Raw genomic sequence first — 57,671 nt, forward strand, 5'->3', positions numbered from 1 at the left:
CAAGGATTTGCCGCCGACTTCCTTCAGATTCCACCTCACAATGGACACCCTTGTCTTAAGCTAATGGTTAGCACTATCAACCCCCATATCGGACTTTCACCGACAAGTACGTGCCCATGCTGGGCACACAACAAAAAAGGAAGTAGAATTTCTACTTCCTTTTAAGGGATTTACGAATACGAAAGAGTTAACTCTTTCAATAATTTATATTAATTTATAAATTAACCTAAGAATACTATTTTTAGTAAGAATAATATTGCTAATACAATCATTACTATTGAAACATTATTTTTCTCTTCCTTTTTTGCAAAGAATAAGTTATATAATAAATTTATAACTACATATGATAATATACCTATTGTTAATCCATCACCTATACTATAAGTTAACGCCATTGTTATTATAGTTAAGAAAGCTGGTACTCCTTCTGTTATATTATCAAAATCAATATTTTTCACTGATCCAAGCATTAAATAACCTACGTATATTAAAGCTGGTGCTGTTGCACATGCTGGTATAGCTATAAATATTGGTGAGAAGAACATTGCAATAAAGAATAACACCCCTGTTGTTATAGCTGTATATCCAGTTCTACCACCTGCTGCAACTCCTGTTGAACTCTCAACATACGTTGTAACTGTTGAAACTCCCATTGCAGCTCCTGCTGTAGTTGCTACTGCATCTACTAATAAAGCTCTTCCTACGTTTGGAACATTTCCTTTTTCATCTAACATATTAGCTCTAGATGCAACTCCAACTAAAGTTCCAACTGTATCAAAGAAATCTACAAATAAGAACGTACATACTACAGTTATAAATGTCCATATTGTATCTTTGTTAGTCATGAATGAGAAATCTAATTTCCCTGCTATTGGAGCAATACTTTCAAATTTAAATACTCCCTCTGGAAGGTAAATACCTAATTCTGCTGCTACTTGAGGATTTATCATAGCATATCCCCATGCTAATAATGTACTTGTAAGAATTCCAAATAATATAGAACCCTTTATATTCTTTTTATCTAAAACTGCTATAACTACAACTCCAATTAAAGCTACTATTACAGCTGGTGTAAATTCTCCCATTGCTACTAAAGTAGCATCATCATTGATTACTAATCCACTTCCAACTAATCCTATGAAAGCAATAAATATTCCTATCCCAGCAGTTACTGCATGTTTCATATTCATTGGTATTGCATTAACTACAGCTTCTCTTACTTTGAATAATGATAAAACTATAAATATAATTCCTTCAACAAATACTGCTGTTAAAGCCATTTCCCAAGAAATACCCATACCTAATACTACTGAAAAGGCAAAGAATGCATTTAAACCCATACCTGATGCTAAAGCAAATGGTAGGTTTGCAAAAAGTCCCATAAGCACACAACCAATAGTTGCTGTTAAACATGTTGCTGTAACTAATGCACCTGCTGGCATTCCTGTAGCTGATAATATATTAGGATTAACAGCTATTATATATGCCATCGTTAAAAATGTAGTAATACCCGCTAAAATTTCTTTCTTAAAATTTACATTTTTGTTACTTAGAATAGGTAATAACCTTTCTTTCATTGATACTTTTTCCATTACAAATCCCCCTATAAAATAAATAAAAACCGCTATAAGTTATATTACTAAATAATATAGTAAGATAACTCACAGCGGCTTCGCTATTTCGCTATATCGATAACATACTTTACACTTAAAATATATTAACAATATTCGTACTCATAGTCAGGATATTTACGGCACCCTGGTAGAAACTTATGACCCTTATTGTCATACTTATATGAGTTATCCTCTTCACGAATATTATTATATATTTTACTTGTATAATTGTCAATATATCCGTACAAAAATATTTAACTTTTTCTCGAACGTTCGAGTATGTTTGTTTTTAGCTGTTTTCTATACTTTCTAAGATTTCATCTTTTGCCATACCTGATGATAATGCTAACATTAATTTTATTCTAGCTTTTTGTCCTGGAAGAGTATCTCCAAAAATTACACCTAAGTCTTTTATCATCTTTCCTCCACCTTCATATCCATAGGATTCAAAAACTCTCCCCTCAAAGCATCTAGATACTACCATAACTAAAATATCACCACTAATAGCTCTTTTAATTCCATCCACCATCCTAGGAGGAACATTACCTCTTCCCATTGCTTCTATTACTATGCCCTTATATCCTTTATCTATTGCAAAATCAATGTATGAAGAATCCATACCAGCAACACATTTAATTAATGCTACATCTCCATTTATCTCATCAACATTATAAACTTTAGCTCTACTTGTATTTCTATAGAAAATAACTCTATTATTATCAACTATTCCTATTGGTCCAAAGTTAGGAGTTACAAAAGCACTTAAAGACATTGAGTTTGCTTTTGTTACTTCAGATGCTGAATTTAACTCCCCATTAAAGCAAACTAATACCCCCCTTCCTTTTGCATCACTTGATATAGCAGTACAAATTGAGGCAGCCAAATTAAAAGGCCCATCATAGCCTAATTCTGAGCTACTTCTCATTGCACCAGTGATAACAATAACTTTATCTGTATCAATTGTTAAATCTAATAAATAAGCTGTTTCTTCTAATGTATCTGTTCCATGTGTTATAACCACACCATCTATATCATCTCTTTCAACTAGCTTTTTAACAAATTTGCTTAACTCGAGCATTGTTTCTACTGACATATGCGGTGATGGCATACTTGAAAAGCTATAAGATTCTATTTCAGCAAAATCCTCAATTCCAGTAACCATTGCCATAATTTCTTCACCCGTTAAACTTGGTACTGCTGCTTTTATTCTTTCGTCTACCTTCATAGAAATAGTTCCACCATTAAATACTACTGCAATTTTTTTCATTTCATCCTCCTATGTACATCTTTATATTTTATACTTTGCTTTTAAATGCAATTTTATTTTAGTTTATATATTTTAATTAAGTAAAAATAAAAACTCTTGGTACCCCAAAAGTTTTTAAGTTAATTATTGGCAGGGCGGCGTATCCTGCATCCCTTTTTACTAATTCAGTATTTTACTGCTTTAGCGTATGAGGAGCCATTTCTCACTTCAATAATCAAATATTTAAAATCAATATACATATTATACATTCCACATCTAAATGTTTCAACTTTTATTTATCTCTTTATAATTTTGCCATTCAATTAGTTTTCCACTATACAATTTATTATTTATTTTTGCTTCCGTTATCGGATACATCGTTAAGACGTATATATAATCGTTATCCTCATCAATTTCTATTCCCATTAGTATATTGGTATCTACCTTCTTTATAAGTTCTATAAGTGTTTCTTTTTCTGTTAACTTGTATATCCCAATATAATCCGGATCTTCAACTATACTCTTCATAATCTGGATAAGATCGCCACTTATTTTTTTGCTTAAGTGTTTACCATGTCTCTTTTTTATATGCTTAATTACCCCTGGAGAAGCATAAATAGTCCCCGTATATCTTACACCTAAATATTCAGCCATCTGCTGTCTAAAATATCCAACTCTTTTATAGGTACAAAATCTATTCTCCATAATACCCCTCGATTCATGTATAGTGTATATGACTATTGATTCAAAATATCCTACTATAATATATTTTATTCAGCACTACCCATTTAATTTACTAATATATAAAATTTTTATAAAAAAATAGGAGCAATTTTGCTCCTATTTAAAATTTCTTAAAGTATAATACAAATCAACCCGCCATTTCCTTCATTTATAATCTTTTGAAGGGTTTTTTGTATTTTTACTTGTACATCTTCTGGCATTTTATATAATTTATTTTGTAATCCTTCTTTTACTAATACTTCTAAAGACTTACCGAACATATTACTTTGCCATAGTGATGATGGATCCTTATCAAATTGTTCCATTAATGATTTAACTAATTCTTCACTCTCTTTTTCTGATCCCATAATTGGACTTATTTCTGTTTTTATATTTGCCTTTATAAAATGTAATGAAGGAGCTGATGCTTTAAGCTTAACACCAAACTTAGTTCCTTGCTTAACCATTTCTGGCTCCTCAAATTTCATTTCTGAAAGTTGTGGTGCAACTAAACCATATCCTGTTTCTCTTACATCATTTAAAGCATCCTTAACTTTATCATATTCCTTCTTTGCAATATTAAGATCTTTAATAAGTAATAATAAATCACTTTCTGACTCAACATCTAAATCACATATTTCACTTAATATTTTATAGAAAATACCATCCTTAGGCTTCATAAGTAACCTGGCAGTTCCTTCGCCTAAATTAACTTCAGTTAAATCAGTAGCTCCTAAGGCCTCTTCATCCTTAATTGCATTTACTATAGTTTTAATATCTCTAACCTTATTTATGTTTTGACACATTTCTTTTACTATATTAAAGAAACTCTTTTTCAACCAATGATCTGGCTCTAATTTTTCAACCCACTTAGGCATATCAATATTAATTTCCTTAACTGGGAATTCTTTAAGTACATGTTTTAAAATTTCTTCTATATCATCTTCATTCATATTTGCAATGTCCATTGGTTGGACTGTTACACTATATTTATCTTCTAACTCTCTTTTTAATTGTCTAGTTTCTGGAGAGTTTATGTTTTTTGTATTAAGTACAACAATAAAAGGCTTATTTATAACTTTTAACTCTTCTATTACCCTTTCTTCTGCTTCTAAGTATTCATCTCTATCGATTCCTGTAATACTACCATCAGTAGTAATTACTAATCCTATAGTTGAATGATCTGTTATTACTTTTCTAGTTCCAATTTCCGCTGCATCTTCAAAAGGTATTTCATAGTCATACCATGGTGTATTTACCATTTTAGCATCTTCACCATCCATATATCCTACAGCACCCTTTACAATATATCCAACACAGTCAACCAATCTTACTTTTAATTTTATGTCTTCGTCTATCGTAATTTCTACAGCCTCATTAGGAACAAACTTCGGCTCAGTAGTGTGAATACTTTTTCCTGAACCACTTTGCGGCAATTCATCCTTTGCCCTCTCCTTCTTATAACTATTATCAATCTTTGGTATTACCATAAGGTCCATAAATTTTTTGATAAATGTAGATTTTCCAGTTCTAACTGGTCCAACAACTCCTACATATATGTCCCCCTGTGTTCTATCAGCTATATCCTTGTATATATTAAAGCTGTCCACGTTATACCCTCCTAATTATTATTAACAGTATATACTATTCTAATATTAAAAAAAGTATACAACTTTTCTAGATAATTTCTAATTTATTTAGTCAGTTATATATTTCTTTCACACTAAGATTCTATTTATATAATTGATTAATTATTCCTAATAATTATATGTTAAGCTATTTATTTTTTTAAATAAAAAAAGAATTGGCTTACGCCAATTCCTTAATAATATATTTCGTCTTTTTTTTCTCTTCCCATAAGATGAGAAACAGCTTCCTTTGGATCCTTACCATTGAATAAAACTTTATAAGCTACATCAGTTATAGGCATCTCTATTCCTAACTTTTCCTTTAATTCATAAAAGGCTCTGCAAGCTTTTATCCCTTCAACAATCATCCCTACTTCTTCTATTGCTTCATCTACTGTTTTTCCACTTCCAATTAAAAATCCAGCTCTTCTATTTCTTGAATGTAAACTAGTACAAGTAACTATTAAGTCACCCATTCCTGTAAGACCTAAAAATGTTTCAGCCTTACCTCCAAGTTTCATTCCTATTCTAACTATTTCTGCCATACCTCTTGTCATAAGGGCAGCTTTAGTGTTATCACCATAACCAATACCATCACAAACACCTGCTGCTAATGCAATGACATTTTTTACAGCTCCTCCAATTTCTACTCCTACTAAATCATCATTAGTATAAACTCTAAAATTAGAATTTATAAATAATTCTTGAACTTCCTTAGCTATTTCCATGTCTAATGAAGATACTACTACTGTAGTAGGAATATTAAATGCTACTTCTTCAGCATGACTAGGCCCTGAAAGAATAACAACTGGATTATTTGGTAGTTCTTCTTGAATTACTTCTGAAAGTCTTAAGTTAGTTTCTTGCTCTATACCTTTAGCTATACTTATCACAGGAATTCCATCTTTAATTTTTCCTTTTAAAGATCTAGAAACTGTTCTTATTACATGTGATGGTATTGCTAATACAACGAATTCAGCATTTATTAGTGCTTTATCCATATCGGTATAAGCCGTGACTTTATTAGGTATTTGTAAGTCTTTAATATACTTATCATTTTTTTTGTTAATGTTAATATCATTAACTACTTCTTTATCTCTATCGTATATATTTACGTCATTTCCTTTATCTGCAAGTAATATTGCTAAGGAAGTACCAAAACTACCTCCTCCTAAAAAGGTCACTTTACTCATAACTATTCTTTCCTTTCTCTATACTCTATTTGTAATCCTGTACCACTGAAATCAAAGCTATCTCTTAATTGATTTTCTATATATCTTTGATATGAGAAGTGAGTTGCACTTGTATCATTTATAAAGAATACAAATTTAGGTGGCTTTGTAGCAACCTGTGTTGCATAGTAAATTTTCATTCTCTTTATTCCTACTATTGGTGGCTCTTTCATTAAAACAGCTTTATTTATTACTTCATTTAATACACCTGTTCCAACTCTCTTTGAGTAGTTTTCATAGCATTCTTTAGCTACTTCTAATACTTTATGAGCTCTTTGACCAGTTTTTGCTGAAATAAATAAGTACTTAGCATATTTTAAGAATTTTAAGCTTTGTTGTAAGTCCTCTTTATATCTTTGCATTGTCTTATCATCTTTTTCAATAAGATCCCATTTATTAACTATTACCATAATAGCTTTGTTCATTTCATGAGCATATCCTATAATCTTTTCATCTTGCTCTGTTACTCCTTCTGTTGCATCTATCATTAAAATACACACATCAGCTCTTTCTATAGCAGCATAAGTTCTAATTACAGAATATCTTTCTATTTCTTCTTTAACCTTGCTTTTTCTTCTAAGTCCAGCAGTATCTATAAGGATAAATTTATCATCACCTTTTTCAAGAACACTATCTATAGCATCTCTTGTAGTACCAGCTACTTCTGAAACTATTAATCTTTCTTCTCCAAGAAGTCTATTTATTAATGATGATTTACCTACGTTAGGTTTTCCTATCATAGCGATTCTAATGAATTCATCATCCTCTTCTTCATCACCAAACTTTTCAAAATGCTCAACTACTCTATCTAGCATATCTCCAAGACCTAAACCTTGTGATGCAGATATAGTAACAGGATCACCTATACCTAAATTATAGAACTCCCACGCATTATCTTCTTCTCTTAATGAATCAACTTTATTTACTACTAAAACAACTGGTTTCTTACTTTTTCTAAGCATATTTGATACTTCATGGTCAGCAGGTGTTAACCCTTCTTTACCATCTACTATAAATACAATAACATCAGCTGTTTCTATAGCAATATTCGCTTGTCTTCTCATTTGTTGTACAATGATATCTTCTCTTTCTGGTTCTATACCACCTGTGTCAATCATTGTGAAATTATATCTAAGCCATTCAGCTTGAGCGTAAACTCTATCTCTAGTAACACCTGGTGTATCTTGCACTATTGAAATTCTTTGTCCTGCTAATCTATTAAATAATGTTGACTTACCTACATTTGGTCTTCCAACTATAGCAACTATTGGTTTACCCATTATTTTTCCTCCTTACTGTTTCTATTTATTATGTCAATAAGATCATCTCCTGTGTAATCACAAACAATAACCTTAATACCTAATGCATCTTCTAAATCTTTTACTTTTGTATCATCTAACATGATTCTTTCATTTTGAGGCCCTAATTCATAGCCCTTTCTAAACATATTATCAGGCATAATTAAGTACTCTGTCTTTATTTTACCCTTTAATTGTTCAATTATATCTTTTCCAGTTAAAAGTCCTGCAACTGTAATAGTTTCACCAAAGAAGTTATTTATAATTCTATAAACATCTATTTCAATATTAGAATTTTTCTTTTTTATATTATTAGCTGCATTTAGAATTTCATCATAAGCTAGTGTTCCAGTAACTAATGAAAAGCTTCCTTTAACATTTGTACTTAACATTTCTAAATCCCTGTTAATAGCTTCTCTAAAATATCTAACCATTCCAACACCATCTTCTAATTGTTCATATCCAGTATAAAACTCTTCATGTGGTATTTCTTCTCCAGAAACTAAATAAAATTCATCTGATAACCTTACAAAAGGCTCACCAGTTTCTTCTAGGAATCTTTCTTGAAGCTTTCTAATCATTATAATTTCATTTCTTGATGTTTCTTTGTTAAATGTATCTACTTTAACTAAGCCTTCTCTGTATTTTGTTATTCCAATTGGAACAACTGCAACGTTTTTTAAATAAGGTCTTAGGTTATATAGGTCAAGAACTGTCCTTTTAAGTTCTTCACCGTTATTTACATTTGGAATACAAACTACTTGAGCATGCATTTCTATCCCGGCATCCTTAAGCTTTTGTAATCTTTCCATAATGCTTCCTGCAAATCTATTCTTAAGCATTTTAACTCTTAATTCTGGATTTGTTGTATGTACTGAAATGTTTATAGGACTAATTCTATATCTTATTATTCTGTCAATATCTTCATCTTTCATATTTGTTAATGTAACAAAATTCCCTTGAAGAAAAGATAATCTTGAATCATCATCTTTAAAATATAAGGTTTCTCTCATCCCCTTTGGCAATTGATCTATAAAGCAAAACATGCACTTATTTGTACAACTTTTAGCTTTATCCATTATTCCCCCGCCAAATTCTAATCCTAAGTCTTCACCATATTCTTTTTCTATTTCATAAGTCCATATTTCGCCGTCTTGATTTTCTATTTCTAAAACTACATCTTCATCAGCTGCTAAAAACTTATAATCTATTATATCATCAATAGGAGTATCATTTATAGATAATAAAATATCGCCTTCTGCAATTCCAACCTCTTCTGCAATACTTCCTATTTCTACCTTTGTTATTAGGTTTTTCATATTTTCACCTCAATTTAAACATAGTATCTTTATGTTATATTACCTTATTAATATTGTATAGTCAACAATACAAATTCATTTATACTATATAATATATATTTCATTACTATTTTTATTTATTATAAAAGACGAAAAGAGCAATCTTATGAAGATTGCTCAAAATCTATTATTCATTTAGATCAACATAGCTTCCTTTTTTAGAGAAAATTATCCATTCACATATATTAGTTACATGATCCCCTATTCTTTCCATGTATTTAGATGCAAATAAAATTTGAGTTCCTTGATTTATCATTGATTCATCTTTACCCATTTTCTTTAACACTATCTCAAACATTCCTTGATAAAGTTCATCTACCTTATCATCCATGCTGCAAATTTCATATGCTGCTTCTACATCTCCATTAACATATGCCTCTATTGAAGCTTTAATCATATTTATTATTAAATCTACCATTTCCCAAATAGGAGTTATTTCCTCTGAAAAACCTACTCCTTTTACTCTAGGAACAATCTTACAAATATCTACTGCATGGTCTGCCATTCTCTCTAAATCTGTAACAATTTTTGATGTTGTATAGATACTTCTTAAATCCCTAGCAACTGGTGATTCCGTAGCCATAAACTTTATACATTTTTCTTCAATTTCTTTTTGAAGATTATCAACTTTATCATCATTTTTTATTATTTTTGTAGCTAACTCAGTATCTTGGCTCTTTAATGCAGTTATACTATCATAAATTTGCTTTTCAACTAAACTTGCCATTTCAATAAGGTCTGAATTTAATATCTTAACCCTATTATTAAGTAGTCCTCTCATCATACCTGTCACCTCGTATTTTTTAAATTTTAACCAAATCTTCCTGTTATATAGTCTTCTGTTCTCTTGTCTCTAGGTTTGTAGAAAATATCTTCTGTATTTCCATACTCTACTACTTCCCCGCTTAAGAAGAATGCTGTTTTATCTGCAATTCTTCCTGCTTGTTGCATATTATGAGTTACAATAATTACAGTATAATTTTTCTTTAATTCATCCATTAATTCTTCCATTTTATTTGTTGATATAGGATCTAGAGCTGAAGTTGGTTCATCCATTAATATTACTTCTGGTGATACAGCTATAGTTCTTGCAATACATAATCTTTGTTGTTGCCCACCTGATAGCCCAAGAGCACTTTTCTTTAATCTATCTTTAACTTCATCCCACAAAGCTGCTCCCTTTAAGCTTTTTTCAACAATGGCATCTAATGTCTTTTTATCTTTAACTCCATGAAGCCTTGGTCCATAAGCTATATTGTCATATATAGACATAGGAAATGGATTTGGCTTTTGGAATACCATTCCAACTTTAGTTCTTAGTGCAATTACATCTGCATCCTTATATATATCTTCACCATCTACTAATACGTCTCCATCTACTTTAACTCCCTCTATTAGATCATTCATTCTATTAAGGGTTCTTAAAAATGTTGACTTACCACATCCTGATGGCCCTATAAATGCTGTTACTTTCTTTTCTTCTATATCTAAATTTATATTTTTTAATGCCTGATTTTCTCCATAAAATAAATTTAAGTTTCTTACTCTTATTTTAGGTAATGCTTCCTTTGACATAAATACACCTCATACAATTCATATAATCATTTATTAATAATTAGCTTTATTAAATTTCTTTGTAATTAATTTTGCTATAATGTTTAGAACTAATATTATTACTATAAGTACTATTCCAACAGCTGCCGCTTGTTCAATATCACCAGCTTCCTTTGTTACAAGATAAGATTGAACAGTTAGTGTTCTAGCACTTGACATTATTCCCTTAGGCATTTTAGCAACAGTACCTGCTGTTAATAATATTGCTGCTGATTCTCCAACTACACGCCCAATTGAAAGGATAATACCTGATAGTATTCCAGGTATAGCACTTGGAACTATAACCTTGTATAATGTTTGGAACCTTGTAGCTCCTAAACCTAAAGACGCTTCCTTATATGACGGAGGAACAGATTTTAAAGCTTCCTCTGTTGTACGAATTATAACTGGTAATATAATTATTGATACAGTTAATGATCCTGATAAAAGAGAATATCCAAACTTTAAAGTTATTCCAAAGAACAATGCTCCAAATAATCCATATACTATTGATGGTATTCCAGCTAAGCTTTCAGTTGCAAATCTTATAATTTTAACTATCTTCCCTTGCTTTGCATACTCTTGAAGATAAATCGCTGCTAATATTCCTATAGGTGTTGCAATAAGAATTGCTAATCCTACTGTATATAATGTTGCTACTATCATAGGTAGTATTCCCCCATCTCCTGATGCTGAATACTCACTAGTTAAAAAATGTGGCGTTATTAATTTATATCCCTTAGAGAATATAAAGAATAAAATATATACTAGAACTGCTACAGTAATTCCTGCTGATAGCCATAATAATGTTTTTAATACATTTTCTTTAAATTTTCTCATAATTATTTCCCTTCCTTATTAGAAAGTTTACTTAAAACTAAGTTTAAGATTAATATAAATAGGAATAGTATTATACCTGTTGCAAATAACATTTCTTGATGTGTTCCAAAGGCATATCCCATTTCTAATGCAATATTTGTTGTAAGTGGTCTTACACTTTGAGTTAAGGAAGTTGGAATAACTGGTGAATTTCCTGCTACCAGTATAATTGCCATAGTTTCTCCTATTGCTCTTCCTACTCCTAAAACTACAGCAGCTAAAATTCCTGATTTAGCAGCTGGTATTACTACTTTAAATATTGTCTCTATTTTTGATGCTCCTAAAGCAAGCGAACCTTCCTTATACGCTTTAGGAACTGCTCTTATTGCAGTTTCTGAAACTGTAACTATAGTAGGTAACATCATAATAGATAAAACTATTATAATAGCAAGTAAACTTTCACCCTTAGGTAAATTTAAAGTATTCTTTATCCATGGAACTATAACCGCCAGTCCAAAAACTCCATATAATACCGAAGGTATTCCCGCTAATAGCTCTACAGCTGTAGATATTACTTTACCAATTTTTCTCGGTGCTACTTCAGCTATAAAAACAGCTGTTAAAATCCCTACTGGAACACCAATAATAAGTGATCCTAAAGTTCCAAATATCGAAGCTAATATCATTGGTAATATACCAAATTGATCTGCACTTGGTACCCATTTAGTACCAAATAAGAAATCACTGAATGAATAGCCCTTGCTTATAAAAGGTGTTAAACCTTTATAAAATACAAATCCTATTATCAGTAGTAAACTTACTACTGCAATAAGAGCACTTCCTAAAAATATAATGTGTGATGTTTTCTCTATAACATATTTACTTTTGTTGCTTTTTTCATTCGCACTTAGCATAGCCAGTACCTCCCAAAGAATCCTCGTAATATTATCTTAATATTACTTTATATAATGAAAATGCCCCTAGATTATAGGGGCATTTTGAAATTCCAACCTATTTAACAGGTATTAATTTGTTGTCTTCTACTATTTTTTGCCCATCATCACTTAATATAAAGTCAATTAGCTTTTTAGCATTTTCATTTGAATCACCTTTTGTTGCTAATATGAAAGGTCTTGATAATTTATACTTACCTTCTTTAACTAATGCAGCTTCTGGAGCAACTCCATCAACATTTAAGCTTGAAATTTTATCATCTAAGTACTCAAATGATACGAATCCAATAGCATTTTCATTTCTTTCTACAGTTGACTTTATGTTTCCATTACCATCTGATATAGTAGCATCTACTATAAGGTCTTCTGATTTATATCCTACGATTTCTTGGAATGCATCTCTTGTTCCTGAACCTTCTTCTCTTGATACTACAACTATTGGAGCATCGATTCCACCTTCAAGTTCTTTCCAGTTTGTAATTTTCCCAGTATATATATCTTTTACTTGTTCTAATGTAATGTTTTTAACTGGATTGCTTGTATGTGTAATTAATGCTATTCCATCAAATGCAACTTCTGTTCCCGTTACTTCATTTGCTTCTTCAGATTTTAATTCTCTTGATGCCATCCCGATATCTGATACTCCATTTATAGTATCTTTAATCCCCGCTGATGAACCTACTTGATTTATTTCAATTGATACGTTTGAGTTTATTCCTTCATATTCTGCAGCTACTTTTTCCATTAAAGGACCTACTGATGTAGAACCTGATACTGATATAGTAACTTCTCCACCTTCTGCTGATTCATTGTTTCCTGAGCACCCTACGAATACTCCCCCCATCATTGAAACTAATAACGCTGTAACTACTAATTTTAAACTCTTTCTTTTCATTTATATACTCCTCCAAACTTATAAAAGTTTTATTTGTTCGTTTTTTATTTTTTATTTATCTTATACATTTATATTAATCCCTTAAAGTTAAGTAAATATTAGTTCTATGTTAAGAAAAGTTATGCTAATGTTAACTCAATTTAACATTGCCATATATTTTTATCCTTTTATTCCTTTATTTTACTTAAAATTTACTGTTTTTCACTAATTTCTTACAAAACAAAAGAGATTTAGTTAAAAACTAAACCTCTTCCCTGTTAACACTCTAGATCTTTTAACATTTTAAATCTCTTAATTTTAACAGTAAACTTACTTCCTAAACCTACCGATGATTCAACAAATATATCTCCATTAAACATTTTTACAATATGTTTTACTATAGCAAGACCTAATCCAGTTCCTCTAGTAGCTCTTGATTTATCTACTCTATAAAATCTTTCAAAAATTCTTGGTAAGTCTTCCTTTGGAATACCAATACCGTTATCAATTACTTCTATATATGTCCATTCTTTTACATTAAATATTTTCACCTTAACTAAAGTATTATCTTCCGAATATTTTACAGCATTTTCTATTAAATTAAGCATCAACTGTAAGAATTTATCCTTATCTCCAACAAGATTAACTTCATTTTTATTTATCAAATCTATTTTTATAAATCTTTTGTCTGCTTGAGCTCTAACTACATTTATAGCATCTTCAATAACTTCAATAGGATTAAACTCATCTTCATTCATGCTATGATTATTTTCAATATTAGATAAAACTAATATATCATTAATTAACCTACTTAACCTTTCAGCTTCCTTATCAATTATATCTAAGAACTTTCTCCTTGTATCAATATCCTCTACATATTTAAGTGTTTCTGCAAAGCCTTTTATAGAAGTTAATGGCGTTTTTAATTCATGAGACACATTAGCCACAAATTGACTTCTCATATTTTCTAGTCTTTTTATATCTGTAATATCTTGAAGAACTACTACTGTTCCTATTTGATATCCATTAGTATCAATAATTGGAGCCTTTTTAATTCTAATTTCCTTTTCCACAGGATGAAGTACCTTTATTTCTCTTGTTTCTATCGTTGGTACTGATTTTATAAAATTAATAATATCATAATCAATTATGTGTCCACCTATATTTTCACCTATAATATTTTTATTAATCCCAAATATCTTTTTTACATAAGGATTTACAAGCATAACATTTTGATGATTATCTATCGCTATAACTCCACTTTCCATACTTTCTAATATAGCCTCTAACTTATCTTGCTTATCAAGAGCATCTTTAATTTTATGCTGAAGCTGGTCAGCCATATTATTGAAATTATGAGCTAGTGAACCTATTTCATCATTAGTATATATAATTGCTCTTTTACTTAAATCGCCATTTGCAATTTTAGCTGTAGCTGTTTCTAACTCCTTAACAGGATATATTATTGCTCTAACTAGCTTTAATGATAATGCTATAGATAATAAAACTACAAGTATCATCGCTAAAATGTAGTATTTCATATAATCAAAAGTAAATATTTTAATTGTTGATAAAGGAACTGAGGATCTTATAACATTGTTATCATTTATTTTTATAGCATAATAAACATTTTTAATCCCTTCTGTAGTACTTACTCTTTCAGCCCCTCCCTCTCCATTATTAAATGCCTTTATTATTTCATCTCTATCACCATGATACTCTAAATTCTTATTTAAATTATCATATAATACATTTCCTTCTTTATCTATTACAGTAAATCTAACTTGAAGATTATTTATCTTGAAATTACTTATATTAGCTTCTGAAAAATCATTACTTGCAATTAAAATATTATTATAATTTTTAAGTATTTCCTTTGTCTTTTCAACTTCCTTAATATTTATAAGTGCTATAAAGGAGCAATTTACTATTATAATTGCAAATAAAACAGTTATTATTGATGATGTTAATATTCTTTTTTTCATTTCTTAATCATTTGGGTTAAATCTATACCCTACTCCTCTTATAGTTTCAATAAATTTAGGATTTTTATCATCTTGCTCTATTTTTTTTCTTAAATATCTAATATGAACATCAACGGTTCTTGTTTCTCCTATATATTCATATCCCCATATCTTATCAAGCAACGTATCTCTTGTAAGTATTTTTCCTTTGTTCTTGACTAAGATATCTAGAAGTTCAAATTCTTTTAATGTCAAATCTATTCTATTTTTATCTATAATTACTTCTCTTCTATCAAAGTTTATACTTAAGCCATCACATGTAAATATTTCGTTTTCATCCTCTACTTGAACTACCCTTCTTAATACAGCCTTTACTCTAGCTAATAACTCTCTCACTGAGAAAGGCTTTGTTATATAATCATCAGCACCTAGCTCAAGCCCCAGTATTTTGTCTAATTCTTCACCCTTTGCAGTAAGCATTATAATAGATGTATTTTTAAGTTCCTTTTCTCCTCTAACTGCCTTACAAACATCAAAACCATCCATTCCTGGTAACATTAAATCTAAAAGTATTAAGTTTGGCTTTTCTTCCTTCGCTTTTTTAAATGCATCTAAACCATTATTTGCTGTTATTACCTTATAGCCTTCATTTATTAAATTATAGCTAATAAGCTCTACTATATGTCCTTCATCGTCTACTACTAAAACCTTTTCCTGTGCCATTATTCTACCTCCAGTTAATTTAAGATACTTCTATTTTATGTATGCAAAAGAAAATAATCTTCCATATGTTCCAACACTTGATCTATATGAATGCATCTTTATTTCTTTTTCACAATGAGTGCAAATATCTAATGAAAATATATTTTCTTCTTTAACTCCTATTCTTCTTAAGTCTTTAAGAATACACTCTTCCATACTTAGATTTCTTCCATTAAACAAAACATCTTCCTCAATATTAGTATGCTTTAAAAATTTTTCTTTTAACTCTTCAGAAACTTCATAGCAACACTTTCTTATATGAGGTCCTATAAATACCTTTGTATCTGAAATATCTATATCATACTTTTCCATCATTAGCTCTAAAGTTTTATAAGTTATAGAACCAAAAGTGCCTTTCCATCCACTATGTATAGCTCCAACTACTCCTTTTTCTTCGTTTACTATTATTACAGGAACACAATCCGCTGTAAATACACCTACTGCAACTTCCTTTACATTAGTGACTATAGCATCCCCCTCTTTTTTAAGTATCTCCATATCATTTTTTTCATAAATGTGTATTACATCACTATGAATTTGATTTATATATTTTATATCTTCAATATTAAATTCATCTACTATACTTTTTAAATTTTCTACACCTTCATCTATATGCCTGTTAAAGCTTCTTCCTTTTTCTGCTGTTGAAAATACAACCTTTACCTTATCTAAATCTAATTCTAAAAAATCTTCTCTTACCTTAAAGTAATCTGAACCTATTTTATTCATATACTCACCTTGTTACCTTTCTTAAATATATTTTAACATTTTTATTATTTTTTTTCTATTTTTGCGAATAGTATTAACTTTTTTAACCTATTCTTAACTTTTATCATTAAAAAAGGTTATTAGCTTAAAGCTAATAACCTTTTTTAGTTTTTGGAAACTAAGTTTTTAATTTCTTCTAAGAAAGTATTTATATCTTTAAATTGTCTATATACTGAAGCAAATCTAACATAAGAGATTTCATCTATTTCCTTTAACTTCTTCATAACCATTTCTCCAATATGCTCAGTTTCTACTTCTGTTAACATCTTATTTGAAATATTTTTTTCTATATCTGATGCTATTTTTTCTATTTGCATTCTTGAAACTGGTCTTTTTTGACAAGCAATTATTAATCCATTTACTATTTTTTCTTTATTAAAATTTTCCCTAGTTAAATCTCTTTTAATAACTAGTATAGGAATATCTTCAACCTTTTCATATGTAGTATATCTTTTATTACAATTCGAACATTCACGTCTTCTTCTAATAGTAGTATTGTCATCTGTTGATCTTGAATCTACTACTTTGCTCTCTTGAAATGAGCAAAAAGGACATTTCATCAATATCACACCTTTCTTTTGATTACTTTGCTTATTATGTATTATTATACATATATATATATTGTTTTTCTAGATACTATTTTCAAAATTTTCATTTTCTAATCCATCTGTATCTACAAGAAGTACATCTATGCCAGCTTTTTTGACACGTTCCCAAGGTATTTCTATATCTTCTTCTTTAGAGAACCATCCTTTCCCTATAGATGGCAATATAATTGCTACTACTTTGCTTTCTTTTATATCTATAACAAAATCTTTAACAAATCCTAACTTAACACCCTCCTTAATATCTATAACTTCCATAGATTTTAATCCATTTAAAGAATGTAATGTTAAATCGTTATATATAGTTTCCTCTTCTATTCCATTCAATTCACTGATAAATTTCATAAAAATTCCCCCTTTTATTATTTATTATATTGCATGTCCACCACTTAATTAATATAAAAGAGCTCTAAAAGAGCTCTATACATATTTCCTCATGTGTTTTAAGGCTGTTTTTTCTAATCTTGATACTTGAGCTTGTGATATACCTATTTCATCAGCTACTTCCATTTGAGTTCTTCCATTAAAGAACCTTAATGTTAAAATCAATTTCTCTCTATCATTTAACTTTTTCATAGCTTCTTTTATAGATATGTTTTCTAACCAGCTTTCATCACTATTTTTAGAGTCACTTATTTGGTCCATTACATAAATGGCATCTCCACCATCATGATATATAGGTTCAAAAAGAGAAACTGGATCTTGAATGGCATCAAGGGCAAATACCACTTCTTCTCTTGGAAGATTTAATTCCTTTGCTATTTGAGATACTGTGGGCTCTTTGTTGTTATCTTTAACAAGTCTATCTCTAACTAATAAAGCTTTATAAGCAATATCTCTTAAAGATCTACTAACTCTTATAGCATTGTTATCTCTTAAATATCTTCTTATTTCACCTATTATCATTGGAACAGCATAAGTTGAAAACTTAACATTTTGCCCCAAGTCAAAATTGTCAATAGCTTTCATTAAGCCAATACATCCAACTTGGAATAAATCATCTACATTTTCACCTCTATTGTTAAACCTTTGAATCACACTTAGAACTAATCTCAAATTACCTTTAATAAAAGTTTCCCTTGCTGTGGTATCTCCATCTCTCATACTAAGAAGAAGTACTCTTTTTTCCTTTTCTTTTAATACAGGTAATTTTGAAGTATTTACTCCACATATTTCTACTTTATTAATGATCAAAATCATCAACCCCTTCGGAAGTAATAACATACTGCATTTAAAAGTATTTCCGTTAGAGTTTAGTTTTATACTAAAGACAAACTAAATCATTTTATTGATTTCTTTTTTTAACCTACTTATTATCTTTTTTTCTAATCTTGATATATATGATTGTGATATCCCTAACATGTCTGCTACTTCTTTTTGTGTTTTTTCCCTAGTTCCATTTAATCCAAATCTTAATTTAACTATTTCTTTTTCTCTTTCATTTAAATGACGTAAAGCTAAAAATAAAAGTTGTTTATCCACCTCATCTTCAATCATATTATAAACTGTATCATTTTCTGTTCCTAATATATCAGATAATAATAACTCATTACCATCCCAATCAATATTTAAAGGTTCATAAAATGATATTTCAGCCTTTACTTTACTATTTCTTCTTAAATACATTAATATTTCATTTTCTATACATCTAGATGCATAAGTAGCTAGTTTTATTTTCTTTTCAGGATTAAATGTATTTACAGCTTTTATAAGACCAATAGTTCCTACTGATATTAAATCTTCTACACATACACCTGTATTTTCAAACTTTCTTGCAATATACACTACTAATCTTAAGTTTCTCTCAATTAGAATATCTCTAATGGATTCATCCCCCTTAATTAGTTTTTCAACTAATTCCTCTTCCTCCTCCTTTTTTAAAGGTGGTGGCAGAGCATCGTTTCCTCCAACATAATGTACTTTTGGCTTAAATAAGTTCAGTTTTTCAAAAAGTCTGTTTAATAATATCTCTAATTTTAACATAGGCCCCCCCTATATAATTCCTCTAGATAATAATGCATTGAATTCGTTTTCTTTACTTAATTTATTATTACATCCACATATAATTGCTTCTACTGATTTCCATTCACCCTTTTCAGGTCTTATTCTTATCCCATCTCCCTTAAATCCTTCTAAGCGACCATCTTCACTAATAGTTTTATAGGCTATATAAAATATATTATCCTTTTTAATTTCTATTTCTTCTAGATAGCTACTTTCTACAATTATGCAAGGCAAATTGGTTATTGGTTCTCTTAACTCATTTCCTGTGTCTAGGAATCCCTTTATAAAATAACTTTTATTATTTTGGCAAATTTCTATATCGTAAATTAAACCTTTAATAATAGATCTTTCTCTTAAGTAATCCATGATTCTAACAATAACAATGTATAAAATCATTAATGAAATAAGTACATACTTCATAGAATTATTATCTATACTAAACTTATTTGTTAAACTATATTGATTTTGCATTATAACAAATGAAAAACATATTCCACATAAAGTAAACGATGAAATTAGGAAGGTAACTAATGCTTTAATTATGTTTCCTAGTTTTCTTTGTTCAATAGACATTGCTATCATCATCATTGCAACAATAATTTGTATAGGTATTGAAGATGCTATCTTTATTTCTAAAAACAAAACTAATGTATATAAGGCCCCTAAAGCCGCTGCTAAATATATAGTTCTTTTATAGTTAAACTTTAATAATCTCATACTTATTAATAGTAAAAATAAATTTACAATAAAGTTCTCTATTAAAAGTATGTCTATATATACCACCATCCTTATCCCTCCTTTATTTAAATTATAAACTTTATTAAATCAAAATTTTGTCATAATGGCTCTTCTAAAACAATATTTCACTCCTTTATTTTTTACATATATTTACATTTTAATTTACTACTATCTTTTTTTCTATAAAAAAAAGACAATGATTTTTGAAATCATTGTCTTTGCTCTACTATCTTCTTGATCTTAAAAAACTTGGTATATTTACACTTTCAGTATCAATATCTAAAAGTGGATCAACTTTAGATTGAGTTTGCTCTATTGCTGATTGTTCTTCAACCTTTGGTTGTTCTTGAACAATAGGTTTTCTTTCAATTACTGGTTGTGAAGTTATTAACTTATGATTGTCCTCTTCAAAACCTGTTGCAATTACTGTTATTCTTATTTCATCATTTAATGTTTCGTCTATAACAGCACCAAATATTATGTTTGCATCTGGATCTGCAGATTCTCTTACAATATCAGCAGCTTCATAAACTTCTATAGCTCCTAAGTCTGCTCCACCAGTAAAGTTGATTATAACTCCTGTAGCACCATCAATTGAAGTTTCTAATAATGGTGATGAAATTGCTTGTCTTACAGCATCTTGAGCTTTATTATCCCCTGTACCATGTCCAACACCCATATGTGCTAATCCTTTATTTAACATAACAGTTTCTATGTCAGCAAAGTCAGCATTAACAACCCCTGGAATTGTTATAAGGTCAGATATTGCTTGAACCCCTTGTCTTAGTACATCATCTGCAAGTCTAAATGAATCTAATAAAGTTGTCTTTTTATCAGCCATTGTTAATAATCTCTCATTAGGAATTATTACTAATGTATCAACTGCATTCATAAGATTTTCTATACCCATTTCAGCATGTCTCATTCTTCTCTTTCCTTCAAATGGGAAAGGTTTAGTAACAACACCCACTGTTAGTATATTCATAGATTTAGCTATTTCCGCAACTACTGGTGCTGCCCCTGTACCAGTTCCACCACCCATACCAGCAGTAATGAATACCATATTTGCACCTTTTATAGCACTAGCTATTTCTTCTCTACTTTCTTCTGCAGCTCTTTTACCAATTTCAGGATTCGCTCCTGCTCCTAGTCCTCTAGTAAGCTTTTCTCCTATTTGTATTTTTACATTGGCATGAGATAACATTAAAGCTTGCTTATCTGTGTTTACAGCTATAAACTCTACATTTTTTAATCCTTCAGCTATCATTCTATTAACGGCATTTCCTCCGCCGCCACCACAACCAATAACTTTAATATTGGTTAATTCTTGCATATCTACTTCGAAATCTAACAAAATTAATTCCTCCTTTAGAAAGTATGTATTAGTATTTTACATTAGTCAAAAACATATTCTTCTCTACCCAATTTATACTCCCACTTAATTCACTTAAATTGATTATATAAATTAAACTATCTCCACCTTTAATTTTAACTCATTATGTACCACTTTAACAATAGTAATTAAGTAAATAATGAAGAATTTTGTACTCTCTTGCCTTTACTAATAGGTTGGTAAAGAAATTTTATAATATTTTTATATTATTTTCTATTTTTCTAAGAGCAACTTAAATATTTCCGTATAAGATTATACTACTAAAATAATAAAAATATCCAGTATTTTTATTATTAAATTCAATGTTGCCCATACTTTTGCATTATTTTATATAAAACAACTAAATATACACACATTATTTTACTAATTAAATATTATTTTATAATCATACCCCTAAACTATAAGATAACATTTGTTAATTATAATATTCAACATAAAAGTAAAATTTCCTCTATTAAAATTAATTTAATTTATTTTTTTTTATAAAAAAGGTGTTAATTTCTTAACACCTTTTTATTATAACATCATTATTCTTTTTATAGTTTCTCTATCAACAGCATATGTTAATGCTGTTTCACTGCTAATTGCACCTTTTCTATATAATTCAGCTAATGCCATATCCATTGTTTTCATACCATACTTACTTCCAGTTTGAATTGCTGATTCAATTTGATAAGTTTTTCCTTCTCTAATTAAATTTTGTATTCCTGGAGTTGTAACCATGATTTCAAGTGACGCAACTCTACCGTTATCATCTATGTTTTGTACTAACTGCTGTGAAATTATTCCCTCAAGAACTGCAGATAACTGCACCCTAACTTGTTGTTGCTGATGTGGTGGAAAAACATCTATTATTCTGTCTATTGTCTTAGCAGCACCTATTGTATGTAGTGTTGAGAACACTAAGTGACCAGTTTCAGCTGCTGTAATAGCAATAGATATCGTTTCAAGGTCCCTCATCTCCCCTACTAATATAACATCTGGATCTTCTCTTAAAATAGCTTTTAAAGCACTTTGATAGCTTTTTGTATCTTTTCCTATTTCTCTTTGGTTAATTATACACTTATTGTGCTTGTGTAAATGCTCAATAGGATCTTCTAATGTTATTATATGTGCTTCTCTTGTGTTGTTTATTTCATTTATCATTGCTGCAAGTGTAGTACTTTTCCCGCTTCCTGTTGGACCTGTCACTAACACTAAGCCTCTTTTTTTCTGTATAATATCTTTTATCACTGATGGATAATTTAATTCATCTAATGTTGGAACCTTTAATGCTATAACTCTAATAGCAATAGCATCACTATCTCTTTGTTTAAAAACATTTACTCTAAATCTCCCAACACCAGCTAATGAATATGATGTATCTAATTCTCCGATATCGCAATATTTTTCATAATTATTTTCTAAAATTTCTTTTGCAAAAGATTCAATTGCATCTGGTGAAAGTTTTTCAAGCCCTAATCTTATAAGTCTTCCATTTACTCTTATAGTTGGTGGTAATCCAACTGTTAAATGTAAGTCAGATGCTCCTGATTCTATTGTTTTATATAATAGTTCCTTTAATAAATACATCTAATATCCTCCCTTTTCTTTTGCAATGCATCATTTAGTTTTATATTCTATACTAAACTTCAAATTCCTTCTTCTTTACTTATAATATATCATAATAAGACATATTTTTGTAAAAAGGTTTTGATTTTATTTAGTTGAAAGCTCTTTTTTTAATTTTCTTAAAGCTTTTTTCTCAATTCTTGACACATAGGACCTAGATATACCTAATAATGTTGCAATTTCTCTTTGTGTTCTACATCTTCCATCAATCAAGCCATATCTCATTTTTAAAATTTCGCCTTCTCTATCACTTAAAGACATACAAATCTTATTATAAAGAGATTTAATTTGAAGATTACTCTCAACCTTTTCTAATACAGAATCCTTTTCGCTACTTAAAACATCTATTAAACAAATTTCATTTCCCTCTTTATCAACGCCTATTGGATCTTGAAGATAAACTTCGCTTTTTTGTTTTTTATTATTTCTAAAAAGCATTAAAATTTCATTTTCAATACATCTTGATGCATAAGTAGCAAGTCTTGTTCCTTTAGATCCATCAAATGAATCAATCGCTTTTATCAAACCAACAGTACCTATAGATATTAGTTCATCTACATCTTTATTTGGAAACGTATATTTTTTTACTATATGAGCTACTAATCTTAAATTTCTTTCAATCAGAACGCCCTTAGCTTCTTTATCCCCTTCCTTCAAAAGCGCTAGATAATGCTCTTCTTCTTTCTCATCTAGTGGTTTCGGAAATGTATTGTTGCCTGCAATATATCCTGTTAAAAATACTGTGTTGCATAGCAGCTCAATAATATTTGATACAAAAAACACAGAACTTCCTCCTAGTAGTGCTTATTATATAATATGATATATAACAAAAAAATTGCTTATTGTTTTAAAATAAATTTGGAATACTTTTTTTAAAACTTAACATTTTTTAACCACCTCTAAAAGGAAATCCCCTTAATCTATACACTATACTATAAGTATATTTTTTATCTCTTTACATTTATTCAGTTAAAGTTTTTACAACATCTCTAAAAATTGGTGCTCCTGTATTTCCACCACCTAGTTCTCTTCCATCTGGATGCTTTTCACCTATATTAGGAGCTATAACCACAAGAGAATACTTTTTACCATCCTTTACAAAATACCCTGCAAACCAACCATGATTAGTTCCTCCATTACCTGTAGCAGTGCCTGTTTTTCCACCTACATCTACTCCATCCACTTTTGCTTCAAAACCTGAACCTTCCCAAATTACTTTATGCATAGTTTCTTGAGCTATTTTTGCAGCTGTTTGACTAAATACTCTTACAGATTCATTTTCAAATTTTTGAACTACTTCATCATTTTTATCTAATATTTCCTCAACAATTGTTGGCTTAATATATACCCCATCATTTATTATAGTATTATAAACTCCGGCCATTTGAATTGGTGTTACCATAATTGTTTGACCAATTGATATATTATTCATACTATCTTCCGCAGTTGGCTTACTTCCTTCAGCTTCATTTTTACTTTTACCTTGTAAGTTTATAACTCTTTTGAATAATCCCATTTTCTCTAAATATTTCATTGCATCTTCATATCCAATTAAATGACCTATTTTAGCTGAAATATCATTACAAGATATTTTCAAAGCATCTTCCACTGATAACTCACCATGTCCATAAGGTTTTCCACCCTTACTGCAAATTTCTCCTGTACAAGAAAATACATCTGTTGGACTTATTAAGCCTTTATCTAAGCCCATTGTTTCAATTGCTATCTTGAATATAGAACCAGGCTCATATCCTAATTGTTCAATTCCTAAATTGACATTAGCTTGAGATTCATCCTTTTGAACTAGTGCTCTTACTTTTCCTGTTTCTGCTTCAGATACAACTACTCCAACATTTTTCAAAAAGGAATATTCATCTCTTCTTAGTACTTCTCTTATTTTTTCTTCCCATTCTTTATCTATAGTTAATTTTATATTATTACTTACTTCTCCAACATCTAATACACCCTTACTATAGACTGCTTTATCATCTAAATAAAATCTTGATTTTGGCATTTCATTTTTATTTAAATATTTATTAAGTTCCCATTCGATTGAACCATAAACAGGTTCTTCAACTCCAATATTTGAAAGAAAGCTCCCAACTCTCCATGCATCCTTAGAATCCACTTCATCATATATGTACGTGTAAATACCTTTAATATTTTCTAAATTATTAATTTTATTATATACTTCTTCACTTACCTTATAATATCGCTTTCCACCTTCATTCATTATATCTGTATAATTAAATTCTGGGTCTTCTGATTTCATTATAAAGTTTAAAGCCATTAAATCCTCAATAGTTTCTTCATAATTATTTAGCATAAATGGTTGTGTATCTAATACCATTACATATCTCTTATTATAATCTAACATATCCTTTCCATTTGTATCTAAAATTCTGTATCTCATTTCAGAAATATTTTCAGTTTGATGATTAGTCATTTCTCCTGAAACAGTTTCTGAAGGATGTACTTGAAGAAAGTAAAGCCTTACCCCTAAAGCTAACATTATTAAAAAGAATAAAGCTATAACCATTGTAATTCTATTATTATCTATAGCCCTCCTTTTTTCTTCCATAAAAAAACACCTCCATAAGCTAAATTCTAGCCTCTGGAGGTATTTTCTATTCACTTTATTTTAATATATCTTTTATTTTACTAACTAATATATCTATAGCTACTTTGTTTTGTCCACCTTCTGGAACAATTATATCTGCATATCTTTTTGTTGGCTCAGTAAATTGCATATGCATTGGTCTTACTACACCTAAATATTGATCAACTACAGATTCAACAGTTCTGCCTCTTTCACTTATATCTCTAACTAATCTTCTTAGGATTCTTATATCAGCATCAGTATCCACATAAACTTTTATATCTAAAAGTTCTCTTAATCTTTCATCTTCAAGAACTAATATACCTTCAACTATAATAATATCTCTCGCTTCAATTCTTATAGTTTCTTCTGCTCTATTATGATTAGAAAAATCATAGATTGGCTTATCTATTCCCTTTCCATTTATTAGTTCCTTTAAATGCTTAATTAATAAATCATTGTCAAAGGCTCTTGGATGATCGTAGTTAGTTTTAACTCTTTCTTCCATTGTTAAATGACTTTGATCCTTGTAGTACATATCTTGCTGGATCATAGCAATACATTCATCAGAAAAGCTTGAATATATTTCATCAGCAATTGTACTTTTTCCTGATCCTGTTCCTCCAGTTATTCCAATAAGTATAGGCTTTTTCATTTGTTTTCCTCCTAGTTTTTACAGTTTCAATACTTTTTTTGCTTTAATTAACATATCCTTTTCTTTTAAAGGCGTGTCAACTTTAGCTGTAAATCTCATATGTGCTCTATTTGCTACATCTGTTTTTACTTCTTTTTCTATATCATACATATCCTTAAGTTCAACATTAAAATTAGGAGTATGTGCTCTTAGTACTTCAACATCATCACCTTCAAAAACTCTATTCTTTTGAAGTATAGTTGCAGTTTTAGTTTCTGGATCATATGATTCTACTACACCAACTATATCATAATCTCTAACATATGATGCTTTCTCATAGTTTTGCTCACCAGATTTTCCAAAGAAGAATCCTGTATGATATTGTCTATGGCTTACTCTTAATAAAGTATCCATCCATTCTTGTTTAAATACATAGTTTTCTGGATCTTCCATATATGAATCAATGGCTTCTCTATATGCTTTAACTACTGAAGCAACATAGAATTCACTTTTCATTCTTCCTTCGATTTTAAATGAATATATTCCACTTTGCATTAATTCTGGAATATGATTTATCATACAAAGATCTTTTGAATTCATTATATATGTACCATTATCATCTTCTACAACTGGATAATACTCACCTGGTCTAGTTTCTTCAACTAAATAGTATTTATATCTACATGCATTTGAGCATATTCCTTTGTTAGCATCTCTTCCTAACATATAGTTTGAAATTAAGCATCTTCCTGAATATGCAATACACATTGAACCATGAACAAATGCTTCTAACTCACATTCTTCTGGTAAATTCTCTTTAATAACCTTTATTTCATTGAAAGTTAGCTCTCTTGCTAAAACTATTCTCTTAATTCCTTGTTCATGCCAAAACTTTGCTGCTTTCCAGTTTACAGTATTCGCTTGAGTACTTAAATGTATTTCTAAATCTGGTGCAACTTCCTTTGCTGCAACAACTATTGATGGATCTGCTACTATTATTCCATCTACATTTAATTCATATAATCCCTTTATATATTCCTCAACACCATTCAAATCATGATTTCTTGGGAAAACATTCATTGTTACATAAATCTTTCTTCCTCTATCATGACAATACTTTACACCTTCTGCTATTTCATCATTTGTAAAGTTATCTGAAAATGCTCTTAGGTTTAGTCTTCCTCCACCTATATAAACTGCATCTGCTCCAAAATCTATTGCTATTTTTAATTTTTCTAGGCTACCTGCTGGTGCTAAAATTTCTGGTTTCATCATTTTACATTACCTCCTTTTAGTCACTGCAATTCCATCCCCCATAGGTATTACAGATGTAATTAAACCTTCATCCTTTGATACAAGATCTAAGTACGTTTTCATTCTTTTTACTATTGTTATCTTTCTTCTTTTCACTAGGTCCTTTGATGCAACCATTCCCCTAAATAATACATTGTCAGCAATTATGATTCCATCTTCCTTTAATAATCTAATGCAATGAGGTAAAAAGTGATTATAGTGACCTTTTCCTGCATCCATAAATATTAAATCATATGGCTTATCAAGCTTTTCAAGAATTTCTAAACAATCTCCTTCTTTAATTTCAATTTTATCCTGAAGATTAAATTTTTCAAAATTCTCTCTAGCATATTTAATCATATTTTCATCACGTTCAATAGTGGTAATTGTTGGATTAGTTCCTGCTGCTTCATACATTAATGTAGCTGAATATCCGATAGCTGTTCCTAGCTCTAATATTCTTAAAGGCTTTTTCATACTTACCATAAACTCTAAGAATTTTGCTGTTTCCTTTTGTGCAATTGGAACTGCATTTTCCTTTGCAAAATCTTCAAGTTCTTTATATATCCCTTTATTATCAGGTATTAATCCTCTTATATACTCTTCCATATAATCATAAGTAATTCCACTCATTTTTGTCCTCCAAAATAATACTAATATCCTAATTCATTAAGTTTATTCATAAAGTCTACATCATCATTAGTAAAGTAATGGTGCAAGTTATCATTTTCTAATACATAAAATAAATAATCTGTTTTTTCAGGATTTAAAGCCGCTAATATTGATGGTAATCCAGGATTTGCTATAGGTCCTATTGGTAATCCATCAATTCTATATGTATTGTATGGTGATTCAGTTTCTAAATGACTATTTAAAACTGTTTCAACATGATTTCCTAATGCATAAATTACTGTTGCATCTATTTGAAGCTTCATTCCTTTTTCTATTCTATTATAAATAACAGAAGATATTAAAGGCCTTTCTTCATCTACTCTAGATTCTTTTTCTATCATTGATGCCACTGTAATTATTCCATCCATATCATCTTCATTAACTTTTAAATTTGAAATTTCTAAAGCTTCATTCCAAACTTCTTTAAATCTATTAACCATAATTTCAATGATTTTTTCTGGATTTTCATTTTTATTAATACTATATGTATCTGGATATAAATATCCTTCTAAACTATATCTTTTCTCGGCATTACCTTTTATAAATGAAGGCAGCTTATATTCTTTTGCAGTCTCAATAAACTCCGAATAAGAACATATCCCTTCTTTCTCTAATTTACCTGCTATATCTTCAACAGAATATCCTTCAGGAACTGTAAATTTAACTGCATTTTGTAATGATTCTGTAGTTAGTTTAGTAACTATATCATTTATACTCATATTATTATCTAATGTATATTCTCCTGGCTTAACGTCAAGATCTTTATTAGTAACTTTTAAATATAACTTAATAAAGGAAACTCCACTAATTTGCCCATTTTCTTTTAATTCACCTAAAATACTATAAAAATTATCCCCTTCTTCAACTTTAACAACTATAGTATCTTTAGATTTTAATGGATCACTTATTGATTTAGTAAATAATACTATTGGAATTGCCAATATTAATATAATTACAATTAGAGGTATTAGGCTTTTAAGCTTTGAATTTTTCATTAAAAACCTCCTATATACAAAAGTAAATAGCCTAAAAATAGGCTATTTACTATATTATAATACTTTTTTATATATTTTCAAAGTAATTTTTACATATTACTTTTTGCTTCTACTAGTTATTCTTCTTCTTTCTCCAGCATCTAAGCATCTCTTTCTCATTCTTACACTTTCTGGAGTAACTTCAACTAATTCATCTGAGTTTATGAACTCTAAACATTGTTCTAATGACATTTGTCTTGGAGGTGTTAATTTTAAAGCATCATCTGCTCCTGATGATCTAGTATTTGTAAGTTTCTTTCCTTTACAAATGTTTATATCTAAATCTTCAGCTCTTGCACTTTCACCAACTATCATCCCTTGATATACCGGAACTCCAGCTCCTATGAATAGTGTTCCTCTTTCTTGTGCATTATATAAACCATAAGTTATAGCTTCTCCATCTTCAAATGAACATATTGATCCTCTGCTTCTTTCTGGCATTGTACCCTTATAAGGAGCATATCCGTGGAATACGTGGTTCATTATACCATTACCTTTTGTATCAGTCATGAATTCACTTCTAAATCCTATAAGACCTCTAGCTGGAATTACAAATTCTAATCTTGTATATCCATTAACTGCTGATGTCATATTAACCATTTCACCTTTTCTAGGTCCTAGCTTTTCCATAACAGGTCCCATAAATTCTTCTGGAACGTCTATAGTTAAGTATTCCATAGGCTCAACTTTTTTACCGTTTTCTTCTTTGAATATAACGTTAGCTTTTGAAACTTGAAGTTCGTAACCTTCTCTTCTCATTGTTTCTATAAGTATTGATAAGTGAAGTTCTCCTCTTCCTGATACTTCAAAGCAATCTGAAGATACTTCATTAACTCTTAAACTTACGTTTGTTTCAAGTTCTTTCATTAATCTATCTCTTAAATGTCTTGATGTAACGAAATCTCCTTCTTTTCCTGCAAATGGTGAGTCATTAACCATAAAGTTCATGCTTAATGTTGGCTCATCAATTTTTACAAACGGTAAAGCTTCAGGGTTTTGAGCATCTGCAATTGTTTCACCAATGTTACAATCTGGAATACCACTTAATGCTATTATATCACCTAACCCAGCTTCTTGAGCTTCAACTCTATTTGTTCCATCATATGTATAAACATTTGAAACCTTGTAGTTTGAAACTGAACCGTCGTTTCTTACTAAAGCTACTTGTTGGTTCTTCTTAACCATACCTCTTTGTACTTTACCAACTGCAATTCTTCCTACATATTCACTAGTATCTAATGTAGTAACTAACATTTGGAATGGTCCATCAACATATCCTTCTGGTGCTTCTACTTTTTCAAGTATAGTATCAAATAAAGGTGTCATATTTTCATTAGTATCTTCTACATTATATCTAGCAAAACCTTCTCTAGCTGAAGCATATATAATTGGGAAGTCTAACTGTTCATCATCTGCACCTAATTCTAAGAATAAGTCAAATACTTCATCTATTACAACTTCAGGTCTAGCATTTGGCTTGTCAATTTTGTTTATTACAACTATTGGCTTTAATCCTAATTCAAGAGCCTTCTTTAAAACGAACTTTGTTTGTGGCATTGGACCTTCGTATGAATCTACTACTAGTAATACTGAGTCAACCATGTTAAGTACACGCTCAACTTCTCCACCGAAATCAGCATGCCCTGGTGTATCTACAACGTTTATTTTTATATCATTATAAACTAAAGCTGTATTTTTTGAAAGAATTGTAATTCCTCTTTCTTTTTCTAAATCATTTGAGTCCATTACTCTTTCTTCAACTTTTTCATTAGCTCTAAATACATTACTTTCTTTTAATAATGCATCAACTAATGTTGTCTTACCGTGGTCAACGTGAGCTATAATAGCTATATTTCTTATACTGTCTCTTTTAACTAATTCCATTTATTTTCCTCCAGTGTATCATATATTATAGATGTAAACCTATAACTTATTTTCTCCAAAATAAAATTGGATACACCTGTATCCAATTTCCAATTATCATTTTTTTATTTAACTCTAATATATTCTAAGGTTAAAATCCCTAAATGTCAACACAATGTGCTATATTTCCATTATTATCGGAAGTATCATAGGCTTTCTCTTAGTCTTTTCATATAAATAAGCTCTTAATTCATCTCTCATTTTTGATTTTAAACTTGCCCAATCTGTGATTTTCTTTTCTTCACATTGTTGTAAAACTTCTTTAACAATCTCCTTAGCATCATCCATTAACCCTTCAGATTCTCTTACATATACGAATCCTCTTGAAATTATATCTGGTCCAGCAACTACTGTATTATTTTCTTTAGATAGTGTTACTACAACTGTTAAAATACCGTCTTGTGATAAATGTTTTCTATCTCTTAAAACAATATTTCCAACATCTCCAACACCTAGTCCATCTACAAAAATTTGACCTGATATAACAGAACCATTTTTTCTAATTCCTTGTCTGTTTACTTCAATAATATCTCCATTTTCAGCTATAATAACATTTTCTTCAGGCATTCCTAAATTGATTGCTAGCTCTCCATGTTGCTTTAAATGTCTATATTCTCCATGAACTGGAATAAAGAATTTTGGTTTTACTAAACATTGCATTAGCTTTAATTCTTCTTGACAAGCATGACCTGATACGTGAACCTCAGCTAAAGAATCATATATAACCTCTGCACCCTTTTTAAATAACTGGTTAATAACTTTAGAAACAAGTTTTTCATTACCAGGTATAGGTGTGGCAGAAATTATAACCGTATCTCCTTGAACAATATTTACCTTTCTATGCTCTGATGCAGCCATTCTAGCTAATGCTGACATTGGCTCTCCTTGGCTTCCAGTTGTAATTATTACTACTTGCTCATTGTTATATTTATTAATTTGATCTATTCCAACTAACATGTCTTTTTCAAATTCTAAATATCCAAGTTCTATAGCAACTGCTACAATATTTTCCATACTTCTTCCTGACACAGCAACTTTTCTATCATAAACTCTAGCTGCATCAATTATTTGTTGGATTCTATGAATATTTGAAGCAAATGTAGCTACTATAATTCTTCCCTTAGTTTTTGAGAAAATTCTTTTGAAGCTCTCTCCAACCTTCTTTTCAGACATAGTATATCCTGGTCTCTCAACATTTGTTGAATCTGCCATCATTGCTAAAACACCTTTTCTTCCAAGCTCTGCAAATCTTGCAAAATCTGTTGGCTGTCCATCAATAGGCGTATAGTCTATTTTAAAATCTCCAGTGTGTAAAACCACACCTAACGGAGTGTGTATCGCTATTGCTACTGAATCTGCAATAGAATGATTTGTTTTTATAAACTCTACTGAAACCGAGTTTAATTTTATAACATCTCTTGGTTTTACTCTTACAAGTTCTGTTGAACTTAATAATCCGTGCTCTTTTAATTTACTTTCTACTATACCAAGAGTAAGCTTAGTACCGTAAACTGGCACATTTAATTGTTTTAAAACATAAGGTAAAGCTCCTATATGATCCTCATGTCCATGTGTTAAAAATATTCCCGTAACTTTATCCTTGTTTTTAAGCAAGTAATTTACATCTGGTATAACTAAATCTATTCCGAACATATCATCATCTGGGAATTTTAGTCCGCAGTCTATAATAACTATATCGTTTTTATATTCTATTGCAGTAATATTTTTACCAATTTCATTAATTCCACCTAATGGAATAATCTTAACCTTTGCTTTTTCGTTCTTCAATACGTCCCCTCCTTTTCGCAAATATTTTGCCAGGCATTAATCTCTACTGTCGTAATATTAACCCCACTATAATATATTTTTACTTTGGCATTTTTTACAAAGACCAAAGAATTTAACGCTATGATCTAAAATTTTAAATCCATAAGTTCTCTCTATTTCATCTTCTAGCTCATCTAAAAGATCATCTTGAACTTCCATAACACTTCTACACTCGTTACATACTAAATGATGATGTCTATGAGCTTCATCTTGATGAACTAATTCATATCTACTGCATCCATCATTTAAATCTAGTTTGCATATTACCCCTAATTCCTCTAACAATAATATAGTTCTGTATACTGTTGCTAATCCTATTTCAGGGCAATTCTTTTTAACTTGATCGTATATTTCTTCTGCAGTTAAGTGCTCTCCCTCTTTTTCGATAATAGTATCTACTATTGCTCTTCTTTGTGGAGTTAATTTATATCCTTTTTGCTTTAAATCATCTTTTAAGACATTAAAATCTATAACAGTTGACTTTTCCATAGACAACACCTCTTCTTAATTAACTTATGCTTATTCTTCTTCACTAAAAATAGTATTATAAGCTTCTTGAACTGCTGCAAGTTCTACTTCATCATCTATTGGAATTAATAAGTCTTCATCATCTTCATCTTTTTCAACTTTTAATGCAAATATATCATCTTCTGTATATTCATCATCATATACAATAACATATTCTGATTTTTCTTCAGTTTCAGGATTTACCATATCAAAAAATGCTACAACATTTAATTTTACTAAATTCCCTTCTTCATCGTATAATTCAATTTGTTTTAAATCTTTATTCATTTTAAAAACTCCTTTTTATATATTGTAGTTTTTGCCCAATTGCTTGTCAATAATAAGTTTCAATTGGGAATAACTATTTATTTCATACTTAATCTATCTAAATAACCTTGTAGTATGTATGTAGCTGCAATTTTATCTACTATTTTCTTTCTTTTCCCTCTAGATAAATCCGCTTCAATCATTGCCTTATGTGCTGCTACTGTAGTAAGTCTCTCATCCCACATTTCAACCTTTATTCCAGTAGCTTCTTTAATATCCTCTGAAAGCTCTAGGACTCTCTCTCCTGATTCTCCAATGCTTCCATTCATATTTTTAGGTAATCCAATAACTATAGTTTCTACTGAATATTCCTTGCAAATTTTAACTACTTCTTGAATATCCTTTTCTCTATTAGCTCTTCTAATAGTTGTCATACCTTGTGCAGTCCATCCTAATGGATCACTAATAGCAACTCCTATAGTTTTAGATCCTACGTCTAAGCCTAGTATTCTCATACTTCACTCCTTAAATATTAAGAGTGCCCGAATAAACGGGCACTCTTTATTTTATTTCTAAATAAGATTTTATAACTTCTTCAAGAATTTCGTCTCTTTCAAGTTTTCTTAGTAAAGCTCTTGCTCCGTTGTAGCTAGTGATGTAAGAAGGGTCTCCAGAAATAAGATAACCAACTAATTGGTTTATAGGATTATACCCCTTTTCCTGTAACGCATTATAAACATCTGTTAATATTGATTTAGTTAAATCCTCTTTGTTAATGTTTAAATTAAATTGCATAGTGTGGTCTAAATTATTACTCATAATATCGCTGCTAATACTTGCAGCTCACCCCCTCACATATTTATTTTATAAATTATTTCATTTATATTATTCTATTTCATTTATATTTTTATTCATATATTTTCCTTAATGTAATTATAACCTATATAAATGAAAAAGTACACTATTTTACTAAAGTTTCAACTACTGAATATGTTTTTTCAACTGCTTCATTTATTTTTTCTGGGTTTTTCCCTCCTGCTTGAGCCATGTCCGGTCTTCCACCACCGCCACCGCCTACAACAGTTGCTACTTCTTTAATTATCTTTCCACAATGAATTCCTGATGCTAATACATCTTTTGTTGCCATTGCTACTAAATTAACTTTACCTGCTGCATTGCTTAATAATACAACAACACCGCTACCTATTTTATTTCTCATTTTATCTGCTAAATCTCTTAGAGCATTTGCATCTACATCTTCCATTGCATATGAAATTACTTTAACTCCATTTATTTCTTTAAGGCTGTTTATAATTTCATCTTCTGCTCCTGATGTTAACTTAGCTTTTAAATCTGATATTTCTTTATCTTTTTCTTTTAATTCATTTGCTTGAGAAGATAATTTCTTTAAAATATCCTTTTCTGTACATTTTAAAGTTTGACAAGCTTCTTTTAATAATCTTTGTTTCTCTTCTACATATTTAATTGCATTAAATCCTGTAACAGCCTCTATTCTTCTTATTCCAGCTGCAACTCCTGATTCACCAATTATTCTAAATAAACCAATTTCACCAGCATTTAATACGTGCGTTCCACCACAAAGCTCTTTAGAGAACTCTCCAACTTCTACAACTCTAACTTTATCTCCATACTTATCATCAAATAATGCCATTGCTCCACAAGCTTTAGCTTCTTCTAAAGTCATAAGATTTGTATCAACCTTAAATACTTCCATTATTTTTTTATTTACTAATTCTTCTGTTTTTTCTAATTCTTCTTGTGTTAAACCTTGGAAGTGAGCAAAGTCAAATCTTAATCTTTCATCATCAACATATGAACCTGCTTGATTTACATGTTTTCCTACTACTTCTTTTAATGCTTCATGTAACATATGTGTTGCAGTATGATTTTTGCATATATTGTTTCTTCTTACAGCATCAACCTTTAATGTTACTTTTTCACCTTTTTTAATTGACCCTGAATTAACTTTCACATAATGAACCGTCTTTCCACCAACATTTTTCTTAGTATTATAAACGTAAGCTTCTCCTGATTCACTAGTTATAGTACCCTTATCTCCTACTTGACCACCCATTTCAGCATAGAAAGTAGTGTTATCTGTAACTATATAACCCTTTTCATCTTTAGCTAACTCATCCTTAAAGCTTTCATCATTTGCTAGAACTAAAACTTCTCCAACTGTTTCAGTAGAATTATATCCTACAAACTCAGTATTTATAGATGCTTCTATTTTATTAATAGGGTTTTCATCGCTACCCATATATGATGATTCACCTCTAGCACTTCTAGCTCTTTGTCTTTGTTCTTCCATTTCCTTTTTAAATGATTCATGGTCTACAGACATCCCTTTTTCTTCAAGAATTTCTTCTGTAAGTTCTATTGGGAATCCAAAAGTATCATAAAGTTTAAAGGCTTTTTCTCCCTTTAATACTGTTTCTTTATTTTCCTCAAGTTCTAAAATATATCCATTTAAAATATTCATTCCTGAATCAATAGTTTCGTTAAATCTTTCTTCTTCTAATGAAATAATTTTTTCAATATATTCTTTATCTTCATTTAATTTAGGATATGCACTGCCATAGTTTTCAACTACAGTTTCAACTATATCTGTTAAGAATAATCCCTTTATTCCAAGTAGTCTTCCATGTCTTGCTGCTCTTCTTAAAAGTCTTCTTAAAACATATCCTCTTCCTTCATTACTTGGTTGAACTCCATCAGATATTAACATAGTTACTGACTTAACATGGTCAGTTATTATTCTTAATGAAACATCCTTAGCTGCATCTTCTCCATAAGTAACTCCTGATAATGTAGCTACTTTATTTAAAATACTTCTAACTGTATCTATTTCAAATATATTGTTAACACCTTGCATAATTGTAGCTATTCTTTCAAGACCCATTCCAGTATCTATATTAGGATTAGCTAGTCTATTGTAATTTCCAGCTTCATCTTTATCAAATTGAGTAAATACTAAGTTCCAAAACTCAACTACTCTATCTTCATCACTTGCTTTTATAAACTCTTCTGTTGTAGTTATCTTACCTTCGCCTCTATCATAATGAATTTCAGTACAAGGTCCACATGGCCCAACACCTATTTCCCAGAAGTTATCATCTTTACCTAATCTAAATATTCTACTTGGATCTACATCTGTTTTTTTACACCATATATCAAAAGCTTCATCATCTTCTAAATATATAGTTACATATAGCTTATCCTTTGGTATTTGAAGTGTTTCTGTTATAAACTCCCATGCCCATGGAATAATTTCTTCTTTAAAATAATCTCCAAATGAGAAGTTACCAAGCATTTCAAAGAAAGTACCATGTCTTGAAGTCTTACCTACATTTTCGATATCTCCAGTTCTTATACATTTTTGACATGTAGCAATTCTATTTCTAGGTGGCTTTTGTAATCCTGTAAAGTAAGGCTTTAAAGGTGCCATACCTGCATTTATTAATAAAAGTGACTTGTCATTTTTAGGCACTAGTGGAAAACTCTCTAACTTTAAGTGTTCCTTTGATTCAAAAAAGCTTAAATAAGCATCTCTTAATTCATTTGCTCCCATGAATTTCATCGTTAATTACCTCCATAAATATAATTATTATTGTTTTTTATATAATAAAAAAAGTCTCCATCCCTAATAAAAACAAGGGACGAAAACTTAAATTCCGCGGTACCACCCTAATTATGCATTATAAATAATGCATCACTTAGAAAATAAAGCTCCAAGATAGCTTCAATATATTTCATAAGAAGTTCACACCATCCACTTCCTCTCTGACTATAGAAATTCATATTTACTCATTCTCTTCACAGCTTACTATATTTCATTATATTTCAATGAAATTATATTGTATTTATTAAATTATGTCAATTATTTTATCTCTTTACTAAAATAAATAATCATTAATATCATCATATATAACCTTTATTATTACTCCTATAGGAACAGCTAAAATCATACCTGCAAATCCTCCTATTTTTTCTCCTATCAATAATAAAATTATGATTATTATAGGATGCATATTAGTGCTATCGCCTGTAATTTTAGGTGATAATATATTTCCTTCTAACTGTTGAATTATAAATACACCTATTATTGTCCACAATGCCTTTCCAGGTGAATCTAACAGTGCAACAAAAACAGCTGGAATACCACCTATTATTGGACCAAAATAAGGTATTATATTTAATACTCCATTTAAAAGAGCTAAAATAAATGCAAACTTAACATCTATAATAACTAACATTATAAATGTTAACACTCCAATTATCGCTGATAAAAACAATTGACTTATAATATACCTTGACAATATTTTATCTATATTAGTTATACTCTTTTTAGCAATGACTCTTTTTTCTGTAGGTAAAATTAATAATACCTTATTATAAATTAAGTCTCCATCTACTAAAAAATAGTAGGTTACTATTGGTACTATTGCACAAGAAATAATATTATCAAATAAATCAATTATATTATCAAGAAAATTGTTAGAGAAACTAGATAAAAAATAATTAACTTGTTCATTTACTTGCTTATATAAAAGTTCAAAATAAGACATATCACTTATATTTAATTTTTCTCCTAGCTTATAGATATAATCGTCTATATTATCTAAGACCGTTCCTAATGTAGAACTTTCTTTAATAATTACTGGTATTATTAAATACAATGATATTATAATTACAGCAAATATAGCAATAATTATTCCTATAGAGGATATTTTCTTACTTATTCTAAATTTTTCACTTATCCCATTTCTAATTGGCTTTAATGCATAAGCTAGTATAAAACCAATGAAAATTATATTAACAATTGTATTTACAGTTTTTATCTTAAGATACATAAGTAAAATTATTATAATGAGTATTATAAAGAGTATTTTATTAATTATATTTTTATACTTCTTTAAATTTATCATCTTTTTGTCTTACGAGGAATTGCCTTTAATATTATATCACTACTTCCTGTATATAATATACAATCCTCTCCTAATACACATTGATTTAGTAATAGTATATCCTTTCCTCTTATCATCTTATCAAAAACTCCTGAACTCATTACTAACCCCTTTATCGACATATCATTTCTAGATATTATAATATCCTCTAATACGCCTCTCATTATATTATTTTTGTCTATTATGTCCATATATTTTATTTCTTTAAATGCTAATCCCTTATGCTTTTCTATTTTATTTACTATAATTTCTTTATCAATAGATACAATATCCTCTACTTTAAAATAATTTTTCTTTGAAAAGAACTTAAAATTTGATATAAAAAATCCTTCTATTTTTTGGCTATAAAAATTAATGCATATATCATCAATTACACCTAAATACTTGCCTTGAATATTAAACACCTTCATTAGATAAAAATCCTTTGTCTTTAACATTTCTACTCCTTACATTTTTTATTTCAATATATATTTTTTCCAAAAAATAAAAAAAAATCCTCATAAAATTAATTATGAGAATTTTTTATATTTAAAGTATCTTTTCTATTATTCCGCCACCTACAACTTCATTTCCATTGTAAAATACAACTGATTGACCCTTTGTAATAGCTCTTTGTTTTTCTTTAAATGAAACCTTAACTCTTCCATTAGGAAGTGGTGATATTGTAGCATCTGATGGTTTAGCTTGATATCTTACCTTTGATGTTATTTGAAGTTCTTCAGTAAGCTCATCAAATGGTATAAAGTTAACATCCTTTGCAACTAAATCTGTTTTAAAGATATCAGTTTCTGGCCCAATTACAACTTCATTAGTTCTTGGATTAATGTCAGTTACAAAAACCGGTCTTCCTAAAGCTATTCCTAATCCTTTTCTTTGGCCTATTGTATAGTAAACAATCCCCTTGTGCTTACCTAAAATATTACCATTTTTATCTACAAAATTTCCTTCTTTTATAGTATTTGGTCTTGCATTTAATATGTACTTACCATGATCATTATCAGGAATAAAGCAAATTTCTTCACTATCCTTTTTATTATGAACAGCAAGACCTATTTCCTTAGCAATTTCTCTAATTTTATCCTTTGTATAATCTCCACAAGGCATTAAAGTTTGACTTAATTGTTCTTGCGTAAAGTTATAAAGAGCATAAGTTTGATCCTTTTTATCATCATCAGCTCTTAATAAATAATACCTTCCATCACGTTCTTCAATTTTAGCATAGTGTCCAGTAGCTACATAGTCAGCTCCTATCCCCTTTGCTCTTCTTAAAAACTCATCAAACTTTATATGTTTATTACAAGCTATACATGGATTAGGAGTTCTTCCATCAATGTATTCTTGAACAAAATAATCTATAACTTTCTCTTTAAAGGATTCTTTAAAGTTTAATACATAAAAAGGAATCCCTAGTCTATCGGCAACTCTTCTAGCGTCTTCTGTAGCAGAAAGAGAACAACATCCACCTTCTCTTTCAACATAATCTTCATCCTCTTCCCAGTGTTTCATTGTAACACCAATTACATCGTACCCCTGTTCTTTTAAAAGATATGCAGCGACGGAGCTATCAACTCCGCCGCTCATACCAACTACAACCTTCTTTTTCATCCTTGTATCTTATTCCTCATGTCCATGAACATGATCGTGGATGTCGTCATGCTCTTCAAATTCCCAGCCATCTAAGCTAAGACCTGCATTTTTTCTATAATCATTTATTGCCTTATGAATAGCTTCTTCTGCTAATACTGAACAGTGCATTTTTACTGGTGGAAGTCCATCTAAAGCTTCAGCTACTGCTTTATTTGATAAAGCCCAAGCTTCTTCTATTGTTTTTCCCTTAATTAATTCTGTAGCCATTGATGATGAAGCAATTGCTGACCCACAACCAAATGTTTTAAATTTAACATCTTTAATTACATTATCTTCAACTTTAAGATATACTTTCATTATATCTCCGCATTTAGCGTTTCCTACTTCTCCAACTCCGTTTGCATCTTCTATTTCTCCAACATTTCTTGGATTTCTAAAATGATCCATTACTTTATCGCTATACATCATAATTATTTTGCTCCCTTCTTTAAATAGTCTTCCCATAGTGGTGACATATTTCTTAATCTTTCTATAATTGGTGGTACAACTTCTAAAACATAATCTACATCTTCTTCTGTTGAACCTTCACCTAAAGTTAATCTTAATGATCCATGTGCTAATTCATGTGGTAACCCTATTGCTAATAACACATGTGATGGATCTAATGAACCTGATGTACAAGCACTTCCACTTGAAGCACACACACCTTCAAAATCTAATGATAATAATATTGATTCACCTTCTATAAATTCAAAAGTGATATTTGCATTACCAGGTAATCTCTTGTCTCCTCTTGGTCCATTTAATCTTGTGTGAGGAACTTTTAATAATCCATCTATTAATTTATCTCTTAAAGCAGACATCTTCTTTGCATGATCTTCTAAATTATCAATTGCTATTTCCATAGCCTTTCCTAATCCTACAACCGCTGCAATATTTTCTGTTCCTGCTCTTCTAGCTCTCTCTTGACCTCCACCGTGAATTAAGTTATCTATCTTTATACCTTTTCTAATGTATAAAGCCCCAATTCCTTTAGGCCCATAAATCTTATGTCCCGCTAATGATAATAAGTCAATGTTCATTTCTTTAACATCTATTTCAATGTTACCTACTGCTTGAACTGCATCTGTATGGAAGAAGATTTTTCTTTCTCTACAAATTGCTCCTATTTCCTTAACTGGTTGAATAGTTCCTATTTCATTATTAGCAAACATTATTGATACTAATATAGTTTTATCTGTAATAGCATTTTTTAAATCTTCTATTTCTACAAATCCTTCTTCATTTACATCTAGATATGTAACTTCAAATCCGTTTTTCTCTAAATATTCGCAAGTATGTAATACAGCATGATGCTCTACTTTTGTAGTTATTATATGATTCCCTTTATTTTTATGTGCCCAAGCTATTCCTTTAATAGCCCAGTTATCAGCCTCTGATCCACCTGCTGTAAAGTAAATTTCATTAGCATCTGCATTTAATCCTCTTGCAACATTATTTCTTGCTTTATCTATTGCAACCTTAGTTTCTCTTGAAATCCCATAAAATGATGATGGATTTCCAAACTTTTCAGTGAAATATGGCATCATTTCTTCTAGTACTTCAGGTTTTACATATGTAGTTGCTGCATAATCCATATATACGTTTTTCATTATTCCTCGCTCCTCTTGACTAAACTTATTCCTTCATTTTTATCTTTTATAATATTATAGTCGTTAACTATATCTTGAAGAGTAATATTCTCCATTACTTCATCTATACTTTTTTTAATTTTTTCCCATAAAAGTCTTGTAGCACAACAATCTATATTGTTACACTCTGCTCCTTCAATACAATCAGCTATTTCAATTGGTCCCTCTAATACAAACATCACATCTGAAACCTTTATTTCCTTTGGATGTTTATTTAAAACATAACCACCTTGTGCTCCCCTAATACTCTTTATAAGGTTAGCCTTTCTAAGTGGTGAAAACAGTTGTTCTAAATAATATTCTGATATGTTTTGTCTTTGTGAAATTGTCTTTATTGATACAGGGGAATCTCCATAGTGTATTGCAAGATCTACCATAGCTTTAACACCATATCTTCCTTTAGTGGAAAGCTTCATATTTTCTCACCCCTTAATGTTGACTGTTTTACTTGTCTTTATGTTTATATCTTAGCAAAACACTCTGCTATTGTCAACGCTAAATAATCTTCATTTTTTATTGTTTTTAACCAAATTAATTTGATTTTAACTATTTAATTAAAATAATTCATATTCTATATAAAATGCTTTTAATTCCTACTATTATTATCAGAATTACTTTCTTAAAGATTTCACTTTTCTCCAATACTCTTCAGTTGTCTTTTCTATTTTATTATTACCATATTCATAATATTTTTTACCTAATAAATTTTTAGGTAAATAATCCTGTTTTACATAATTCATCTCATAGGAATGAGGATATTTATATTGAACTCCTCTGCCTAAGCTACTGGCACCACTATAATGTGCATCTTTTAAATGTAAAGGCACATCATCAACCCTTAGATTATCTAAGTCACTTAAAGCACTATCTATAGCCAAATAAGCTGAATTTGATTTTGGACTTGTTGCTAATAATATAGTTGCTTCCGCAAGTGGTATTCTAGCTTCTGGAAATCCTAACTCTCTTGCTGAGTCAACTAATGATTTAACTATAGTAATGGCTTGAGGATATGCAAGACCTATATCTTCACATGCTATTACCAAAAGTCTTCTACATATAGAAATTAAGTCTCCAGCCTTTATTAATCTTGCTAAGTAATGTATAGCAGCATCCTGGTCGCTACCCCTAATGGACTTTTGAAAAGCACTTAAATAATCGTAATGACTATCTCCCTTCATATCATAGGATATTATTTTACTTTGAGTTGAATCTCTAACGATCTCCTCATCAATTATAATTATTCCTTCTGAATTTGGATTAGTTGAATTCAAAGCTACCTCTAAACCATTCATAGCTTTTCTTACATCACCATTACAATAAGAGGCTAGATAATTTATAGCCTCTTCTTTTACTTCTAAATTTATTTCTTTATAATCTTCTGACTTTATATTAATAGCTCTATTTAGTGCTATTTTTATGTCCTCTTCCTCTAATGGCTTAAACTCAAATATTGTAGATCTGCTCAGTAAAGCCTTAAAAATATAGTGGTAAGGATTTTCTGTAGTAGAAGCGATTAATGTAATTCTTCCATCTTCTATATATTCTAAAAGTGATTGTTGTTGTTTCTTATTAAAATTTTGTATCTCATCTAAATATAATATAACTCCATTTACACCTAAAAAAGTATCAAGTTCATTAGTAATATTTTGTATATCCTTTAAAGATGAATTTGTAGCATTAAGCTTAAAAAATCTCTTTCCTGCTTTTTTTGCTATAATATTTGCAACAGTTGTTTTACCTACTCCAGGTGGTCCATAAAAAATCATATTTGATATTGTTCCACTATTAACTATTCTATCTAAAATTTTATTCTTACCTAATATATGCTTTTGCCCACAAACTTCTGAAAGATCTGTTGGTCTAATTAAGTCTGCTAATGGTTTATACATTAAAATCCCTCTTTCTTATTTAAATCCTTTGTTATTTTCAATAGCTTTTTCTAGGCCTTCATATTCTATAAAGCTTTCTATAAAATATTCACCATCTTTTTCATTTAATATTAACTCTACTGGAACATTTTCTCCAATAGCCTCTTCACCTGTTTCCCCTGCATCATTTAACATAGTAGCCTTAGCCTTCATATTTAAAGTCATGCAAACCTCTATTTTCCCATTCTTATTATTTATGGAATTAACTTTGCTTTCATATTCTTCTAAGGTTGCTCTTCCTAAGTAAAATGAATAAAACTCTGTATAGTTACATACATAAAAATTTTCTTCACTTATATGTTTTTTAACTTCTTCATCATAACCACCTTCATATGATAACACTAAATCAATAGTTTCTTTTATTTTTTCTTTGTTAATCTTTAGCTCTTCACCACATCCAGTAACAAATATAACTGATAATAATAAAAATGATACTATAACCCCTTTGAAACCCCTCATTTTCCCTCCTATATTTCTTTACTTATTAAAAGTTTAATAAACTAATTTTACCATAACTTATTTATAATTATATTCATTATTTTATTTTCTTATAATAACAAAATAAAATAGCTTCAAGGATAAACCTTGAAGCTATTATCTATTTTAGAATGTCAACTTATAAAATTATTTCTTTTTGTTGTCTTTTTTAACTTCTTTAACTTGAGCTTTTGGAGCTTCAAATGCATTTATATACATTTCTTTAAGTTCGCTCATTAATGGGTATCTTGGGTTAGCTCCTGTACATTGGTCATCAAATGCTTGCTCAACCATTTCATCTAATGTTGCAAAGAATGTTTCTTTAGCAACTCCAGCTTCTGATATAGTCTTAGGCATTCCAACCTTAGCTTTTAATTCATCTATAGCTTTTAATAATAATTCTACTTTTTCTTCTGTAGAATTTCCACCTAATTGTAGGTAGTCAGCTATTCTAGCATATCTCCATGCTGCATTTGGATATTTGTATTGTGCAAATGCTGCTTGCTTAGTTGGAGCATCTGTAGCATTGAACTTAATAACTTCATTCATTAATAATGCATTAGCCATACCGTGTGGTAAGTGGTGGAATGCACCTAATTTATGAGCCATTGAGTGGTTAATTCCTAAGAATGCATTTGAGAATGCCATACCAGCTATACATGAAGCATGAGCCATTTTTTCTCTAGCCTTAATATTAGTTGTTCCTTCTGCATAAGCATCTGGTAAATATTTAAATACTAATCTTATTGCTTCTAAAGCTAATCCATTAGTAAATTCTGATGCCATTATTGAAACATAAGCTTCTAATGAGTGAACTAATACGTCAATACCAGCACATGATGTTAATCCCTTAGGTGATGTCATCATTAATTCAGCATCTACTATTGCCATATCTGGAGTTAGTTCGTAATCTGCTAATGGATACTTAACTCCTGTCTTTTCATCAGTTATAACTGCAAACGGAGTAACTTCTGATCCTGTACCTGCTGATGTAGCAACTGCAACCATCATAGCTTTTTGACCTAATGTTGGGAATTTGTATATTCTCTTTCTTATATCCATGAATGTCATAGCTAAATCTTCGAATTTAACTTCTGGATGCTCATACATTACCCACATAATTTTAGCAGCATCCATAGCTGATCCACCACCAAGTGATAATACAACGTCTGGGTTAAATGCTAACATTTCTTTAGCACCAGCTCTAGCTGATCTTAATGTTGGGTCTGGTTCAACATCTGCAAATATTTTATATTGTATTCCGTGTCTTTCTAATACTTCTGTAACTTTATTTGTGTATCCTAATTCAAATAATACTTTATCTGTTACTATAAATACTTTCTTTTTACCCATATCGTGTAACTCTTGAAGAGCTATTGGTAAACAACCATATTTGAAGTAAACTTTTTCTGGAACTCTAAACCAAAGCATATTTTCTCTCCTTTCAGCAACACTCTTAATGTTAATTAAGTGCTTAGGACCAACGTTTTCTGAAACTGAGTTTCCTCCCCATGATCCGCATCCTAGTGTTAATGATGGTGCTAATCTAAAGTTAAATACATCTCCGATAGCTCCTTGTGATGCAGGCATGTTTATTAATGTTCTTGCTGTTTTCATAGCTGCTCCGAATGCTGCTATTCTATCAGTTGACTTAGTTTGATCTGTGTAGAATACTGAAGTATGACCCATACCACCTAATTCTATTAATCTACAAGCTTTAGTTAAAGCTTCATCAAATGATTTTACTCTGTACATAGCTAGTACTGGAGATAATTTTTCATGTGAGAATGGTTCTTCTAATTCTACTGATTCAACTTCACCAACTAATACCTTAGCTGTAGTTGGAACCTTAACTCCTGCCATTTCAGCTATTTTGTAAGCAGATTGACCAACCATGTTAGCATTTAATCCACCTTTTTCATTTAAGATTATCTTTCTAACCTTATCTATTTCTTCACCCTTTAAGATGTAAGCTCCTCTTGCAGCTAATTCACTTCTAACTTCATCATAAACTTCATCCATTACTAAGATACTTTGTTCTGATGCACAGATAACTCCGTTATCAAATGTCTTTGAAAGAAGTATTGAGTTTACAGCCATTTTTATGTGAGCTGTTTCATCTATAATAGCTGGTGTATTACCTGCTCCAACTCCTAATGCTGGTCTTCCTGATGAGTAAGCTGACTTAACCATTGCAGGTCCACCTGTAGCAAGTATTATATCTGATTCTCTCATAACATTTTGTGATAATTCAACTGATGGTTGATCTATCCAAGCAATTATTCCTTCTGGAGCTCCTGCTTTAACTGCTGCATCTAAAACTATTCTAGCTGCTTCTATTGTAGCTTCCTTAGCTCTTGGATGTGGTGATATAATTATTGCATTTCTTGTTTTTAAAGCTATTAAAGTCTTGAATATAGCTGTTGATGTTGGATTTGTAGTTGGTACTATTGCAGCTATAACCCCTATTGGTTCAGCAACCTTAGTTATACCAAATGTGTGATCTTTTTCTATTACACCACAAGTTTTCATATCCTTGTATTGGTTGTATATATATTCTGCTGCAAAGTGGTTTTTGATAACCTTATCTTCAACTATTCCCATTCCACTTTCTGCAACTGCCATTTTAGCTAATTTAATTCTGTTGTCATTAGCTGCCATTGCTGCAGCTCTAAATATTTCATCTACTTGCTCTTGTGTATAAGTAGCGAACACTCTTTGTGCTTCTCTTAATTTTTGGATTCTTTGAGTTAACTCTTGTGCATTTGTAACTTGCATTGTTATTCCTCCTAGATTTATCTGAATTTTTATTTTAATTTGCTTATTCATTTATTCGTCTCTCACTTGAGTACAAATTTATTTTAAATCATTGTTTAATTTTTGTCAATCTTTTTTTGTGAAATTTTTCACTATTTTATTAAATACTTTTTAAAAAATATTCTTATTTGTCTGAATCCTTTTAAAATAGCCATTTCTATCTGTCATTTTTCAACCCACATCTTATATTTTCCCTAATTAAAGCTATTTTATTCGACAGTTTTTACTTTTTTATATTTTCAGATTACTCGAAATATTAATTATCTCAATTTTATCTCACAACAGGCTTTTTTCTTTATTTTACCACTTTTTACAATCTTTCTCCTTTTTGTTACTAAATATAAATCGTTATTTTTATAACAATGTCCTTGTGAATATTGGAATATTTTATGTTTATTACTACTCTTTTATTCTAATCCATTGTAAATATAAAAATAGGGCTACGTTTTAAATGAGTGTTGATAGTAGTTTTTCATAAATATTATGAGCAAACAAGTTTAAGTAAGAGTGAATAAATAAAATATAAAAAAACTCCCTAAGGAGTTTTTACCGAAACTATTACTTTTTCATTCTTACTTCTTAACTAATAATATTAACTTTATCAATACAAGTTTAAAATATAGCAAAAAATTAAAGGCTAGAAACTAAATAATAGTCTCTAACCTTTTACTACATCGGAATTGCCCTATGACCTATTCCAATAACTACTTCATCTAAATGTAATAAACCAACACTTAAAAATATGCATACACTTAAGTGTTCACCTTTTCTTGCTATACCGATTTTTCCACCAACACTTTGACCACTAGCTCGATTCCACACTTGGGCCAATGCATCTCTTGTAGCACCTATAATTCCGCCTTCATGTAAATGTTCTTCTCTTATTACACCATTTCTTTTGGATGCTACTAATGCTCTTTCAAGTATTTTACTAGTTGATTCATTTATATTTCCACCAATATTTACTGCTGTAACTAAAATGTTTTTATTCTTAAACTCTTTTTTTAAAAACTCTTCTTCTTCTCTTGAAGAAATAGCCATTTTAGTTGCAATTTTAGCAACATCTAAGCTAGTATTCATCATAAAAAACTCCCCCTGTAAAAGCTTTACTTTTTATAATAATATCATATTTATTTATATATAAAAAGAAAAACAGCGTAAATCACTGTTTTTCATTAATAAAAGTTCCCCATATTTCTAAACTTACTATATCTTTCATTTAATAAATCTTCTTTACCTTTACTTTGTAACTCTTTTAAGCTATCTAATATTTCTTTTTTTATACCTAAAGCCATTCTAAGCTTATGCTTATGAGCTCCGCCTCTAGGCTCTCTTACTATTCCATCTATTATATTAAACTTCATAAGATCTTGAGCAGTTATCTTCATTATTTCTGCAGCTTCCTTTGCTCTACTTCCATCTTTCCAAAGAATTGATGCAAAGCCTTCTGGAGACAATATGGAATAAATTGAATGTTCAAGCATAAAAATCTTATCTCCAACAGCTAAAGCTAAAGCTCCACCACTCCCACCTTCTCCAACTATTATAGAAATTACAGGTGTATTTATTCTACTTAGCTCCATTAAGTTTTGTGCAATTGCTTGCCCTTGACCTCTTTCTTCAGCTCCTACACCAGGAAAAGCTCCAGGTGTATCTACAAAACATATTATAGGTCTATTAAACTTTTCTGCCTGCTTCATTAATCTTAAAGCTTTTCTATACCCCTCAGGGCTTGGCATACCAAAGTTTCTCTCTATATTCTCTTTTGTGTTTTCCCCTTTAGTAATAGCAATAACCGTTACACTTATTCCATTAATAGAAGCAATTCCTCCAACAATAGATTTATCGTCAGAAAAATTTCTATCCCCATGTAACTCAATAAAATTTTCAAAAATTCTATCTATATAATAAATACCATTGGGTCTATCCTTATGTCTTGCTATATTTACCTTTTCCCATGCTGAAATTTCTCTATTCATTTCTTTTCTCCCCATGTAGGCATAGTATTTTATATATTTGTCCTTTTAAGTCTTTTCTATTAACAATGGAATCAACAAATCCCTTTTCTAATAAAAACTCTGCCTTTTGGAAATCATCTGGCAAGGTTTCTTTAATTGTATTTTCAATTACTCTTCTTCCTGCAAATCCGATTAATGCCCCCGGTTCACTTAGAATAATATCTCCTTCCATTGCAAAACTTGCTGTAACTCCACCAGTTGTAGGATTCGTTACCACAGTTACATATAATAAGCCTTCGTTATCATGCCTAGCTATTGCAGCCGATATTTTAGCCATCTGCATTAATGAAAATATTCCTTCTTGCATTCTAGCTCCACCTGATGCTGTAAAAATTATTAATGGCAATCTTTCCTTAGTAGCATGTTCAACAATTCTTGTAATTTTTTCTCCAACTGCTGTTCCCATACTTCCCATCATAAAATAACTATCCATTATTGCTACAGCAATATCTATTCCATTTATCTTACCTACACCAGTTACTACAGCTTCATTGCTATTAGACGCAACCTTACCTTTTTTTATTTTCTCCTCATACCCTTTAAATTCTAAAGGATTTTTGGAAACTATTTCCTTAAAGTATTCTTTAAATGTATCTCTATCAAAAAATTGTCTTATTCTTTCTTTTGAATTTATTTTAAAATGAAAATTACACTTGTTACATACATGAAAGTTTGAATTTAAATCTTCTGTATAAAGTATATTTCCACAGTCATCACATTTACTCCACATTCCCGATGGAATGTTAGGTTTAGGCTCTTCTTCCTTTACATCAAAGTGAACCTTGCTTACAGTTGCATATTGACTTTTCTTAAACAAATCTTTAAGCATCTTTCTTCACCATCTTTTCTGCTAAAAATGAAGTATCATATTCACCATTTAAAAACTCTTCTTGTTGTATTAACCAATATTGGAAATCTATATTAGTTATAACTCCACCAATTCCAAATTCACCTAAAGATCTTTTCATCTTTATAATAGCCTCTTCTCTAGTATTGGCAAAAGTTATTAGCTTTGCAATCATAGAATCATAATAAGGTGGTATTTTATATCCACAATAAATTGAACTTTCAAGTCTAACTCCCATACCTGCTGGCATACATAGTTCTTTAATAGTTCCAGGACATGGTCTAAAATCCTTACTTGGATCTTCTGCATTTATTCTACATTCTATTGCATGACCTGTTATTTTTATATCATCCTGCTTAATATCTAACTCTATACCTGATGCTATTTTTAATTGCTCTTTAACTAAATCAACTCCAGTAATCATTTCAGTTATGGGATGCTCAACTTGTATTCTAGTATTCATTTCCATAAAATAGTAATTGCAATTTTTATCTACTAAGAATTCAATAGTTCCAGCATTTTTATAACCTACTGCTGTTGCAGCTCTTTTTGCTATTTCTCCCATTTCATATCTTAAATTTTCATTTAAAAATGTTGAAGGTGCTTCTTCTAAAACCTTTTGATTTTTTCTTTGCAGAGAACATTCTCTTTCACCTAAATGAATTACATTCCCATAGTTATCTGCTAAAATTTGAAACTCAATATGTCTAGGTTTTTCAACAAATTTTTCTATATATATTGTATCGTCACCAAAACAGGCCTTTGATTCTGATTTAGCAGTATTATATGCTAAATTAAACTCATCTTCTTTTCTTACTATTCTAATTCCTTTACCGCCTCCACCAGCTGCGGCCTTTATCATTACAGGATATCCTATTTCTCTTGCTATTTGAAGTGCATGTTCTTCACTTTCTATCTTTCCTTCAAATCCAGGAACAACTGGAACATCAGCAGCTTTCATAACTTCTCTAGCTCTTGCCTTATTTCCCATTAGTTCAATTGATTCAAAATCAGGTCCAATAAACTTTATGTTACATTCTGAACACATTTTAGCAAATCGTGGATTTTCTGATAAAAAACCAAACCCTGGATGTATTGCATCAGCCCCTGTTAATACACAAGCACTTAAAATATTGGCTATATTTAAATAACTATCCTTTGCTGCTGCAGGTCCTATACAAACTGATTCATCTGCAAGTTGTGTATGCAATGCTTCCTTATCAGCTTCTGAATATACAGCAACAGTTAATATCCCAAGTTCTCTACAAGCTCTTATAATTCTAACAGCTATTTCTCCTCTATTTGCAATTAGCACTTTTTTTAACATAATACTCACCTATCCTATAGCAAATAGCAATTCAGCTTCACAAGCCTTCTCACCATTAACTGTTGCAATCCCTTTACCTACTCCAATAGGACCTCTAAACTTTATTATTTCTACATGTAAGTCAAGCTTATCCCCTGGAACAACTTGCTTTTTCCATCTTACTTTATTGGTTCCTGCAAATAACGGGATCTTACCTTTATTTTCTTCTTTACTTAATACTGCAACTGCTCCTAATTGAGCCATAGCTTCTAGTATTAATACACCTGGCATAACTGGATAATCTGGATAATGTCCTTGGAAAAACGGCTCATTAATTGATACATTTTTATAACCCTTTGCACTTACTCCATCTACAATTTCTTCTACTCTATCTAATAATAAAAAAGGATATCTATGTGGTATTATTTCTTTAATTTCCTTCGGACCTAACATATTACACTCTCCTTACACTAAATAATGATTGACCATATTCAACCATTTCACCATCTTTAACTAAAATCTTTACTATTTCACAATCACTATCACTTTCTATTTCATTCATAAGCTTCATGGCCTCTACAATACATAAAATATCACCCTTTGAAACTTTCATGCCTTCTTTTACAAATGCATCCTTATCTGGTGAAGGCGAACCATAAAATGTTCCTACCATAGGTGCCTTTATATCTATAATATCAGTAGCAATTTCATCTTTACTTATAGTGCTTTCTATTACTAATTCTTCCTTTGAGGTAGTTTCTATCTTTGTTTCTCTAACAAATGTTTCTTTTTCTTCTACTTCTCTTCCTGATTCATTAGTCTTACTATTTGCTTCACTACTTCTAGTTAATGATTTATCCATTTTTAAATAATTATCATCCATCTTTAACTCAAAATATGCAAGATCTGATGAATTTATCATTTCTACTAGTTCTTTTATTTCTTTTAAATCCATAGGTACTACCCTCCTAATTTACTCCCACTTTCTAAATGCTAACGTTGCATTATGTCCACCAAATCCTAATGAATTTGTTAATGCATATTTTAATTCTGCTTTTCTTCCTTCATTTGGTACATAATCTAAATCTAAATTCTCATCTTTTTCTTTGTATCCAATTGTTGGAGGAACAAATCCATCCTGTAGAGCCTTAATACAAATTATACTTTCAATAGCACCAGCTGCTCCTAGAAGGTGTCCTGTCATTGATTTTGTTGATGATACTGGAATCTTATAAGCCTCTTCACCAAACACTCTTTTTATAGCTAATGTTTCAAATTTATCATTTAATTCTGTTGATGTTCCATGTGCATTTATATATGAAACTTCTAATTTATCTATTCCTGCTTCATTTATTGCATCATTCATTGCTCTTGCTGCACCTTCACCATTTGGATCTGGAGAAGTTATATGATAAGCATCACATGTGCTTCCATAACCAACTATTTCAGCTATGATATTAGCGCCTCTAGCTTGTGCATGCTCAAGACTTTCCATTACTAAAATCCCAGCTCCTTCACCCATAACAAAACCTGATCTTTCCTTATCAAATGGAATTGATGCTCTTTCAGGGTTATTATTAGAGTTCAATGCTCTCATACTGTTAAATCCAGCAATTGACATACTTGTAATTGGAGCTTCTGTTCCCCCAGCTAAGATTATATCTGAATATCCATGTTTTATATGTCTAAATGCATCACCAATATTATTTGTACCTGATGCACAAGCTGTAACAACTGATGTACAGATTCCTCTTGCACCATACTTTATAGCTATATTTCCTGCACCAAGATTTATAATTGCTGTTGGAATAAATAATGGTGATACTCTTTTAGGTCCTCTATCAAATAGATTTTTAAAACCTGATTCCATTGTTTCGAATCCACCTATTCCTGAACCAACAATTACACCAAATCTATCTTTATTAATGCTATCTAAATCTAAAGCAGCATTTTTTATTGCTTCATCAGCAGCTATTAAAGCATATTGTGAGAATTTATCTAGTCTTCTTATTTCTTTTTTATCTAATACTAATTCTGGATTATAGTCTTTAATTTCTCCAGCTATCTTAACGTCTAAATTTTCTGTATTTATAGATTTTATGAAATCAATTCCTAACTTTCCTTCTTTACAATTATTCCAAAAATCTTCTACATTATTTCCAAGTGGAGTTATCGCTCCTACCCCTGTTATTACAACTCTTCTATCCATTTTTTGTTCCTCCATTACATAGCCATTCCGCCATCAACATTAATAACTTGACCTGTTATATATTTTGAAGCATCGCTAGCTAAAAATGCTGCAACTTCTGCAATATCATCAGGTTCTCCTAAAGTTTTTAAAGGAATATTATTCATAATTGCTTCCTTTGTTTTATCTGATAGTACACTTGTCATATCTGTTTGAATAAATCCTGGTGCTATTGCATTAACATTAATGCCTCTGCTTCCAACTTCTCTTGCTAAAGACTTAGTCATTCCTATAACTCCAGCCTTAGCTGCACAATAATTAATTTGTCCTGCATTTCCAATAACACCTACAACTGAAGACATATTAATTATTTTTCCTGATTTTTGTCTAATCATAATAGGAGAAACTGCTCTTAAACAATTAAATACACCCTTTAAATTTACTTCTATTACCTTATCAAAATCTTCTTCCTTCATTCTCATTACTAAACCATCTCTAGTAATTCCTGCATTATTTACTAATATATCAATTTTTCCAAATCTTTCTTTTGCTGAATTTATTAGATTTTGAGCTTCATCAAAGTTGCTTATATCAGCTTTTACAGTTAATACTTCTACACCTAATTCTTTAAGCTCATTTTCTAATTCAATTGCTTCTGATTCACTACTTCTATAATTAAGTACTATATTCGCACCTAATTTAGCATATTTCACTGCAATTGCTCTACCTATCCCTCTTGCTGCACCTGTTACTATTGCGCATTTACCTTTTAACATTCTTATCCTCCTATAAATCTTTTAAAGCACTTACAGTTGCTTCTAAAGATTCTAAATCCTCTACATTATATACAGTTGCTTTTCTATCTATTCTTTTAACAAAGCCTCTTAATGCCTTTCCTGGACCTATTTCTATAAAAGTATCTATTCCACTTTCAATCATGCCTCTAATTGTTTTTTCAAAATATACTGATGACATCATTTGCTTTCTTAACAATTCTTTTATATTATCTTCTGCCTTATACGGCTCACCACTTACATTTGAATAAACTGTTTTAGTTAAACTGTTTACCTCAACTGATTGCAATGTTTTTTCAAATTCAAAACTTGAAGCTTCTAATAAAGAACTATGGAAAGGTCCACTTACCTTTAATGGTATTGCCATTCCACCTAATTCCTTAGCTATGCTAATTGCTGCTTCTATTGCTTTAAATTCACCAGCAAGAGCCACCTGACCTGGGCAATTGTAGTTTGCCCCTTCAATTACCCCAAACTCTCCTGCTCTTTCTAAAAGTTCTTTAGTTTTTTCATCATTTAACTTTAATACAGCAGCCATAGTTCCAAGATCTTTTGCAGATCCCATTATTCTTCCTCTTTCTTTAATAAGCTTTACTCCACTTTCAAGTGAAAGAGCCCCTGAATAAATTAATGCTGTGTACTCACCTAAAGATAAACCTGCTACACATTCACTTTCTATTCCATTAATTTCAAGAGCCTTTAGACAAGCTAACGATGTTAATAATATAGCTGGTTGTGTATTTTCTGTTAATGTTAATAACTCATCTGGCCCATTAAAGATTATATCCTTAATTGGCATATTTAATATCTCTTCACCTTTATCAAATATATCTTTACATTCTTCTATGTTATCATATAACTCTTTTCCCATTCCCACATACTGTGCTCCTTGACCTGAGAAAAGAAATGCTATTTTCTTATTCATTATTTCCTCCAAAAGCCTTAGTTAAATTTTTAGCTTCTTCAAAGATTTCTTCTATTATTTCTCTACATGTTTGCTCTTTATTTACTAATCCTGCAATTTGACCAGCCATTACTGATCCTCTGTCTAAATCTCCTTCTTTAGCAGCTCTTGCTAAAGCACCTCTTCCTAACTCTTCCATCTTCTCTATATCACCAGCTTTTTCAAGTTTCATAAATTCTCTTGATAATTTAGTTCTTAAAACTCTTACTGGGTGACCAGTTATTCTTCCTGTAACATCTGTATCAATATCTTTTGCAGAAAGTACCTTATCTTTATAATTTTGATGCGCTGTACATTCTTTTGCTACTAAAAATCTTGTTCCTAATTGAACGCCCTCTGCTCCTAATGCATATGAAGCTACTATACCTCTTCCATCAGCAATTCCGCCTGCTGCTATAACTGGAACTTCTACAGCATCTACAACTTGTGGAACTAAAGTCATTGTTGTTAATTGACCAACATGACCACCTGATTCTGTTCCTTCAGCTATTATTGCATCTGCACCTGCTTTTTCCATTCTCTTAGCTAAAGCAACTGATGCAACTACAGGTATAACTATTATCCCTGCATCTTTCCACATTTCCATATACTTACCAGGACTTCCAGCCCCAGTTGTAACCACTTTAACGCCTTCTTCACATACTAGTTTTGCTATATCTTCTACATTATCAGCCATTAACATTATATTTACACCAAAAGGTTTATTAGTTAGAGCTTTTGCCTTCCTAATTTCTTCTCTTACCCAATCAACTGGAGCAATTCCAGTAATTATTCCTAGACCACCAGCTTCACTTACTGCTGCTGCTAATGAAGCGTCTGCAATCCAAGCCATTCCCCCTTGAAAAATTGGATAGTCTATTCCTAATAATTTAGTTATTCTAGTCGTATTCATAAAAACTCCTCCTATTTAATAAGTCAGATAAAAATATCTGACTTAACTTTTGAGTAATATTATAATTTTGATTCTACATATGTTACAGCATCTTTAACGCTTTTAAGACTTTCTGCATCTTCTAACTGAACACCAAACTCTTCTTCTAATTCTATTACAACTTGGAATAAATCTAATGAATCTGCTCCTAATTCTTCAAAAGTAGTTTCTATTTTAACTTCGCTTTCATCTACTCCTAATTGATCTACTATTACCTTCTTTATTTTTTCAAATACCATTTTATTTTCCTCCATTATTCTTTCATTTTATTTTTTGAATATTCTATTAATAATTAATAAATTATAACTATAATAATACCTCTTATATAAATTAACTATAGGCTTTATATAAAGTTTAATTTTATTTCACAGTTTATTTACAAAGACTTTTATGATTTCCACTTAATTAATATTGAACCGTAGCTTAATCCACCACCAAATCCAACTAATACTATTAAGTCACCATCTTTTAACATAGCTCTTTCATTCATTTCATTTAAAGCTATTGGAACAGATGCTGATGATGTATTTCCAAAGCGATCTAGGTTTACATAAAATCTTTCCTTATTAACTCCTAGCTTTTTTGCTGCGAAGTCTATTATTCTAACATTTGCTTGATGCGGAACTATATATTTAATATCCTCTAGTGTATATTCAGTATCTTCTAATACCTTTAACACACTTTCTTGAATAACTGATGTTGCAAATCTAAATACTTCCTTACCATTCATCTCAATTTTTTTCTTTCTATTTTGAACATTCTGAACATAAGGATTATCAACATCTATAGCACCAATTGTTAAACAATCACCCTTTGCTCCATCTGCCCTACTAAATGATTTTATTATTCCTTTTTCATCACTTTTAGAAAGCACTGCTGCTCCCCCTCCATCACCAAAAAGTACACATGTACCTCTATCAGTCCAATCAATTACCTTTGATAATGTTTCAGCTCCAATGACTAAGGCATGCTTAAAATTTAAATCTTTCATCATTGCTTGAGCTACTTGTGTTGCAAATAGAAAACCTGAGCAAGCTGCATTTATATCAAAAGCTGTTGCTTTATCTGCACCAATGTGCTTTTGAACAATACATGCTACTGATGGTGTGAACATATCTGGTGTTATAGTCCCTACAACTATTAGATCTATATCTGCAGGGGAAACCCCTGCATTTTTAAGTGCTGCATTTGCAGCTT

56 protein-coding genes, 1 riboswitch and 1 other annotated feature (1 of these 58 running past the window's edge) are annotated in these 57,671 nt (G+C 30.2%); all 56 genes read right to left on the minus strand.

Annotated features, from left to right (window positions below):
- Nucleotides 1-221: 221 nt before the first annotated feature.
- Complete coding sequence (locus ACRDBA_RS11200; protein ID WP_438573001.1) at nt 222-1,592, minus strand: NCS2 family permease; 1,371 nt, start codon at nt 1,590-1,592, stop codon at nt 222-224.
- A 124-nt stretch (nt 1,593-1,716) separates the two neighbouring features.
- Nucleotides 1,717-1,818, minus strand: a riboswitch (purine riboswitch).
- A gap of 84 nt (nt 1,819-1,902) precedes the next feature.
- A complete protein-coding gene (locus ACRDBA_RS11205; RefSeq protein WP_438573002.1) occupies nt 1,903-2,880 on the minus strand; it encodes an asparaginase in 978 nt (325 codons plus the stop codon).
- Between the two features lie 264 nt (nt 2,881-3,144).
- Nucleotides 3,145-3,564, minus strand: coding sequence for a PBECR2 nuclease fold domain-containing protein (locus ACRDBA_RS11210; RefSeq protein WP_438573003.1), 420 nt, complete (start codon nt 3,562-3,564; stop codon nt 3,145-3,147).
- A 149-nt stretch (nt 3,565-3,713) separates the two neighbouring features.
- Nucleotides 3,714-5,192, minus strand: a complete 1,479-nt coding sequence (spoIVA, locus tag ACRDBA_RS11215; protein WP_438573004.1) for a stage IV sporulation protein A — start codon at nt 5,190-5,192, stop codon at nt 3,714-3,716.
- 212 nt (nt 5,193-5,404) lie between these two features.
- The gene (locus ACRDBA_RS11220) at nt 5,405-6,403 is read right to left on the minus strand and encodes an NAD(P)H-dependent glycerol-3-phosphate dehydrogenase (RefSeq protein WP_438573005.1); all 999 of its coding nucleotides are present in this window, start codon (nt 6,401-6,403) and stop codon (nt 5,405-5,407) included.
- Between the two features lie 2 nt (nt 6,404-6,405).
- Nucleotides 6,406-7,722, minus strand: a complete 1,317-nt coding sequence (gene der / locus ACRDBA_RS11225; RefSeq protein ID WP_438573006.1) for a ribosome biogenesis GTPase Der — start codon at nt 7,720-7,722, stop codon at nt 6,406-6,408.
- The gene (locus tag ACRDBA_RS11230; protein ID WP_438573007.1) at nt 7,722-9,059 is read right to left on the minus strand and encodes a DUF512 domain-containing protein; all 1,338 of its coding nucleotides are present in this window, start codon (nt 9,057-9,059) and stop codon (nt 7,722-7,724) included. Before ACRDBA_RS11230 ends, der begins: the two co-directional genes overlap by 1 nt.
- A 166-nt stretch (nt 9,060-9,225) precedes the next feature.
- Nucleotides 9,226-9,882, minus strand: a complete 657-nt coding sequence (phoU, locus tag ACRDBA_RS11235; protein ID WP_438573008.1) for a phosphate signaling complex protein PhoU — start codon at nt 9,880-9,882, stop codon at nt 9,226-9,228.
- Between the two features lie 26 nt (nt 9,883-9,908).
- Entirely contained in the window at nt 9,909-10,673 is a 765-nt protein-coding gene (gene pstB / locus ACRDBA_RS11240; protein WP_438573009.1) for a phosphate ABC transporter ATP-binding protein PstB, read from the minus strand.
- Nucleotides 10,674-10,706: 33 nt separating this feature from the next.
- Nucleotides 10,707-11,531: a phosphate ABC transporter permease PstA gene (pstA, locus tag ACRDBA_RS11245; protein ID WP_438573010.1), complete on the minus strand. Its 825-nt coding sequence runs from the start codon at nt 11,529-11,531 to the stop codon at nt 10,707-10,709.
- A 2-nt stretch (nt 11,532-11,533) separates the two neighbouring features.
- On the minus strand, nt 11,534-12,424 hold the full coding sequence (gene pstC, locus ACRDBA_RS11250) for a phosphate ABC transporter permease subunit PstC (RefSeq protein ID WP_438573011.1): 891 nt from the start codon (nt 12,422-12,424) through the stop codon (nt 11,534-11,536).
- A 97-nt stretch (nt 12,425-12,521) separates the two neighbouring features.
- A complete protein-coding gene (locus ACRDBA_RS11255; RefSeq protein WP_438573012.1) occupies nt 12,522-13,358 on the minus strand; it encodes a phosphate ABC transporter substrate-binding protein in 837 nt (278 codons plus the stop codon).
- A 257-nt stretch (nt 13,359-13,615) separates the two neighbouring features.
- Complete coding sequence (locus ACRDBA_RS11260) at nt 13,616-15,322, minus strand: ATP-binding protein (RefSeq protein WP_438573013.1); 1,707 nt, start codon at nt 15,320-15,322, stop codon at nt 13,616-13,618.
- 3 nt (nt 15,323-15,325) lie between these two features.
- Nucleotides 15,326-16,024: a winged helix-turn-helix domain-containing protein gene (locus tag ACRDBA_RS11265; protein WP_438573014.1), complete on the minus strand. Its 699-nt coding sequence runs from the start codon at nt 16,022-16,024 to the stop codon at nt 15,326-15,328.
- A 30-nt stretch (nt 16,025-16,054) separates the two neighbouring features.
- On the minus strand, nt 16,055-16,792 hold the full coding sequence (gene pgeF / locus ACRDBA_RS11270) for a peptidoglycan editing factor PgeF (RefSeq protein ID WP_438573015.1): 738 nt from the start codon (nt 16,790-16,792) through the stop codon (nt 16,055-16,057).
- 143 nt (nt 16,793-16,935) lie between these two features.
- On the minus strand, nt 16,936-17,391 hold the full coding sequence (nrdR, locus tag ACRDBA_RS11275) for a transcriptional regulator NrdR (RefSeq protein WP_438573016.1): 456 nt from the start codon (nt 17,389-17,391) through the stop codon (nt 16,936-16,938).
- 69 nt (nt 17,392-17,460) lie between these two features.
- The gene (locus tag ACRDBA_RS11280; protein ID WP_438573017.1) at nt 17,461-17,781 is read right to left on the minus strand and encodes a YlmC/YmxH family sporulation protein; all 321 of its coding nucleotides are present in this window, start codon (nt 17,779-17,781) and stop codon (nt 17,461-17,463) included.
- A gap of 75 nt (nt 17,782-17,856) precedes the next feature.
- Nucleotides 17,857-18,630: an RNA polymerase sporulation sigma factor SigG gene (sigG, locus tag ACRDBA_RS11285; RefSeq protein ID WP_438573018.1), complete on the minus strand. Its 774-nt coding sequence runs from the start codon at nt 18,628-18,630 to the stop codon at nt 17,857-17,859.
- Nucleotides 18,631-18,711: 81 nt separating this feature from the next.
- Complete coding sequence (gene sigE / locus ACRDBA_RS11290; RefSeq protein ID WP_438573019.1) at nt 18,712-19,419, minus strand: RNA polymerase sporulation sigma factor SigE; 708 nt, start codon at nt 19,417-19,419, stop codon at nt 18,712-18,714.
- Nucleotides 19,420-19,428: 9 nt separating this feature from the next.
- Nucleotides 19,429-20,226 (minus strand): sigma-E processing peptidase SpoIIGA, encoded by a 798-nt coding sequence (locus ACRDBA_RS11295; protein ID WP_438573020.1) that lies wholly within the window; start codon nt 20,224-20,226, stop codon nt 19,429-19,431.
- 178 nt (nt 20,227-20,404) lie between these two features.
- Nucleotides 20,405-21,532, minus strand: a complete 1,128-nt coding sequence (ftsZ, locus tag ACRDBA_RS11300; RefSeq protein WP_438573021.1) for a cell division protein FtsZ — start codon at nt 21,530-21,532, stop codon at nt 20,405-20,407.
- A 555-nt stretch (nt 21,533-22,087) separates the two neighbouring features.
- On the minus strand, nt 22,088-23,143 hold the full coding sequence (locus tag ACRDBA_RS11305) for a type IV pilus twitching motility protein PilT (protein WP_438573022.1): 1,056 nt from the start codon (nt 23,141-23,143) through the stop codon (nt 22,088-22,090).
- A gap of 126 nt (nt 23,144-23,269) precedes the next feature.
- Nucleotides 23,270-23,965, minus strand: a complete 696-nt coding sequence (gene sigK, locus ACRDBA_RS11310; protein ID WP_438573023.1) for an RNA polymerase sporulation sigma factor SigK — start codon at nt 23,963-23,965, stop codon at nt 23,270-23,272.
- 178 nt (nt 23,966-24,143) lie between these two features.
- Nucleotides 24,144-25,763 (minus strand): penicillin-binding transpeptidase domain-containing protein, encoded by a 1,620-nt coding sequence (locus ACRDBA_RS11315; protein ID WP_438573024.1) that lies wholly within the window; start codon nt 25,761-25,763, stop codon nt 24,144-24,146.
- 55 nt (nt 25,764-25,818) lie between these two features.
- A complete protein-coding gene (gene udk, locus ACRDBA_RS11320; protein ID WP_438573025.1) occupies nt 25,819-26,436 on the minus strand; it encodes a uridine kinase in 618 nt (205 codons plus the stop codon).
- An 18-nt stretch (nt 26,437-26,454) separates the two neighbouring features.
- A complete protein-coding gene (locus ACRDBA_RS11325; RefSeq protein ID WP_438573026.1) occupies nt 26,455-27,690 on the minus strand; it encodes a peptidase U32 family protein in 1,236 nt (411 codons plus the stop codon).
- 6 nt (nt 27,691-27,696) lie between these two features.
- Complete coding sequence (locus tag ACRDBA_RS11330) at nt 27,697-28,341, minus strand: O-methyltransferase (protein WP_438573027.1); 645 nt, start codon at nt 28,339-28,341, stop codon at nt 27,697-27,699.
- Between the two features lie 20 nt (nt 28,342-28,361).
- Entirely contained in the window at nt 28,362-29,375 is a 1,014-nt protein-coding gene (gene mltG, locus ACRDBA_RS11335) for an endolytic transglycosylase MltG (protein ID WP_438573028.1), read from the minus strand.
- Nucleotides 29,376-29,471: 96 nt separating this feature from the next.
- Complete coding sequence (typA, locus tag ACRDBA_RS11340) at nt 29,472-31,298, minus strand: translational GTPase TypA (protein WP_438573029.1); 1,827 nt, start codon at nt 31,296-31,298, stop codon at nt 29,472-29,474.
- A gap of 159 nt (nt 31,299-31,457) precedes the next feature.
- Entirely contained in the window at nt 31,458-33,125 is a 1,668-nt protein-coding gene (locus tag ACRDBA_RS11345) for a ribonuclease J (protein ID WP_438573030.1), read from the minus strand.
- A gap of 66 nt (nt 33,126-33,191) precedes the next feature.
- Nucleotides 33,192-33,653 carry a Fur family transcriptional regulator gene (locus ACRDBA_RS11350; RefSeq protein ID WP_438573031.1) on the minus strand — a complete coding sequence of 154 codons (462 nt, stop codon included), beginning with the start codon at nt 33,651-33,653 and terminating at the stop codon, nt 33,192-33,194.
- Nucleotides 33,654-33,683: 30 nt separating this feature from the next.
- Complete coding sequence (locus tag ACRDBA_RS11355) at nt 33,684-33,959, minus strand: DUF1292 domain-containing protein (RefSeq protein WP_438573032.1); 276 nt, start codon at nt 33,957-33,959, stop codon at nt 33,684-33,686.
- Between the two features lie 77 nt (nt 33,960-34,036).
- The gene (gene ruvX / locus ACRDBA_RS11360; protein WP_438573033.1) at nt 34,037-34,453 is read right to left on the minus strand and encodes a Holliday junction resolvase RuvX; all 417 of its coding nucleotides are present in this window, start codon (nt 34,451-34,453) and stop codon (nt 34,037-34,039) included.
- Nucleotides 34,454-34,499: 46 nt separating this feature from the next.
- Nucleotides 34,500-34,757, minus strand: a complete 258-nt coding sequence (locus ACRDBA_RS11365) for an IreB family regulatory phosphoprotein (protein WP_438573034.1) — start codon at nt 34,755-34,757, stop codon at nt 34,500-34,502.
- A 142-nt stretch (nt 34,758-34,899) separates the two neighbouring features.
- Nucleotides 34,900-37,539 (minus strand): alanine--tRNA ligase, encoded by a 2,640-nt coding sequence (gene alaS, locus ACRDBA_RS11370; RefSeq protein ID WP_438573035.1) that lies wholly within the window; start codon nt 37,537-37,539, stop codon nt 34,900-34,902.
- 72 nt (nt 37,540-37,611) lie between these two features.
- Nucleotides 37,612-37,788, minus strand: a binding site (T-box leader).
- Between the two features lie 67 nt (nt 37,789-37,855).
- Nucleotides 37,856-38,887, minus strand: a complete 1,032-nt coding sequence (locus ACRDBA_RS11375; RefSeq protein WP_438573036.1) for an AI-2E family transporter — start codon at nt 38,885-38,887, stop codon at nt 37,856-37,858.
- Nucleotides 38,884-39,363, minus strand: a complete 480-nt coding sequence (locus tag ACRDBA_RS11380) for a PRC-barrel domain-containing protein (protein WP_438573037.1) — start codon at nt 39,361-39,363, stop codon at nt 38,884-38,886. Before ACRDBA_RS11380 ends, ACRDBA_RS11375 begins: the two co-directional genes overlap by 4 nt.
- Nucleotides 39,364-39,454: 91 nt before the next feature.
- On the minus strand, nt 39,455-40,531 hold the full coding sequence (mnmA, locus tag ACRDBA_RS11385) for a tRNA 2-thiouridine(34) synthase MnmA (protein ID WP_438573038.1): 1,077 nt from the start codon (nt 40,529-40,531) through the stop codon (nt 39,455-39,457).
- 9 nt (nt 40,532-40,540) lie between these two features.
- Nucleotides 40,541-40,981, minus strand: coding sequence for a Fe-S cluster assembly scaffold protein NifU (gene nifU, locus ACRDBA_RS11390; RefSeq protein ID WP_438573039.1), 441 nt, complete (start codon nt 40,979-40,981; stop codon nt 40,541-40,543).
- A 2-nt stretch (nt 40,982-40,983) separates the two neighbouring features.
- Nucleotides 40,984-42,165, minus strand: a complete 1,182-nt coding sequence (nifS, locus tag ACRDBA_RS11395) for a cysteine desulfurase NifS (protein ID WP_438573040.1) — start codon at nt 42,163-42,165, stop codon at nt 40,984-40,986.
- Nucleotides 42,165-42,620 (minus strand): RrF2 family transcriptional regulator, encoded by a 456-nt coding sequence (locus tag ACRDBA_RS11400; RefSeq protein ID WP_438573041.1) that lies wholly within the window; start codon nt 42,618-42,620, stop codon nt 42,165-42,167. Before ACRDBA_RS11400 ends, nifS begins: the two co-directional genes overlap by 1 nt.
- 195 nt (nt 42,621-42,815) lie before the next feature.
- Entirely contained in the window at nt 42,816-44,093 is a 1,278-nt protein-coding gene (locus tag ACRDBA_RS11405) for a replication-associated recombination protein A (RefSeq protein WP_438573042.1), read from the minus strand.
- A gap of 15 nt (nt 44,094-44,108) precedes the next feature.
- On the minus strand, nt 44,109-44,591 hold the full coding sequence (locus ACRDBA_RS11410; RefSeq protein WP_438573043.1) for a hypothetical protein: 483 nt from the start codon (nt 44,589-44,591) through the stop codon (nt 44,109-44,111).
- A gap of 165 nt (nt 44,592-44,756) precedes the next feature.
- Nucleotides 44,757-47,387: a bifunctional acetaldehyde-CoA/alcohol dehydrogenase gene (gene adhE, locus ACRDBA_RS11415; protein ID WP_438573044.1), complete on the minus strand. Its 2,631-nt coding sequence runs from the start codon at nt 47,385-47,387 to the stop codon at nt 44,757-44,759.
- Between the two features lie 708 nt (nt 47,388-48,095).
- Nucleotides 48,096-48,509, minus strand: a complete 414-nt coding sequence (locus tag ACRDBA_RS11420) for a HutP family protein (protein WP_438573045.1) — start codon at nt 48,507-48,509, stop codon at nt 48,096-48,098.
- 92 nt (nt 48,510-48,601) lie between these two features.
- A complete protein-coding gene (locus ACRDBA_RS11425; protein ID WP_438573046.1) occupies nt 48,602-49,405 on the minus strand; it encodes an acetyl-CoA carboxylase carboxyltransferase subunit alpha in 804 nt (267 codons plus the stop codon).
- A complete protein-coding gene (gene accD, locus ACRDBA_RS11430) occupies nt 49,398-50,273 on the minus strand; it encodes an acetyl-CoA carboxylase, carboxyltransferase subunit beta (RefSeq protein ID WP_438573047.1) in 876 nt (291 codons plus the stop codon). The genes ACRDBA_RS11425 and accD overlap by 8 nt, the downstream gene beginning before the upstream one ends.
- Complete coding sequence (locus ACRDBA_RS11435; protein ID WP_438573048.1) at nt 50,266-51,618, minus strand: acetyl-CoA carboxylase biotin carboxylase subunit; 1,353 nt, start codon at nt 51,616-51,618, stop codon at nt 50,266-50,268. The genes accD and ACRDBA_RS11435 overlap by 8 nt, the downstream gene beginning before the upstream one ends.
- Before the next feature lie 9 nt (nt 51,619-51,627).
- A complete protein-coding gene (fabZ, locus tag ACRDBA_RS11440; protein ID WP_438573049.1) occupies nt 51,628-52,050 on the minus strand; it encodes a 3-hydroxyacyl-ACP dehydratase FabZ in 423 nt (140 codons plus the stop codon).
- A gap of 1 nt (nt 52,051) precedes the next feature.
- Complete coding sequence (gene accB / locus ACRDBA_RS11445) at nt 52,052-52,552, minus strand: acetyl-CoA carboxylase biotin carboxyl carrier protein (RefSeq protein WP_438573050.1); 501 nt, start codon at nt 52,550-52,552, stop codon at nt 52,052-52,054.
- Nucleotides 52,553-52,570: 18 nt separating this feature from the next.
- Nucleotides 52,571-53,806, minus strand: coding sequence for a beta-ketoacyl-ACP synthase II (gene fabF / locus ACRDBA_RS11450; protein WP_438573051.1), 1,236 nt, complete (start codon nt 53,804-53,806; stop codon nt 52,571-52,573).
- A 14-nt stretch (nt 53,807-53,820) separates the two neighbouring features.
- Nucleotides 53,821-54,561: a 3-oxoacyl-[acyl-carrier-protein] reductase gene (fabG, locus tag ACRDBA_RS11455; protein ID WP_438573052.1), complete on the minus strand. Its 741-nt coding sequence runs from the start codon at nt 54,559-54,561 to the stop codon at nt 53,821-53,823.
- A gap of 10 nt (nt 54,562-54,571) precedes the next feature.
- The gene (fabD, locus tag ACRDBA_RS11460) at nt 54,572-55,504 is read right to left on the minus strand and encodes an ACP S-malonyltransferase (protein ID WP_438573053.1); all 933 of its coding nucleotides are present in this window, start codon (nt 55,502-55,504) and stop codon (nt 54,572-54,574) included.
- The gene (fabK, locus tag ACRDBA_RS11465) at nt 55,497-56,435 is read right to left on the minus strand and encodes an enoyl-[acyl-carrier-protein] reductase FabK (RefSeq protein WP_438573054.1); all 939 of its coding nucleotides are present in this window, start codon (nt 56,433-56,435) and stop codon (nt 55,497-55,499) included. Before fabK ends, fabD begins: the two co-directional genes overlap by 8 nt.
- A gap of 59 nt (nt 56,436-56,494) precedes the next feature.
- Nucleotides 56,495-56,713 carry an acyl carrier protein gene (locus ACRDBA_RS11470; RefSeq protein WP_438573055.1) on the minus strand — a complete coding sequence of 73 codons (219 nt, stop codon included), beginning with the start codon at nt 56,711-56,713 and terminating at the stop codon, nt 56,495-56,497.
- A 149-nt stretch (nt 56,714-56,862) separates the two neighbouring features.
- Nucleotides 56,863-57,671 carry the 3' portion of a beta-ketoacyl-ACP synthase III gene (locus ACRDBA_RS11475; RefSeq protein WP_438573056.1) on the minus strand. It continues 169 nt past the right edge of the window, so the window shows 809 of its 978 coding nt (coding positions 170-978); its start codon lies beyond the right edge, outside the window; it ends in the stop codon at nt 56,863-56,865.

The sequence above is a fragment of the Clostridium sp. genome (assembly GCF_051654825.1).
In the GTDB taxonomy this organism is placed as follows: domain Bacteria; phylum Bacillota; class Clostridia; order Clostridiales; family Clostridiaceae; genus Clostridium.

Coding starts and splice junctions, on each gene's coding strand:
- ACRDBA_RS11280 (WP_438573017.1), bottom strand. CDS start 17,781: ATGAAATTTATCAGTGAATTGAATGGAATAGAAGAGGAAACTATATAT.
- ACRDBA_RS11410 (WP_438573043.1), bottom strand. CDS start 44,591: ATGAGGGGTTTCAAAGGGGTTATAGTATCATTTTTATTATTATCAGTT.
- nrdR (WP_438573016.1), bottom strand. CDS start 17,391: ATGAAATGTCCTTTTTGCTCATTTCAAGAGAGCAAAGTAGTAGATTCA.
- fabF (WP_438573051.1), bottom strand. CDS start 53,806: ATGGATAGAAGAGTTGTAATAACAGGGGTAGGAGCGATAACTCCACTT.
- fabG (WP_438573052.1), bottom strand. CDS start 54,561: ATGTTAAAAGGTAAATGCGCAATAGTAACAGGTGCAGCAAGAGGGATA.
- nifS (WP_438573040.1), bottom strand. CDS start 42,165: ATGAAAAACGTATATATGGATTATGCAGCAACTACATATGTAAAACCT.
- ACRDBA_RS11355 (WP_438573032.1), bottom strand. CDS start 33,959: ATGAATAAAGATTTAAAACAAATTGAATTATACGATGAAGAAGGGAAT.
- ACRDBA_RS11205 (WP_438573002.1), bottom strand. CDS start 2,880: ATGAAAAAAATTGCAGTAGTATTTAATGGTGGAACTATTTCTATGAAG.
- ACRDBA_RS11470 (WP_438573055.1), bottom strand. CDS start 56,713: ATGGTATTTGAAAAAATAAAGAAGGTAATAGTAGATCAATTAGGAGTA.
- fabD (WP_438573053.1), bottom strand. CDS start 55,504: ATGAATAAGAAAATAGCATTTCTTTTCTCAGGTCAAGGAGCACAGTAT.
- alaS (WP_438573035.1), bottom strand. CDS start 37,539: ATGAAATTCATGGGAGCAAATGAATTAAGAGATGCTTATTTAAGCTTT.
- ACRDBA_RS11305 (WP_438573022.1), bottom strand. CDS start 23,143: ATGTATTTATTAAAGGAACTATTATATAAAACAATAGAATCAGGAGCA.
- ACRDBA_RS11350 (WP_438573031.1), bottom strand. CDS start 33,653: ATGGAAAAGTCAACTGTTATAGATTTTAATGTCTTAAAAGATGATTTA.
- ACRDBA_RS11405 (WP_438573042.1), bottom strand. CDS start 44,093: ATGTATAAACCATTAGCAGACTTAATTAGACCAACAGATCTTTCAGAA.
- ACRDBA_RS11420 (WP_438573045.1), bottom strand. CDS start 48,509: ATGATGAATACTAGCTTAGATGTTGCTAAAATTGCAACTAAAATGGCT.
- ACRDBA_RS11330 (WP_438573027.1), bottom strand. CDS start 28,341: ATGAGTGGAATTACTTATGATTATATGGAAGAGTATATAAGAGGATTA.
- ACRDBA_RS11255 (WP_438573012.1), bottom strand. CDS start 13,358: ATGAAAAGAAAGAGTTTAAAATTAGTAGTTACAGCGTTATTAGTTTCA.
- ACRDBA_RS11200 (WP_438573001.1), bottom strand. CDS start 1,592: ATGGAAAAAGTATCAATGAAAGAAAGGTTATTACCTATTCTAAGTAAC.
- adhE (WP_438573044.1), bottom strand. CDS start 47,387: ATGCAAGTTACAAATGCACAAGAGTTAACTCAAAGAATCCAAAAATTA.
- ACRDBA_RS11435 (WP_438573048.1), bottom strand. CDS start 51,618: ATGTTAAAAAAAGTGCTAATTGCAAATAGAGGAGAAATAGCTGTTAGA.
- ACRDBA_RS11375 (WP_438573036.1), bottom strand. CDS start 38,887: ATGATAAATTTAAAGAAGTATAAAAATATAATTAATAAAATACTCTTT.
- der (WP_438573006.1), bottom strand. CDS start 7,722: ATGGGTAAACCAATAGTTGCTATAGTTGGAAGACCAAATGTAGGTAAG.
- ACRDBA_RS11425 (WP_438573046.1), bottom strand. CDS start 49,405: ATGAATAGAGAAATTTCAGCATGGGAAAAGGTAAATATAGCAAGACAT.
- pgeF (WP_438573015.1), bottom strand. CDS start 16,792: ATGAATAAAATAGGTTCAGATTACTTTAAGGTAAGAGAAGATTTTTTA.
- ACRDBA_RS11315 (WP_438573024.1), bottom strand. CDS start 25,763: ATGGAAGAAAAAAGGAGGGCTATAGATAATAATAGAATTACAATGGTT.
- ACRDBA_RS11230 (WP_438573007.1), bottom strand. CDS start 9,059: ATGAAAAACCTAATAACAAAGGTAGAAATAGGAAGTATTGCAGAAGAG.
- udk (WP_438573025.1), bottom strand. CDS start 26,436: ATGAAAAAGCCTATACTTATTGGAATAACTGGAGGAACAGGATCAGGA.
- accB (WP_438573050.1), bottom strand. CDS start 52,552: ATGGATTTAAAAGAAATAAAAGAACTAGTAGAAATGATAAATTCATCA.
- fabK (WP_438573054.1), bottom strand. CDS start 56,435: ATGAATACGACTAGAATAACTAAATTATTAGGAATAGACTATCCAATT.
- pstB (WP_438573009.1), bottom strand. CDS start 10,673: ATGTCAAAGGAAGCATTACCTAAAATAAGAGTAAGAAACTTAAATTTA.
- fabZ (WP_438573049.1), bottom strand. CDS start 52,050: ATGTTAGGTCCGAAGGAAATTAAAGAAATAATACCACATAGATATCCT.
- ACRDBA_RS11210 (WP_438573003.1), bottom strand. CDS start 3,564: ATGGAGAATAGATTTTGTACCTATAAAAGAGTTGGATATTTTAGACAG.
- ACRDBA_RS11295 (WP_438573020.1), bottom strand. CDS start 20,226: ATGGTGGTATATATAGACATACTTTTAATAGAGAACTTTATTGTAAAT.
- mltG (WP_438573028.1), bottom strand. CDS start 29,375: ATGAAAAATTCAAAGCTTAAAAGCCTAATACCTCTAATTGTAATTATA.
- ACRDBA_RS11400 (WP_438573041.1), bottom strand. CDS start 42,620: ATGAAGCTTTCCACTAAAGGAAGATATGGTGTTAAAGCTATGGTAGAT.
- mnmA (WP_438573038.1), bottom strand. CDS start 40,531: ATGAAAAAGAAGGTTGTAGTTGGTATGAGCGGCGGAGTTGATAGCTCC.
- ACRDBA_RS11260 (WP_438573013.1), bottom strand. CDS start 15,322: ATGAAAAAAAGAATATTAACATCATCAATAATAACTGTTTTATTTGCA.
- ACRDBA_RS11220 (WP_438573005.1), bottom strand. CDS start 6,403: ATGAGTAAAGTGACCTTTTTAGGAGGAGGTAGTTTTGGTACTTCCTTA.
- pstC (WP_438573011.1), bottom strand. CDS start 12,424: ATGCTAAGTGCGAATGAAAAAAGCAACAAAAGTAAATATGTTATAGAG.
- ACRDBA_RS11365 (WP_438573034.1), bottom strand. CDS start 34,757: ATGAGTAATAATTTAGACCACACTATGCAATTTAATTTAAACATTAAC.
- phoU (WP_438573008.1), bottom strand. CDS start 9,882: ATGATGAGAGGACTACTTAATAATAGGGTTAAGATATTAAATTCAGAC.
- ACRDBA_RS11380 (WP_438573037.1), bottom strand. CDS start 39,363: ATGTTAAAGACAAAGGATTTTTATCTAATGAAGGTGTTTAATATTCAA.
- sigE (WP_438573019.1), bottom strand. CDS start 19,419: ATGTTAAAATTAGAGATATTATTAAACAGACTTTTTGAAAAACTGAAC.
- ACRDBA_RS11325 (WP_438573026.1), bottom strand. CDS start 27,690: ATGATGAAACCAGAAATTTTAGCACCAGCAGGTAGCCTAGAAAAATTA.
- pstA (WP_438573010.1), bottom strand. CDS start 11,531: ATGAGAAAATTTAAAGAAAATGTATTAAAAACATTATTATGGCTATCA.
- ruvX (WP_438573033.1), bottom strand. CDS start 34,453: ATGAGAATACTAGGCTTAGACGTAGGATCTAAAACTATAGGAGTTGCT.
- typA (WP_438573029.1), bottom strand. CDS start 31,298: ATGGAATTAGTTAAAAGAGACAGTATAAGAAATATAGCTATTATAGCT.
- nifU (WP_438573039.1), bottom strand. CDS start 40,981: ATGATGTATAGCGATAAAGTAATGGATCATTTTAGAAATCCAAGAAAT.
- ACRDBA_RS11265 (WP_438573014.1), bottom strand. CDS start 16,024: ATGGCACAGGAAAAGGTTTTAGTAGTAGACGATGAAGGACATATAGTA.
- accD (WP_438573047.1), bottom strand. CDS start 50,273: ATGCTTAAAGATTTGTTTAAGAAAAGTCAATATGCAACTGTAAGCAAG.